General features: G+C 39.5%; 58 protein-coding genes and 2 pseudogenes (1 of these 60 running past the window's edge). 20 read left to right on the top strand and 40 right to left on the bottom strand.

Features of this window, described 5'->3' with window-relative positions:
• Together H6G59_RS00295 and H6G59_RS00290 are read left to right on the top strand one after the other, a co-directional pair.
• Window positions 1-959, top strand: the 3' portion of a protein-coding gene (locus tag H6G59_RS00295) for an ATP-binding protein (RefSeq protein WP_190711182.1). It extends 463 nt beyond the left edge of the window; only the last 959 of its 1,422 coding nucleotides appear in the window; the start codon falls outside the window, past its left edge; its stop codon occupies window positions 957-959.
• Window positions 960-1,197: 238 nt separating this feature from the next.
• Window positions 1,198-1,875, top strand: a complete 678-nt coding sequence (locus H6G59_RS00290; protein WP_190711181.1) for a response regulator transcription factor — start codon at window positions 1,198-1,200, stop codon at window positions 1,873-1,875.
• 69 nt (window positions 1,876-1,944) lie between these two features.
• Here the strand turns inward: H6G59_RS00290 and H6G59_RS00285 are convergent, their stop codons facing one another.
• The 3 genes from H6G59_RS00285 to trxA all read right to left on the bottom strand — a co-directional run bounded on the left by H6G59_RS00285 (window position 1,945) and on the right by trxA (window position 4,140).
• A complete protein-coding gene (locus H6G59_RS00285) occupies window positions 1,945-2,679 on the bottom strand; it encodes a DUF4079 domain-containing protein (RefSeq protein WP_190711180.1) in 735 nt (244 codons plus the stop codon).
• 227 nt (window positions 2,680-2,906) lie between these two features.
• On the bottom strand, window positions 2,907-3,287 hold the full coding sequence (locus tag H6G59_RS00280) for a hypothetical protein (RefSeq protein ID WP_190711179.1): 381 nt from the start codon (window positions 3,285-3,287) through the stop codon (window positions 2,907-2,909).
• A 529-nt stretch (window positions 3,288-3,816) separates the two neighbouring features.
• Window positions 3,817-4,140: a thioredoxin gene (gene trxA, locus H6G59_RS00275; RefSeq protein ID WP_190711178.1), complete on the bottom strand. Its 324-nt coding sequence runs from the start codon at window positions 4,138-4,140 to the stop codon at window positions 3,817-3,819.
• Between the two features lie 305 nt (window positions 4,141-4,445).
• On the opposite strand from trxA, the gene H6G59_RS00270 reads away from it, so the two are divergent.
• The 4 genes from H6G59_RS00270 (at window position 4,446) to H6G59_RS00255 (ending at window position 6,886) form a co-directional block, all read left to right on the top strand.
• The gene (locus H6G59_RS00270) at window positions 4,446-5,051 is read left to right on the top strand and encodes a vWA domain-containing protein (RefSeq protein ID WP_190711177.1); all 606 of its coding nucleotides are present in this window, start codon (window positions 4,446-4,448) and stop codon (window positions 5,049-5,051) included.
• A gap of 180 nt (window positions 5,052-5,231) precedes the next feature.
• Entirely contained in the window at window positions 5,232-5,837 is a 606-nt protein-coding gene (locus H6G59_RS00265; RefSeq protein WP_190711176.1) for a vWA domain-containing protein, read from the top strand.
• 42 nt (window positions 5,838-5,879) lie between these two features.
• A complete protein-coding gene (locus H6G59_RS00260; RefSeq protein ID WP_190711538.1) occupies window positions 5,880-6,485 on the top strand; it encodes a vWA domain-containing protein in 606 nt (201 codons plus the stop codon).
• A gap of 26 nt (window positions 6,486-6,511) precedes the next feature.
• Window positions 6,512-6,886 (top strand): salt stress protein, Slr1339 family, encoded by a 375-nt coding sequence (locus H6G59_RS00255; protein WP_190711175.1) that lies wholly within the window; start codon window positions 6,512-6,514, stop codon window positions 6,884-6,886.
• A 105-nt stretch (window positions 6,887-6,991) separates the two neighbouring features.
• Here the strand turns inward: H6G59_RS00255 and H6G59_RS00250 are convergent, their stop codons facing one another.
• Window positions 6,992-7,339 carry a winged helix-turn-helix transcriptional regulator gene (locus H6G59_RS00250; RefSeq protein ID WP_190711174.1) on the bottom strand — a complete coding sequence of 116 codons (348 nt, stop codon included), beginning with the start codon at window positions 7,337-7,339 and terminating at the stop codon, window positions 6,992-6,994.
• Window positions 7,340-7,494: 155 nt separating this feature from the next.
• On the opposite strand from H6G59_RS00250, the gene H6G59_RS00245 reads away from it, so the two are divergent.
• The gene (locus H6G59_RS00245) at window positions 7,495-7,731 is read left to right on the top strand and encodes a CDGSH iron-sulfur domain-containing protein (RefSeq protein ID WP_190711173.1); all 237 of its coding nucleotides are present in this window, start codon (window positions 7,495-7,497) and stop codon (window positions 7,729-7,731) included.
• Between the two features lie 149 nt (window positions 7,732-7,880).
• Here H6G59_RS00245 and H6G59_RS00240 read toward each other — a convergent pair whose 3' ends face one another.
• The 5 genes from H6G59_RS00240 to H6G59_RS00220 all read right to left on the bottom strand — a co-directional run bounded on the left by H6G59_RS00240 (window position 7,881) and on the right by H6G59_RS00220 (window position 14,086).
• Complete coding sequence (locus tag H6G59_RS00240) at window positions 7,881-10,115, bottom strand: glycoside hydrolase family 57 protein (RefSeq protein WP_190711172.1); 2,235 nt, start codon at window positions 10,113-10,115, stop codon at window positions 7,881-7,883.
• Between the two features lie 218 nt (window positions 10,116-10,333).
• Complete coding sequence (locus H6G59_RS00235; protein ID WP_026103970.1) at window positions 10,334-10,564, bottom strand: NifU family protein; 231 nt, start codon at window positions 10,562-10,564, stop codon at window positions 10,334-10,336.
• Window positions 10,565-11,089: 525 nt separating this feature from the next.
• Window positions 11,090-11,737 carry a DUF3386 domain-containing protein gene (locus H6G59_RS00230; RefSeq protein ID WP_190711171.1) on the bottom strand — a complete coding sequence of 216 codons (648 nt, stop codon included), beginning with the start codon at window positions 11,735-11,737 and terminating at the stop codon, window positions 11,090-11,092.
• Window positions 11,738-11,803: 66 nt separating this feature from the next.
• Entirely contained in the window at window positions 11,804-13,567 is a 1,764-nt protein-coding gene (locus H6G59_RS00225) for a GAF domain-containing hybrid sensor histidine kinase/response regulator (RefSeq protein WP_190711170.1), read from the bottom strand.
• 282 nt (window positions 13,568-13,849) lie between these two features.
• The gene (locus H6G59_RS00220; protein WP_190711169.1) at window positions 13,850-14,086 is read right to left on the bottom strand and encodes a hypothetical protein; all 237 of its coding nucleotides are present in this window, start codon (window positions 14,084-14,086) and stop codon (window positions 13,850-13,852) included.
• A 626-nt stretch (window positions 14,087-14,712) separates the two neighbouring features.
• On the opposite strand from H6G59_RS00220, the gene lepA reads away from it, so the two are divergent.
• Window positions 14,713-16,524, top strand: coding sequence for a translation elongation factor 4 (lepA, locus tag H6G59_RS00215; protein WP_190711168.1), 1,812 nt, complete (start codon window positions 14,713-14,715; stop codon window positions 16,522-16,524).
• A gap of 207 nt (window positions 16,525-16,731) precedes the next feature.
• On the opposite strand, the gene H6G59_RS00210 is transcribed toward lepA, so the two are convergent.
• A complete protein-coding gene (locus tag H6G59_RS00210) occupies window positions 16,732-17,493 on the bottom strand; it encodes a Uma2 family endonuclease (protein ID WP_190711167.1) in 762 nt (253 codons plus the stop codon).
• Window positions 17,494-17,781: 288 nt separating this feature from the next.
• Between H6G59_RS00210 and H6G59_RS00205 the strand changes: the two genes are divergently transcribed.
• On the top strand, window positions 17,782-18,978 hold the full coding sequence (locus H6G59_RS00205; protein WP_190711166.1) for a glycosyltransferase family 4 protein: 1,197 nt from the start codon (window positions 17,782-17,784) through the stop codon (window positions 18,976-18,978).
• Window positions 18,979-19,142: 164 nt separating this feature from the next.
• Entirely contained in the window at window positions 19,143-20,189 is a 1,047-nt protein-coding gene (locus H6G59_RS00200) for a cyanophycinase (RefSeq protein WP_190711165.1), read from the top strand.
• Between the two features lie 210 nt (window positions 20,190-20,399).
• Here the strand turns inward: H6G59_RS00200 and H6G59_RS00195 are convergent, their stop codons facing one another.
• The 4 genes from H6G59_RS00195 to H6G59_RS00180 all read right to left on the bottom strand — a co-directional run bounded on the left by H6G59_RS00195 (window position 20,400) and on the right by H6G59_RS00180 (window position 23,961).
• Window positions 20,400-21,569 (bottom strand): IscS subfamily cysteine desulfurase, encoded by a 1,170-nt coding sequence (locus H6G59_RS00195; RefSeq protein WP_190711164.1) that lies wholly within the window; start codon window positions 21,567-21,569, stop codon window positions 20,400-20,402.
• Between the two features lie 361 nt (window positions 21,570-21,930).
• The gene (locus H6G59_RS00190; RefSeq protein ID WP_190711163.1) at window positions 21,931-22,350 is read right to left on the bottom strand and encodes an NUDIX hydrolase; all 420 of its coding nucleotides are present in this window, start codon (window positions 22,348-22,350) and stop codon (window positions 21,931-21,933) included.
• Window positions 22,351-22,674: 324 nt separating this feature from the next.
• Window positions 22,675-23,130, bottom strand: coding sequence for a cupin domain-containing protein (locus H6G59_RS00185; RefSeq protein WP_190711162.1), 456 nt, complete (start codon window positions 23,128-23,130; stop codon window positions 22,675-22,677).
• 54 nt (window positions 23,131-23,184) lie between these two features.
• Window positions 23,185-23,961, bottom strand: a complete 777-nt coding sequence (locus H6G59_RS00180) for a cysteine hydrolase family protein (protein ID WP_190711161.1) — start codon at window positions 23,959-23,961, stop codon at window positions 23,185-23,187.
• 83 nt (window positions 23,962-24,044) lie between these two features.
• On the opposite strand from H6G59_RS00180, the gene H6G59_RS00175 reads away from it, so the two are divergent.
• From H6G59_RS00175 to H6G59_RS00165, 3 genes are all read left to right on the top strand, one after another.
• Window positions 24,045-25,442 carry an amidohydrolase gene (locus H6G59_RS00175; protein WP_190711160.1) on the top strand — a complete coding sequence of 466 codons (1,398 nt, stop codon included), beginning with the start codon at window positions 24,045-24,047 and terminating at the stop codon, window positions 25,440-25,442.
• A 52-nt stretch (window positions 25,443-25,494) separates the two neighbouring features.
• Window positions 25,495-26,001 (top strand): pentapeptide repeat-containing protein, encoded by a 507-nt coding sequence (locus H6G59_RS00170; RefSeq protein ID WP_190711159.1) that lies wholly within the window; start codon window positions 25,495-25,497, stop codon window positions 25,999-26,001.
• A gap of 89 nt (window positions 26,002-26,090) precedes the next feature.
• Window positions 26,091-28,115, top strand: coding sequence for a glycoside hydrolase family 10-like protein (locus H6G59_RS00165; RefSeq protein WP_190711158.1), 2,025 nt, complete (start codon window positions 26,091-26,093; stop codon window positions 28,113-28,115).
• A 207-nt stretch (window positions 28,116-28,322) separates the two neighbouring features.
• Here H6G59_RS00165 and H6G59_RS00160 read toward each other — a convergent pair whose 3' ends face one another.
• Window positions 28,323-29,735, bottom strand: coding sequence for an adenylate/guanylate cyclase domain-containing protein (locus H6G59_RS00160; RefSeq protein ID WP_190711157.1), 1,413 nt, complete (start codon window positions 29,733-29,735; stop codon window positions 28,323-28,325).
• 93 nt (window positions 29,736-29,828) lie between these two features.
• Window positions 29,829-30,332 (bottom strand): pentapeptide repeat-containing protein, encoded by a 504-nt coding sequence (locus H6G59_RS00155; RefSeq protein ID WP_190711156.1) that lies wholly within the window; start codon window positions 30,330-30,332, stop codon window positions 29,829-29,831.
• 14 nt (window positions 30,333-30,346) lie between these two features.
• Here H6G59_RS00155 and H6G59_RS00150 point away from each other — a divergent pair, with 14 nt between their 5' ends.
• Together H6G59_RS00150 and H6G59_RS00145 are read left to right on the top strand one after the other, a co-directional pair.
• The gene (locus H6G59_RS00150; RefSeq protein ID WP_190711155.1) at window positions 30,347-30,841 is read left to right on the top strand and encodes a YraN family protein; all 495 of its coding nucleotides are present in this window, start codon (window positions 30,347-30,349) and stop codon (window positions 30,839-30,841) included.
• Window positions 30,842-30,968: 127 nt separating this feature from the next.
• On the top strand, window positions 30,969-31,838 hold the full coding sequence (locus H6G59_RS00145; RefSeq protein WP_190711537.1) for a DUF5895 domain-containing protein: 870 nt from the start codon (window positions 30,969-30,971) through the stop codon (window positions 31,836-31,838).
• 159 nt (window positions 31,839-31,997) lie between these two features.
• On the opposite strand, the gene mltA is transcribed toward H6G59_RS00145, so the two are convergent.
• The 7 genes from mltA to H6G59_RS00110 all read right to left on the bottom strand — a co-directional run bounded on the left by mltA (window position 31,998) and on the right by H6G59_RS00110 (window position 41,525).
• Window positions 31,998-33,212 carry a murein transglycosylase A gene (mltA, locus tag H6G59_RS00140; RefSeq protein ID WP_190711536.1) on the bottom strand — a complete coding sequence of 405 codons (1,215 nt, stop codon included), beginning with the start codon at window positions 33,210-33,212 and terminating at the stop codon, window positions 31,998-32,000.
• Complete coding sequence (locus tag H6G59_RS00135; RefSeq protein WP_015214059.1) at window positions 33,212-33,460, bottom strand: hypothetical protein; 249 nt, start codon at window positions 33,458-33,460, stop codon at window positions 33,212-33,214. Before H6G59_RS00135 ends, mltA begins: the two co-directional genes overlap by 1 nt.
• 193 nt (window positions 33,461-33,653) lie before the next feature.
• On the bottom strand, window positions 33,654-34,424 hold the full coding sequence (locus H6G59_RS00130) for a hypothetical protein (protein ID WP_190711154.1): 771 nt from the start codon (window positions 34,422-34,424) through the stop codon (window positions 33,654-33,656).
• Between the two features lie 594 nt (window positions 34,425-35,018).
• Complete coding sequence (locus H6G59_RS00125) at window positions 35,019-37,763, bottom strand: GAF domain-containing sensor histidine kinase (protein ID WP_190711153.1); 2,745 nt, start codon at window positions 37,761-37,763, stop codon at window positions 35,019-35,021.
• Window positions 37,764-38,401: 638 nt separating this feature from the next.
• Window positions 38,402-38,875 carry an NADAR family protein gene (locus H6G59_RS00120; RefSeq protein ID WP_190711152.1) on the bottom strand — a complete coding sequence of 158 codons (474 nt, stop codon included), beginning with the start codon at window positions 38,873-38,875 and terminating at the stop codon, window positions 38,402-38,404.
• Window positions 38,876-39,113: 238 nt separating this feature from the next.
• Window positions 39,114-41,267, bottom strand: a complete 2,154-nt coding sequence (locus tag H6G59_RS00115; protein WP_190711151.1) for a sensor histidine kinase — start codon at window positions 41,265-41,267, stop codon at window positions 39,114-39,116.
• Between the two features lie 111 nt (window positions 41,268-41,378).
• On the bottom strand, window positions 41,379-41,525 hold the full coding sequence (locus H6G59_RS00110; protein ID WP_190711150.1) for a hypothetical protein: 147 nt from the start codon (window positions 41,523-41,525) through the stop codon (window positions 41,379-41,381).
• Window positions 41,526-41,875: 350 nt separating this feature from the next.
• On the opposite strand from H6G59_RS00110, the gene H6G59_RS00105 reads away from it, so the two are divergent.
• Together H6G59_RS00105 and H6G59_RS00100 are read left to right on the top strand one after the other, a co-directional pair.
• Window positions 41,876-42,094 carry a DUF433 domain-containing protein gene (locus tag H6G59_RS00105; protein ID WP_190711149.1) on the top strand — a complete coding sequence of 73 codons (219 nt, stop codon included), beginning with the start codon at window positions 41,876-41,878 and terminating at the stop codon, window positions 42,092-42,094.
• Between the two features lies 1 nt (window position 42,095).
• A complete protein-coding gene (locus tag H6G59_RS00100) occupies window positions 42,096-42,344 on the top strand; it encodes a hypothetical protein (protein ID WP_242038746.1) in 249 nt (82 codons plus the stop codon).
• Window positions 42,345-42,467: 123 nt separating this feature from the next.
• On the opposite strand, the gene H6G59_RS00095 is transcribed toward H6G59_RS00100, so the two are convergent.
• The 13 genes and pseudogenes from H6G59_RS00095 to H6G59_RS00040 all read right to left on the bottom strand — a co-directional run bounded on the left by H6G59_RS00095 (window position 42,468) and on the right by H6G59_RS00040 (window position 47,954).
• On the bottom strand, window positions 42,468-42,797 hold the full coding sequence (locus tag H6G59_RS00095; protein WP_422601681.1) for a type II toxin-antitoxin system RelE/ParE family toxin: 330 nt from the start codon (window positions 42,795-42,797) through the stop codon (window positions 42,468-42,470).
• Window positions 42,798-42,811: 14 nt separating this feature from the next.
• Entirely contained in the window at window positions 42,812-43,066 is a 255-nt protein-coding gene (locus tag H6G59_RS00090) for a hypothetical protein (RefSeq protein WP_190711148.1), read from the bottom strand.
• Between the two features lie 117 nt (window positions 43,067-43,183).
• Window positions 43,184-43,339, bottom strand: a pseudogene (locus H6G59_RS27700) (type II toxin-antitoxin system RelE/ParE family toxin); the annotation flags it as partial.
• An 18-nt stretch (window positions 43,340-43,357) separates the two neighbouring features.
• Window positions 43,358-43,486 carry a hypothetical protein gene (locus H6G59_RS27695; RefSeq protein WP_339327903.1) on the bottom strand — a complete coding sequence of 43 codons (129 nt, stop codon included), beginning with the start codon at window positions 43,484-43,486 and terminating at the stop codon, window positions 43,358-43,360.
• Window positions 43,483-43,749, bottom strand: a complete 267-nt coding sequence (locus tag H6G59_RS00080; RefSeq protein WP_190711147.1) for a ribbon-helix-helix domain-containing protein — start codon at window positions 43,747-43,749, stop codon at window positions 43,483-43,485. The genes H6G59_RS27695 and H6G59_RS00080 overlap by 4 nt, the downstream gene beginning before the upstream one ends.
• Before the next feature lie 137 nt (window positions 43,750-43,886).
• A complete protein-coding gene (locus H6G59_RS00075) occupies window positions 43,887-44,501 on the bottom strand; it encodes a PIN domain-containing protein (RefSeq protein ID WP_190711146.1) in 615 nt (204 codons plus the stop codon).
• 15 nt (window positions 44,502-44,516) lie between these two features.
• On the bottom strand, window positions 44,517-44,969 hold the full coding sequence (locus H6G59_RS00070) for a hypothetical protein (RefSeq protein WP_190711145.1): 453 nt from the start codon (window positions 44,967-44,969) through the stop codon (window positions 44,517-44,519).
• A 111-nt stretch (window positions 44,970-45,080) separates the two neighbouring features.
• On the bottom strand, window positions 45,081-45,530 hold the full coding sequence (locus H6G59_RS00065) for an HNH endonuclease (protein ID WP_190711144.1): 450 nt from the start codon (window positions 45,528-45,530) through the stop codon (window positions 45,081-45,083).
• Between the two features lie 11 nt (window positions 45,531-45,541).
• Complete coding sequence (locus H6G59_RS00060) at window positions 45,542-45,982, bottom strand: hypothetical protein (RefSeq protein WP_190711143.1); 441 nt, start codon at window positions 45,980-45,982, stop codon at window positions 45,542-45,544.
• 13 nt (window positions 45,983-45,995) lie between these two features.
• Window positions 45,996-46,868 carry a coiled-coil domain-containing protein gene (locus H6G59_RS00055; protein ID WP_190711142.1) on the bottom strand — a complete coding sequence of 291 codons (873 nt, stop codon included), beginning with the start codon at window positions 46,866-46,868 and terminating at the stop codon, window positions 45,996-45,998.
• Between the two features lie 191 nt (window positions 46,869-47,059).
• Complete coding sequence (locus tag H6G59_RS00050) at window positions 47,060-47,398, bottom strand: XisI protein (protein WP_190711141.1); 339 nt, start codon at window positions 47,396-47,398, stop codon at window positions 47,060-47,062.
• A 32-nt stretch (window positions 47,399-47,430) separates the two neighbouring features.
• The gene (locus H6G59_RS00045; RefSeq protein WP_190711140.1) at window positions 47,431-47,727 is read right to left on the bottom strand and encodes a type II toxin-antitoxin system RelE/ParE family toxin; all 297 of its coding nucleotides are present in this window, start codon (window positions 47,725-47,727) and stop codon (window positions 47,431-47,433) included.
• The gene (locus H6G59_RS00040; protein ID WP_190711139.1) at window positions 47,724-47,954 is read right to left on the bottom strand and encodes an addiction module protein; all 231 of its coding nucleotides are present in this window, start codon (window positions 47,952-47,954) and stop codon (window positions 47,724-47,726) included. The genes H6G59_RS00045 and H6G59_RS00040 overlap by 4 nt, the downstream gene beginning before the upstream one ends.
• A 169-nt stretch (window positions 47,955-48,123) precedes the next feature.
• Here H6G59_RS00040 and bioU point away from each other — a divergent pair, with 169 nt between their 5' ends.
• The gene (gene bioU, locus H6G59_RS00035) at window positions 48,124-49,119 is read left to right on the top strand and encodes a (S)-8-amino-7-oxononanoate synthase BioU (RefSeq protein WP_190711138.1); all 996 of its coding nucleotides are present in this window, start codon (window positions 48,124-48,126) and stop codon (window positions 49,117-49,119) included.
• Window positions 49,120-49,213: 94 nt separating this feature from the next.
• On the opposite strand, the gene H6G59_RS00030 is transcribed toward bioU, so the two are convergent.
• The 4 genes from H6G59_RS00030 to H6G59_RS00015 all read right to left on the bottom strand — a co-directional run bounded on the left by H6G59_RS00030 (window position 49,214) and on the right by H6G59_RS00015 (window position 54,562).
• A complete protein-coding gene (locus tag H6G59_RS00030; protein ID WP_190711137.1) occupies window positions 49,214-49,762 on the bottom strand; it encodes a hypothetical protein in 549 nt (182 codons plus the stop codon).
• 82 nt (window positions 49,763-49,844) lie between these two features.
• Entirely contained in the window at window positions 49,845-51,068 is a 1,224-nt protein-coding gene (locus tag H6G59_RS00025; RefSeq protein WP_190711136.1) for a type II secretion system F family protein, read from the bottom strand.
• Between the two features lie 196 nt (window positions 51,069-51,264).
• Window positions 51,265-52,389: a type IV pilus twitching motility protein PilT gene (locus H6G59_RS00020; RefSeq protein WP_190711135.1), complete on the bottom strand. Its 1,125-nt coding sequence runs from the start codon at window positions 52,387-52,389 to the stop codon at window positions 51,265-51,267.
• 163 nt (window positions 52,390-52,552) lie between these two features.
• A complete protein-coding gene (locus H6G59_RS00015; protein ID WP_190711134.1) occupies window positions 52,553-54,562 on the bottom strand; it encodes a GspE/PulE family protein in 2,010 nt (669 codons plus the stop codon).
• Between the two features lie 746 nt (window positions 54,563-55,308).
• Between H6G59_RS00015 and grpE the strand changes: the two genes are divergently transcribed.
• A complete protein-coding gene (gene grpE, locus H6G59_RS00010; RefSeq protein WP_190711534.1) occupies window positions 55,309-56,055 on the top strand; it encodes a nucleotide exchange factor GrpE in 747 nt (248 codons plus the stop codon).
• Between the two features lie 297 nt (window positions 56,056-56,352).
• Window positions 56,353-57,570 (top strand): annotated as a pseudogene (dnaK, locus tag H6G59_RS00005) (molecular chaperone DnaK); the annotation flags it as partial.
• Window positions 57,571-57,671 lie beyond the last annotated feature (101 nt).

Raw genomic sequence — 57,671 nt, 5'->3', positions numbered from 1 at the left:
GTACGCTATTTGTAGTCAAGGATATTACCACTGAACAAACAATGTTTATGGCAATGGTAAGGAGTTTGACTATTGCCAGCATTTTAGCAATAATTGTGATTACAGTAGCGATCGCATTTTATATTCAGCGTTCTCTGCAACCTCTACGTCAACTAAGTCAAATGACTTCTGTCCTTTCCATAGAAGACTTAGGACAAGCACAGCTATATCTTGATAACGCACCCAGCGAAGTCAAAGAATTAGCTCAAACCTTAACCATGTTGTTATCCCGTCTTTCCCAATCTTGGGAACAAGAACGACAATTTGTCAGTAATGTTTCCCATGAATTACGGACACCTTTAACAATTGTACATGGTTACTTACAAAGTGTTTTACGACGACAAAATAACTTAACAGAAATTCAAATAGAAGCCTTAGAAACCGCCTCATCAGAAGCTGAACATACCATCCGCTTGCTACAAGATTTACTAGATTTAGCAAGAGCAGATAGTGGCTACTTACGTTTTCAGATGAAACACTATATATTGAATGACTTAGTTGAAGAAGTTGTCGAGATGGCAGCAAAATATAGTGATCGTATCATTACAATCGAATCAACAACTTACCCAATAGAAGTAAAAACAGATTATAGTCGTCTGAAACAAGTATTATTGAATTTGATTGATAATGCTGTTAAATATTCTGAAGCTGGAATGCCAGTAATAATAAAATTAAACGCGTTTCATGATAAAGTAACTATTCAAGTTTGTGACAAAGGTTATGGTATTCCTTTACAACACCAAGAACGGATTTTTGAACGCTTTTACCGCGTAGATGAATCCCGCAGTCCAGCAACAGGTGGTTCTGGTTTAGGCTTATCAATTGTCAAAACTCTGATAGAAGGCATGGGGGGTAATGTGACTGTACAATCAAAGTTAGAAGAAGGAAGTATATTTACCATCACTTTACTTAATAATTAATACAGCAGATTGCAGATCAATGAGGTACAGAATCTAAATTGAAACCTAGACACATTCGCCAGTTTTACTCCTGAACCGGAGGTCTGCGTAGCGTCTCCTGAACCGATAGCGCAGCTTGGCGTAAGCCATAGGTCTGCGAAGCGTCTCTTGAACCGGAGGTCTGCGTAGCGTCTCCTGACTCCTGACTCCTGCTGTATCAATTACCAGCTTAAACTCGTTATATTAATAATTTTAAAATATGTCAGCACATATTCTTTTAGTTGAAGATGAAGTCAAACTAGCGCGATTTGTGGAATTAGAACTGAGTAGTGAAGGTTATAAAGTCACCGTCGCTAATGATGGCATGACTGGGTTAACATTAGCGCGAGAATCATCACCGGATTTAGCTATTCTAGATTGGATGTTACCAGGATTATCAGGTGTAGAAATTTGTCGCCGTTTGCGAGCAACTGGAAACTCAATACCAGTAATTTTATTAACAGCAAAAGATGAAGTAAGCGATCGCGTTGCAGGTTTAGATGCCGGAGCAGATGATTATGTAATCAAACCATTTAGTATTGAAGAACTATTAGCAAGAATTCGCGCTCATCTCCGTCGTACTCAAGAAATAGACGAAGACATTTTGCAGTTTGAAGACTTAAGTTTAAATCGTCGTACTCGCCAAATTTATCGCGGGAAAAAATTAATTGAATTAACAGCAAAAGAATTTGATTTATTAGAATATCTTCTTTCCCATCCCCGGCAAGTTTTTACAAGAGAACAAATTTTAGAAAAAGTTTGGGGTTATGATTTTATGGGTGATTCTAATATTATCGAAGTTTATATTCGTTATCTACGTTTAAAATTAGAAGAAAATCACGAAAAGCGTTTAATTCACACAGTGCGTGGAGTAGGTTACGCACTGCGAGATATGTAATATATAGGAGTCCTATATTTTATTTTCAAAATATACGTAGGGTGGGCATTGCCCACCAAACCCTTGCTACTAAGGCTTTGGAGCTAAAGAAGGTGCTTGAACTGTACAGGGTTTTGTATCACATTTCTGCTCATAAAGCATATGCACATAAGGTTCTTGCCAACTTAGAGGAACTTCTAACAATGATCTTGTTCCTGTAATTCCCTGTCCAATAAATAACAAAAGAGCGATGCAATTGAGAATAATATGAACCTTGCGCCAACGGTTTGTTTTATCTTTGTATATATCTGGTAAAATTGCCAGTGAAAAAATCATTAATAAAGCAGCTAATTCTCCATAATAGTAGTGAGAAATATACCATTGATTGGTTTTGCGGTAAACACCATCTTGACAACCAAGCACCACTAACCCAACCCCGCTCAGAGTTGCAAATATACCACGCCAATTTTGTGATTTTGCTTGATAAAGTAAATACAAAGAAGCAATAGTTGCAGCAAATAATAAAACAATAAAAATTACCTGAAATTGTGATTTAACCCAAATTTGCTTATCTATAATATTCACAAAAATATCATTAGCTAACGCAATCAAAACAATACCAACAACTGAGCCTGTTAACCATTTTCCTAACAGAACGTGTTCTTGTCCAACAGCAGGGGGAATTTTACTTTTACCAGTTCCCACAGTTTCTAATCGGCGTTGACGAATTTGTAAAGCCCGGTTGACAATAATCCCAATTAGGGGAAAAACGACAATTACAGCTAACACTGGATGTAATAACAAAATAGCGTCTTTAATTTCCATATTGCACCTCTCTAAAACTTAGTAGTAAATGAATAGCACGACTTTGTATTACAGTCCAGCAAATCACTCATAACCCTGATCTTCTTAGGAGAAACTTGGCGTTTAGATCAAGTCATTATAGAACTTAGGCAATTAATTTGAGATTGTCTATCCCAATATTAACAGGGTTGAAAGTGCCATTGTCATATTTCATAATTAATGACTTTTCCCAATCAACCCCATAAAAATTACTTCACTTCGCTGGCTTCAAACCTAGAAATCCTACCTTGTTTAACTGCAACTACCACATCGTAAGTTGAACAATAAGCAAACGTGATATTATTGGCTTTGTTGTAAAGATTCACCACCATACCGGCACCACCAGGTTGAACACCCAGCGGCTCAAGATCACCAAAAAAGAAGCGACGTAATTGATCACCACCACCAAATTGACCCTTATTCTTCATCACCAAGTCAATTTTTTGTCCAGCAGTCAAACCTGTAGAATCTTTCATTTCTGCGGCTGAGGCTTGAACTAGTGAAGGATTCACAGCTTTAAGTGGAACATCCCAAACTGTCAACATACCAGCTAGAGCAACACCTGTGAGCAGAGAAGAAGCGAGTTTCATTTGTTTTTGATGTTTAAGTTTTTTGACTAAACACAGCATCCCATCTGCTACTGAAACTCAAATGAAGCCAGTCTAGGAATTGTCTGAATTTATCCCTTGGGAAAATTTAGTTTACACTCAGCATATTCTCAGAAATAGCAAACAGAAAGACAATATGTGTAATGTAAGAATTCAGGAGTCAGGAGACGCTACGCAGACCTCCGGTTCAGGAGACGCTACGCAGACCTATGGCTTACGCCACGCTGCGCTATCGGTTCAGAATGCTTATGAAATGAAGAATAGAGAGAGGTGAGATTTTATCAAAATCATCAAATACTTATTCATAAAATTCGGTTTGTGACCTCATAAAAAGGGGAGGAGTAGAAGAAAAACCCTTACCTCGAGGTAGTTGATTTTTTCATCTGTTCCTCCGTTCCCGTGATTTTTCGGTCACAACTGGGGATTTACTATAATTTCAAATCTATAATTTGCTCTGACAGAGATTCCAGTATATTAAGTTAAAGCCGAGCAATATTCACCCTGCTGATTATCAAGGAATATACTGAGCTAGAGTTTTAGCTAAACTAGTTTTTGGTACAGCGCCCACAACAGTATCAACTTGCCGACCTCCTTTAAATACCATCAACGTGGGAATGCTACGAATACCGTAATGGCTGGCAACGGTGGGATTCTGATCTGTATTCAGTTTTACCACTTTCACCTGTCCTTCATATTCAGTAGCCACTTCTTCCACAACTGGAGATAGCATTCGACAAGGGCCGCACCAAGGGGCCCAAAAATCCACTAAGACTGGAGTCGCACTTTCCAAAACTTCTTGCTTAAATGTGGCTTCTGTGACATTGGTGACAGACATATTTGTCCTCGTGATTTAATTCACTAATTCGATATTATCGAATAAACCTGAAAGTGGGACATTTTCCCATGATCAAGGAAGGTAATCTCGATGCATTTATCTGAATTTGCTCTCAGATGAATGCCTGTGGGGTAAGTTGGTCAGACTCCACAGCGTCAATATTGAGTTGTTTAGCGATTTTACCCCAGAAACTGGTTTTTTTGGGAACTGAGTTACTTAAATCATTATTACAATCCATCTGTATCTAGAGAAGGTGTTATTACCTAACAGTTAAAATAGAGGCAGAAAAATCATGAGAGGAATTTATGATGAGCGATCGCGACTATACATTAATCCTTGATAAAAGTGGTAGTATGTCCACCCCTGACCAAGCAGGTGGTAGAAGTAGATGGGAAATAGCCCAAGAGTCTACCCTGGCTTTGGCTCGCAAATGTGAACAGTTTGACCCAGATGGACTCACAGTTTACGTCTTTTCTGGCAGATTTAAACGTTATGAAAATGTGACATCATCTAAAGTCGCACAAATATTTCAGGAAAATGACCCTGCTGGAACAACCAACTTAGCCAGTGTACTTCAAGATGCTTTGAATAATTATTTTCAACGCAAAGCTTCTGGTCAAACAAAACCCAATGGAGAAACAATTTTAGTTATTACTGATGGTGAACCAGATGACCGCAAAGCAGTATTTGAAGTCATCATTCAGGCAACTCGGCAAATGGATCGAGATGAAGAATTAGCAATTTCTATTATTCAAGTAGGTACAGATCCTCAAGCCACGAAATTTCTCAAAGCTTTAGATGATCAGCTACAAGGTGTTGGCGCTAAATTTGATATTTGCGACACCATAACTTTAGATGATTTAGAAGACATGAGCCTTGCGGATGTATTAATGAATGCAATTACTGACTAATTAGTTAATAGACATCTTGCACAAGTACATTTTATTTGCATCTGTCTACGGTTAGTTATCTCTTTCTTGTATTTTTACAAGATGTCTAAGAGAATGTTTTCGGAATATACTGCCCTGGGATTTATTTGGGAGAATATGAAAACCCAAAATATCAAATCACTCATTACTGGAGAATTATAAATGCTAGAAAATCGGGATTACACACTCATTATTGACCATAGTGCTAGTATGGCACAACTCTCTGAAAAAGGTGACAAAAGCAGATGGTTAGCATTACAAGAATCTACCTTTGCCTTAGCTCGTAAGTGTGAAGAGTTTGACACTGATGGGATCACTGTTTATCTTTTTTCTCGAAAATTTGAACGTTTTGATCATGTGACTTCAGATAAAGTAACACAGATTTTTGCAGAAAATATTCCTGATGATACGACAAATTTAGTAGGAGTTCTTCAAGATGCCATTAATAATTATTTTACCCGCAAAGCCAATGGACAAAGCAAGCCCAATGGGGAAATAATTTTAGTGATCACTGATGGTAGACAAGATGATAAGCAAGCAATATATGAAGTAATCATCAATGCTACTCACAAAATGGAACATGAGAAAGAATTAGGAATTTCTATTATTCAAGTAGGTAATGATCCTCAAGCTACAAAATTTCTTAAAGCTTTAGATGATCAATTGCAAAGTGTTGGTGCTAAATTTGATATCTGTGATACGGTAGCTTTCGATGATTTAGAAAATATGAGTCTTGTAGATGTTTTGATTAATGCCATAAATGATTGATTTTAGTTTATAAGAGTTGAGTCAAAAATGGAGAATTCATCAATGTTGGAAAATCGGGATTATACTTTGATTATCGACAAAAGCGGCAGCATGGCTACCCCAGATCAAAAGGGTGGTAGAAGTAGATGGGTAGTAGCACAAGAATCTACTTTTGCTTTAGCTACTAAATGTGATCAATTTGACCCAGATGGCATAACTGTTTATTTATTTTCTGGGAAATTCAAACGTTATGAAAATGTCACAGCTAGTAAAGTTGTGCAGATTTTTCAAGAAAATGATCCTTCAGGAACTACTGATTTAGCAGGCGTTTTGAAACACGCAACAGATGATTATTTTCAACGTAAATCAGCTAATCAAACGAAAGCTAACGGTGAAATAATTTTAGTTGTTACTGATGGTGAACCAGATGATCGTAAAGCAGTGATGAAGGTGATTATAGAAGCTTCTCGGAAGATGGATAGAGATGAAGAGTTAGCTCTTTCTTTTATTCAAGTGGGTACAGATCCCAATGCTACACGTTTTCTAAAAATATTGGATGATGAACTTCAAAGTGCTGGGGCAAAATTTGATATTTGCGACACAGTCACAATGGAAGATATGGAAGATATGAGTTTATCAGAAGTGCTACTAAATGCGATTAATGATTAACTTTACACATAATAGGATTTGCAAACATGGATTCTATTGATAAGCTACTGGCTGAAATTCAGGCTGAATATGCAGAAGTAAAAACCCAACTGCAACAGCCTCAATTACCTACAGCTAAACCATTTATTGCTTCTTCTCATAAGTCAAATTCTCTAATGGATAACTTATTAGCAGAAGTTAAAGCCGATTTACTAGAACGCGATGCTGCTGAAGAGTTGAGAAAACAGCAAGAGTTAGAACAACTCAAAGCTAAACAATTAGAAACTTTGCAAAAACAAGCCCAGGAATGGTTATCTAAATTAGATCCTTTCTCACCTGAAGGACTGTGGTTTGAACACTTTGCCCAAGCATATTCCTCAAAGTTAGAAGCAGCAATTGAGTATTTACAAACCAACGCTTAAAGAAGAGACGCACAGAGTCTTTCCAATCAGAAAGAGATTGAATCATGAATAACACAATACCCTACTTCTCTAAGAATTAGGGTATGTGAGGCTTATCGATGTATTTTAGTCTGGATGAATATGAGATAAATTCTGAATAGCCCATTCATGCATTGCATAGAGAATTGGTTTGAGACTTTCTCCTATAGGTGTCAGCGAATATTCTACCTTAGGGGGGATTTGTGGGTATATTTCTCGATGTATAATCCCATCCTCTTCCATTTCTCTGAGTTGCTGTGTGAGCATCTTTTGGGTAATTCCCGGTAAACCTCGCTGCAATTCCCCAAATCGTTTCTCACCTGAAATTAATTCTCTAATAATTAATACTTTCCAGCGTCCACCGATTACTTTGATGGTGCTTTCTACTTCACAAGTCGGCCTACTTAGACTATAGTGTTCTGCTTCTGCTTTCATAGTTACTTTTTGGGAAGTATAGTACTTTTAAGTGCCTACTATTCATAGTAATTGTACATAAGTTAAAGTCAATAGAGAAAATAAGTTAAGTCTTGTGCATCAAAAAATCAAAACAGAGACTAAAAACGCTTTACCAATTTTGAAAGGAGAACACTATGAGTCAACCTGTAGTTGCTGATAAAAAACCTGCGGTTTTAGAACTAGAAGCTGGTACTTATTACTGGTGTACCTGTGGACAATCAAAAAATCAGCCTTTCTGTGATGGTGGTCATAAAGGCAGCGAATTTACACCTCAAGCATTTGAATTAACTGAACAGAAAAAGGTGGCATTGTGCCAATGTAAATATACTGCGAATTCTCCTTTTTGTGATGGCGCTCACGCTAAACTTTAAGCTGATTTTCAAAATCAAAGTTTAACAATCTAATTGTTTTTAAAGGTGGGCATTGCCCACCCTACTATTTACTTTATCCTCAACTCCTAACTCGATACTCGGTACTCGGTACTCGGTACTCGGTACTCGGTACTCGGTACTCGGTACTTTTATGGTACTTCAATAGGAATCAAAGTATTTTCTGGTAAATAGCTGTGAAAACAACCTTCATCTGCTAATGCCAAAATTAGGCGGAGGGGATAATCGGGTGGAACTTGCAAATCTGCCCAAGGTATTGCCACTTCTAAACAATTATTTAAAGCAGCTTGAGCGCGACTAGCACGAGGATGCCATTGATAATTATCTCCTGCTTCTCGAAATTGAATTGATTGTGTGAGTAAGTTAATTTCTAAATGATGATGATATAGATAATTAACTGGTGCAGTATCTGGTACTTCTGCTAAAGGTATGGGGCTATTTACCATTGTTTTATCTGGATAATACCAGAGTAAATTTAACTCGGTTGGTAAACCTTTTCCTGGGGAAACGCCATTTTTAAAATCTATCCGCACATAAAAATTCAGGTGATCTACTCCATACCAAAGTCGTTGGATTAGGCTGCTGTTGTGCATTGTTCCCCTGGCACCGCCAACTTCTATGCGTCCGGCTTTGTCCCAGTCTTGTTCATCACCTTTACCATCAATAACTGGATGAATAAATCCTGCTGGTCGATGGTCGATTCGTGCTTCATGCGATTCTACGGCTTTTCTTAAATAGCCCGGTATGGGTTCATTTAAGGCTTTATAAATACCATACAGATGCTCTCGAAATAATTGATCAAAGATGGCATCTTGATTTGATGAATGTCCTTCACCAAACCACCAAAACCAGTCGGAACCTTCGGCGGCATATAAGGCTTCCCAAGCGGCGGGGTTGTTTTCTTCGGTAGCTTCGGGATGACTGGCTAGGACTTTTCTCGCTTCTGTTAGGTAGTCCCAAGCGCGATTTTTGGCGGGATCACCTATCCAGGTGGTGAAACTGCCATCTACCCAAGAACCGCTGTGTAGTTGTTCTCCGGGGATGGTGGCTGTGGGGGGAAACTGATCTAGGAATTCGGAGACGGTGACAAGTTTGATGTGAGGTTCGTCACTTAAGCTTTGATATAAGGTTTCTAGGAAAGGTTTACCGTCTTGGGGATAAAATTCCCAGCAATTTTCACCATCTAAGGCAATGGTCACTAACCAAGGTTGGTCGCTGGGGTTGTCTCTTTGCATTTTAGCGATCGCTTGCAAATGTCCCACTAAATCTGCCGTAGCCTGTTTTGGCGGCATCGCCCCATAGGTAAAACCAATCAAATCTGATAATCTATGGTCGCGGAATACTATGGATAAATCACCTGCTGGAGTTTGCAAACGATAAGGACGATAAAGCAGTTCTGGTTGCTGCACATTTCCCGCCCCATCCCGATGGAAAAAGTGTTTCAGTGTCCAACCTAGGACGGCTTCATCTGAGCAAATCCAATTAAATCCCTGTTTAACAATGTACGGTAAAATTTCTGGGCTGACTGACTGTTCAGACGGCCACAAACCACGGGGATTTTGCCCAAACCGGTCGTGATATAAATCCCACGATTTCTGCAAATGACGGGGAATATCTTCCACCCACTGAAAGCGACGGTCAGGTAATATCATATTTGGCACTGCTACCCGCCCAGAATTGGTATCAGCTAATAAGGGTAAAATCGGGTGGGTGTAGGGGGTTGTGGTGACTTCTAGCTGCCCTGAGTCCTGCATTTTCCGGTGTTGGGGAATAATGCGGCTGAGGATTTGGCGTTGTTTAGAATAAATACGTTGGCGATCGCTTAAAGTAAAATTCCGTCCCTGTTGCAACCAAGCTGCAATTTCCGGGTCATCCCAAAATAGCGGGTCAATCCAAGCTAGATTATGCCAAGCTAGTAAATCTCCGTAATCTGGCAATTCCCAATTTGTTAAACACCAATTTTGTCCCTTTTCCTGCCTTTGATAATACAACTCGGCGTAGCGAGGATGGGGATCTATAAGTGTGTGGTGATTAGCATCAAAAAAATGTTGAACAATAAATTCCCGCTGTTCTGTGGTCAACTTTTCCACAGGTGTCAAACTGGCTGTGAGGTAAGGATCAAAAGCAGTACCAGCAATATAATCTTCCAGTTGTAATATTAAAGATGGTACTAAATTCACCGTTTGGTGTAACTTAGGATACTTCTCTAGCAGCAATATCAAATCTAGATAATCCTTAGTACCATGCAAACGTACCCAAGGTAGACGGTAATGCTGGCTATCTGAAACCGAACTGCTGCTTCCAGGAGACTTGTACAGTGGCTGATGTTGATGCCAGATAAAAGCGACGTACAGGGGATGGGACATAGGGATTTATAAGTAATTAGGAATTTGCTAATAATGTTGAATTATGAATGATAAATTATCCAATATAACAATTCACCCAGGTAATTAATGATGGGAGATGGGTAATTGGGAAAAGGCAATAGGAAGAAGGCTCAAAGGCAGGGTGTATAGGGAAAAAATTCTCTTCCATCTCCCCATCTCCCCATCTCCCCATCTCCCCATCTCCCCAGTCCTTAGCCCTAGATAACTTGTTCGATTTCGGAAATTTCGGGAATCATTTCCTTAAGGCGGCGTTCAATACCCATTCGCAGAGTCATTGCAGAACTGGGACAAGAACCGCAAGCACCTTGCAACCGCAGTTTTACAATGGGGCCATCCAGTTCAACGAGTTCCACATTACCGCCATCAGACATCAGATAAGGGCGCATTTCATCTAATACAGTTTCAACGTTTTCAGTTGTCAGTTCCATAGTTTCCATAGTTTTAGACCTGTTAAGTTAACGATGGGTGTGAAATTGGATTTTAGGAATTTTACCCATTACCCAAAATATCCAAAATTTTCGGCTTTTGCTGATTCAAATCGATCCTAGACCCAATTGCCACTATATTGTGGGTTATCTGTTTTTGATGACGTTTCAGGAGGCAGAAGGTCGAAGGCAGAAGGCAGAAGGAGCAAATCAGAGGGGATTCGACCCCTCCTGATTTGAAGCCACTGAACTCTTTTTCAGTGGGGGTCTTAAACCCTTGCTCTTTTTCGTCGCAGCTTACGTTAAGGGTTAGTTCCCCCCAGCAAAGCTGCCCCCTAACTCCTGCCTTCGATAAAACTTAGACACCAAAAGACTTTTAGCTCTCTTACCTATCACCTGCTAAGTAGGAAGGCACAAAAAAACAGAAGTATGTAACGAAAAGTAAATTTAGCTCAAACGCTCTTCCCTTCTGCCTCCTGCCGTCTGCCTCCTGCCTTGTCATAACGATAAATTTTGCCACCTACCTACTTATAACAGCTTGATATTAGAGTATGTGAACTCAGTAATGGAGTCAGCAACCTGACTAACACCATTTTCATGCTCTTCTACAATCTGTTTAGTCATGATGTAATAGTCGCCAAATTTTTGATAGGTGTCTGTAAATTTGAGAACGCTGTTAACTTCGTTGGTTTTGGAGTTACAAAAAACTACATCATATTGACTGGCAATGTAACCAGCACCTGTATCAAAATAGTCCCAAGTATCAATGACCAAAGCCATGCGACCCATAACGCGATTTTCTTGACAAATTTTGCGATCGCGGATTTTATACTGGGAATCGATAGATTCACCTTTGACTAGAACTGTGACAGAGCCTGTTTCATCTGTTTGTCCCAATGTAAACTCATGCTGACTGTGAGACTGTTGAAAATTGTAGCGTTTGCAGCGTGTAACTGTTTCCTGTAACTGGATATAAATACCTTCTTCTATTTCTTGATCTGCAACGCCTGTAACTTCTACATCTAAGTCGCGGTTAATGTGAATCTTGCCAGTGTAAACTTCACTTCCCTGTAGCAGTTGTACATCGGCACTATAGCCAGGAAAGTTATCGTCCCAAGTGTAACGACTTTCAAAAGCAGTTTGGAATAAAACGCCTGCGGTTGTCTGAACTGTCATACAAACACTTTGACTTCACTTTTATTTAGTCTAGTCTGGGTGGTTCAATTTGGAGTTTCTATCTTATCATTCGCTAGAAGAACACAGGACTGGTTGTTGATAAAGTGGAACTGTGAACGTGACAGTTGAGCCAAGTCCCTCACCTAAACTGTAGAAATGGACTTCACCCCCCATTGCCTCTATCAGCTTTTGGGATATAGTCAGTCCTAAACCTGTGCCACCGTAATGACGAGTGCGGGAACCATCCACCTGGGAAAATAATTGAAACAGTTTATCTTGCTTATCTAAGGAAACACCAATACCAGTATCTGCCACTCGTACTTTGACAATGCCAGGTAATGCCTGTGGTTGCAGTTTGCCTTTGCTTTTTTTCAGGACTAAATCAGCGCTAATCGTGACACCACCTTCGTGAGTGAATTTAATGGCATTCCCTACCAAATTGAGCATAACTTGTAACAATCTTTGGTAGTTGCCTTGGACAATGATTTCATCGGAGGTGATAGGCATTTGCATCTGGAAACTGAGGTTTCTCATCTCCGCTTGGGGACGCGTAAAGCTTTCTACATCACTAAATAACTCATTTAGCTTAACTGGAGCGCAATCTAGCTCCATTTTGCCTGCTTCGATTTTGGCAATGTCTAAAATATCATTGAGAATATTCAGCAGATGTAGTGATAATTGGTGAGCTTCTGTCAAAAACTGATTTTGTTCTTCAGGATCATCTGCCATCCCTTCTAAAATCAGCTTCAAAAAGCCGATCATGCCATTCAGGGGAGTACGAATTTCATGGGATACATTGGCCAGAAATTCGCTTTTTAAGCGGGAGGCTTCTTCAGCCTTTTGCCTAGCTGCTTCTAGTTCTTTATATAAAGTAGCGTGAGCGATCGCAGTTCCCAGCTGATCTGCCAGTTCTTTAGTTAATTCTCGTTCTGTTTCTGTTAACAGGTAGCATTCATCGTTTAAGCTTAAGGCAACTAACCCATTTGCTTGGTCTTGATAACAAGTAGCAACCAACAAAAATTTTTGCGGCCCAGAACTTATCTCTACAGGCATCTCGATCACCATCGGTTCCAGAGTAGTCAAAGCCTGAATAAAAGCAGGCTCAGAAGATATATCTATTTCTGAGCCAAGCATAGGATCTAACTCTGGTTGGTGATACTCAGCAATTACATAGACTTTTGAGCTAGAAAGCTGATAAGGACAGATAATACAACGCTCTAGCTTGAGTACTTTTCCTAAAATGTCAACTGTTTGCTGCCAAATAACATCTAGATCCAGTGTCCTCCGGATATTTCTGGTGATTTTATTTAATAATTTTTGGTGTTGCTGCGATGCCTGTGGCACGCTAGACGAAGGCAAAGCCAGTTCTTGTTGTGAAGGCGAAATAGAAGCCTGATTCACTTCTTGAACCTTGGCTGTAGCTTGCAACAACCTACCCATCACCAAAACTGTAGTCGCGGTTTGACCCAATCGCGGCATAATCGGAGTGATTGTCAACTCCAACTCTAATAACTCCTGACTGCATTTAAACCAGCACTGAACCCTTTCCGGGACTAAGCTTGTCAAAATCCGGTTTAATCTTTCCAGATAAGCAACTTTATCCACCGGAGTAAAGTTTTCACTCTCATTGAGCGCATCAACTCTTTTCTCAGTCTTTAAATCTAGGAGTTCGCTATGCTGCCAATCAAATGACAAATAGCGCCCAGTCCGATCTTGCGTATATACCAACTCGGAGCCGAGAGTTAGTAATGCGCCATTCGTCGTGCGGGGAATAGATTCCCGATTCTGAGAAAATAAATTCGGCAATTGGGTATTTGCAGTAATAGTCATTAATCGAGTTGGATAGACAAATTGCTTTCCACCGTAGTTGTACTAAAGCTGCTTAAATTTTGGCATAAACTTTTACAGCTTTTACATTTTCGATTGTGTATTTTTGACTTTTCCGGAATCTAGCACCTTAAAATTTACATTTCTTATTATTAGGGGGATTGGGGAAATGGGCGACGCGGTGACGCGGAGATAAAGAAATGGGGGGACGCGGAGAAATAATTACCTCCTGCACCCTGCCTTCAGCATAGCTGCCTCCTGCCTTCTGGTGATTGATCGCCAATTTCAATCGTTCCATTCCCCGCGAGGAGGAACTGGTGTCCGCACAGGGGTGCGTGTTAGCTCATCATCTCTAGGTACATCACCCCGCAACCATTGGCGGATAGCTACCTCAATCACTTTACTTGGGTCATTGGTAAGATGCTGAATTTGTTCTATTAACTCGGAGTCTAGGCGAACGGCTATTTCTACCTTATCGGGGTGTTTGTTTTCCGCATCGGTAGGTTTTTCTTGCATATTCATGGGTTTAGATGCTCTGAAATGGTTTTGTCCAAAGCTTTGTCAAGCAGTTATATTCATGATTCAGGCTATTTCACTGCACAAATCAAATATTTAAATAAAAAGCGCAGTTACATAACTACCCGAAATAGTACCAAAATAACAACGTCAGGTTTTAAGTCGCAATTTTCATATAACTCGCTAGACAGTAGCTCACCTCTCTAGAAGTTGTGTCAGTAAATCAGTAGTTGCAGGTAATTACCGTTGGCAATTACTTATTATCCCTAAGTGTAATTAATTTATATTTATTGTAAGCCCCTAGTTGATTAATTCCAGCAGCTATCAATAGAGTTTCATAATATCCTTAAAAATTCACCTACCCTTGTGAGGATGGAGAGATGGGGAGATGAGGGGACGCGGAGATGGGGAGATGGGGAGATGGGGTGACGCGGGGATGAGGGGACGCGGAGATGGGGAGATGAGGGGACGCGGGGATGAGGGGACGCGGAGAAAATGAAGAATAACTTAATTACCAATGACCAATGACCAATGACCAATGACCAATTACCCATTACCCATTACCAAAGAAAGCATTAAAATACATGAAGTAAATAGCTTTCACTTTGGTTTGCTTTTAGCAAAGATAGTATATGACTGACGTTCCCGCAGTTCGCATTCGCAATTTTTGTATTATTGCTCACATTGACCACGGGAAATCCACTCTCGCTGATCGCCTACTACAAGCCACTGGCACTGTAGAAGACCGACAGATGAAGGAACAGTTTCTCGATAATATGGATTTGGAACGGGAGCGCGGCATTACAATTAAGCTGCAAGCTGCCCGGATGAATTATACAGCTAAGGACGGCCAGCAGTATGTATTAAACTTAATTGATACACCGGGACACGTTGACTTTTCTTATGAGGTGTCGAGAAGTCTGGCAGCTTGTGAAGGCGCTTTGTTGGTTGTAGATGCCTCCCAAGGTGTAGAAGCTCAAACACTGGCAAATGTGTATTTAGCTCTGGAACATAACCTAGAAATTATTCCAGTTTTGAATAAAATTGATTTGCCAGGAGCAGAACCTGACAGGGTAATTGGTGAAATTGAAGAAATTATTGGTTTAGATTGCAGTGGAGCAATTTTGGCTTCTGCTAAAGAGGGAATTGGTGTTCCTGAAATTTTAGAAGCAATCGTTGAGCGAATACCACCAGCACCAGATAAAGTTGATGAACGCTTACGGGCGTTGATTTTTGATAGCTACTATGATAGTTACCGGGGGGTAATTGTTTACTTCCGGGTGATGGATGGTAGTGTGAGAAAGGGCGATCGCATTTACTTGATGGCATCTGGTAAAGAATACGATATTGATGAGATAGGCGTTCTTTCTCCCACCCAAAAGCAAGTTGAAGAACTACACGCTGGGGAAGTGGGCTATTTAGCCGCATCAATTAGGGCTGTAGCTGACGCACGGGTAGGAGACACCATTACCCTAGTTAAAGCCAAAGCCACAGAAGCTTTACCTGGTTACACCGAAGCCAACCCAATGGTTTTTTGTGGGATGTTCCCCATTGATGCCGATCAATTTGAAGATTTACGGGAAGCTTTAGAAAAGCTAGAACTGAATGATGCTGCACTCCATTATGAACCGGAAACTTCTAGCGCGATGGGGTTTGGCTTCCGGTGTGGGTTCTTGGGCTTGCTGCACATGGAAATTGTCCAAGAACGCTTAGAGCGTGAGTATAACCTAGATTTAATTATCACAGCCCCTTCGGTGGTTTACAAAGTCATCACCAACAAAGGTGAGGAACTGTACATTGATAATCCTAGCCGCCTACCCTCTCCCAATGAACGGGAAAGAATAGAGGAACCCTATGTCAAAGTAGAAATGATTACGCCGGAAACTTACGTTGGCTCTTTAATGGAGTTATCGCAAAATCGCCGGGGTATCTTCAAAGATATGAAATATCTCACCCAAGGGCGTACTACACTCACCTATGAGTTACCTTTGGCAGAAGTAGTCACAGACTTTTTTGACCAGATGAAATCGCGATCGCGTGGTTATGCCAGTATGGAATATCATCTCATTGGCTACCGTGAGAATCATTTGGTGAAGTTGGATATCATGATTAATGGTGATCCGGTGGATTCTTTAGCGATGATTGTTCATAGAGATAAAGCCTACAATGTTGGCAGAGCAATGGCTGAAAAGCTCAAAGAACTAATTCCCCGTCATCAATTCAAAGTCCCCATTCAAGCTTCTATTGGCAGTAAAGTTATTGCTAGTGAACATATCCCGGCTATGCGGAAAGACGTATTAGCTAAATGCTACGGTGGTGATATTAGCCGGAAGAAGAAACTCTTACAGAAGCAAGCCAAGGGTAAAAAGCGGATGAAAGCTGTAGGTACTGTGGATGTACCCCAAGAAGCTTTTATGGCTGTGCTGCGTTTAGATCAAAACTAAGATTACCGAACCAGGGAAAACCTTCAATAATCGTCGGTTAAGGGGGGAAAAGGAAGAAAAAACCTTGACCCTTTAACCTTTCCCTAAACCAACTTACTAAATCCAGGTTCTGAACTGAGATTTTGCCTTAATTACATATCCCTACCGAAACTGTCGGTACTATTACGAATTACGTTGGCGGTAGCCTGCCGTAGGCATTATTACGAATTACGAATTACCCTGCGGTTCTATTCCCAAAGCTCTTAACTGCGCTTCTAGTTGTGCCGTGCGTTGTTGAGCTAATTCGGCTTCTTGTTTTGCGGTTTGAGCTTCCTGTTTTGCGGTTTGAGCTTCCTGTTGAGCTTGTTTTGCGCTTTCTGTACCTGTAGGGAGAATGTTTCCCGCTTTGTCGCACCAACGCAACCAAATATCTTGTTTTCCCTCAAATACTCCTTCCCACAAAGTTAAACCTAAACCTACTTCTGGAAAATAGAAATCATCGGTTTCTAAATATTGTCTAATTCCTAGTTGATAAGTACGCAGTAGCTGATCTCCCAACATTCCCAAAGGATCAAATATGGCGTAATACCAGACACCCATGCGAGCATAGTCTTTTAATTTAGAACCTAATTCATTGCCTTCGCGATTAGAAACAATTTCAATCACTACATCTGGCGCTTTACCAAACTGCCAATTAAAATAACTCCGGTTTTTCTTCTCTCCCCAATTTTCCGGCATGGTGACATCTAAACTGAGGAAAACATCCGGTACAAGCGGGGGTAAACCGATGTTATAAAAAACTCCCACATTGGCGGCGGCGATAAAGGTTTGTGACTCCGTGGGAGGAAGCCATGCATTATATAAAACTTCTGTCAATAGACGCTGTTGTTTTTCAGAAAGAAAATTATCCACTGGGGTATCATCTTCAGTAATTATCTGGCTGATATCGGGTTCAGCAGCAAGTTCGGTTGAAAAAGCCTGTTGTACCATGATGAACCGCCTACTTGTATCGGTTTGGGTTTCTATAATTTAGTTTATCCTCTGAGAGTGAGCAGTGCGATTGCCTCCAGCACTGCACTCCGCACAATCGCACTCTTTAGGTATTTTCCAATCCAAGAGTTCCCTAATTTTGACAACTCTGATAAGCTTTATCAAAAAACATTAAAAAATTCAAAAATTTTATTAACCACCCTTATGCTAATTGCCAGACTTGTATTTTGAGTTAAATATAGTTTTTTAAAAGTTTTTTAAGTTTTGTAAATCATCGGGGAGTTGTAAATGAAGATACTAGTACTGAGTTGGGAATTTCCGCCCAGGATAGTAGGAGGAATTGCCCGTCATGTAGCAGAATTATACCCAGAACTCGTTAAGCTAGGGCATGAAATTCACCTAATTACACCTGAAGTTAGACAAGCATCGTTGTATGAGATAGTTGAAGGAATTCATGTTCATCGCGTACCAGTTTCCCCAAGTAATGACTTTTTCCACTGGGTAGTCAATCTCAACGAAAGTATGGGACATCACGGTGGTAAGTTGATTATGGAGGAAGGGGGATTTGATATTATCCATGCCCATGATTGGTTAGTTGGAGATGCTGCGATCGCTCTCAAGCATACCTTTAAAATCCCCCTCATCGCTACCATCCATGCGACTGAATACGGCCGCTATAACGGTATTCACAATGAAACTCAACGCTACATTAGTGATAAAGAAAATTCTTTAGCTTATAACGCTTGGCGCATTATCGTTTGTACTGAATATATGCGTGGGGAAGTTGGAAGAGTGCTACATAGTCCTGGCAACAAAATTGATGTTATTTATAACGGTATACGACCAGAAAAGAAACAGCACCACGCAGATTTTCATGCTCAAGATTTCCGCCGCCAATTTGCCGATGATCATGAAAAAATCGTTTATTACCTGGGTCGCATGACCTATGAAAAGGGTGTATCCGTATTACTTAATGCTGCTCCCAAAGTACTTTGGGAAATGGGAGGTTATGTTAAATTTGTGATAGTTGGTGGTGGTAATACCGACCATCTAAAAAGCCAAGCTTGGGATTTAGGAATTTGGGACAAATGCTATTTTACAGGTTTTCTATCTGATGATTACTTAGATAAATTCCAAACCATTGCTGACTGTGCAGTTTTTCCTAGTCTTTATGAACCCTTTGGTATTGTTGCGTTAGAAAGTTTTGCTTCTAGAGTACCTGTAGTAGTTTCCGATATAGGTGGTTTTCCTGAAGTAGTGCAACATACAAAAACGGGAATTACCACTTGCGTTAACAACTCTGATTCCCTCGCTTGGGGAATTTTAGAAGTTCTGAAAAATCCAGGTTATGGACAATGGTTGGTGGATAACGCTTATGAAGATTTAGAACGACGTTTTAGTTGGCCGAAATTAGCTAAACAAACAGCAGTGGTTTATGAGAGAGTGGTAAGAGAGCGATCGCAGGCATCGCCAAGTAATTGGTAGTTAAACACCCAGGAAAAGTGAGGTTTTCCCAGATTAGCACAGAGAATTAATAATTACTCTGCAATTTATAGCGCAAAAAAACACTACAAACCCTGTACGCTGGGAATTTTACCCTTTCTGATGAGAGAGTTAGTAGTAATTGCTGTTTGCGCCAAAAGATGAGTATGACAAGAGCATTCCCAAATATGGCAAAGCGTTTGAAGAATGCAAGAACTACGCTGTTGAGGATGGTAAACCGCATTATAGACCGTCTGACAGCAAACTTGAAGCGCTATTTTCGAGATATAACTACCGATGTCCGTCCTCCCGCAGCTAAAACTGGTTATCAATTGCCCCTTTTAGCTGGCCCTGTGCATAATTTGGGTGGGGGTGGTAATGATGTCGATGACGCTATCCAGTGGATGATTAACAGTGTTAGGGGAGGTTCTAACTCCGACACGAAAGTTAATGTTTTAGTGATTCGCGCTGCTGGTGACGATGATTACAATCAGCTAATTTATCGCATGAGAGGGGTAAATTATGTTGAAACTTTAATTATTAGTAACAGACAAGAAGCGAACAGAACGGATATTTTTGATAAAGTCAGAAATGCTGGTGTAATTTTCTTTGCTGGTGGGGATCAATGTGAATATATTCGCAACTGGAAAAATACAAAATTAGAAGTTGCTGTCAAATCAGTTTACGATAAAGGTGGTGCTATCGGTGGCACTAGTGCAGGTGCAATGATTCAAAGTGAATTTGTTTATGATTCTTGCGCTTGTGAAGATAGTATTGAAAGTGCAGAAGTACTTGATGATCCCTATCGCAATGTTACCTTTACCTATAACTTTTTTCAGTGGAAGTATTTGCGAAAAACCATCATTGATACTCACTTCGATGAACGGAAAAGAATGGGCAGAATTATGGTTTTTATTGCCCGTCAAATTCAAGATGGTGTATCTGCAACTGCATTAGGTATAGCCATTAGTGAAGAAACATCTTTGCTGGTGGATAAATACGGTATTGCGAAAGTTATGGGGAGAGGTGCAGCATATTTTGTCTTAGGAGATCATCCCCCAGAAGTCTGTCAACCTGGAACTCCTTTAACCTATTCCGATTATAAAATTTGGAGAGTTCCCAGAGGTGAGACATTCGATTTAAATAAATTACCGTCAAAAGGTTATTATCTCAGAAGTGTGAAGCGGGGAAGGTTTGACTCAGATCCTTATTGAGTAATCATTGAAAATACACAAATAATTTAGGTTGTAGGGGTTTAGCAATGCGCTTTATCCCTACTCTATTTTCATTCTTATAATTATAGGTTTTATATAAATTCTTCAGGAGTAACTTGTGCTTGTTTGAGAATACCGCTTAATGTACCTACCTTTTAAATTTTTCTTAAAAAACCCCTATCTATTCAAGAAATCGGGGTTCTGGATTTACTAACAACTAACTACTGAGGAACTTCTTAAACTTTTCACAGTAGAAATCAAATGTTCTGCAACGGTGTCGATTTCCTCAGCAGTATTAAATCTACCAATTCCAAACCGTACCGAAGCATAAGCTAACTTTTCCGAATTTCCTAACGCTGTCAGCACATAGGAAGGTGCAACATTATTTGAAGAACAAGCAGAACCAGAAGAAACTGCCATAATTGGTTGTAAACCTAGAGAAAGTGCAGCACCATCTACACCCTCAATACTAATATTCAAATTTCCTGCTAATCTTTTTTCAGGATGTCCATTTAAATGAATTCCCTCGACAGTAGATAACTGTTTCCACAATCTTGATCTTAATTCCCTCAATCGCTGATTTTCTGTTTCTTGTTCTGCTAAAGCAATTTCTACAGCTTTACCAAAACCAACAATTTGCGGTGTATATAACGTCCCAGAACGCATACCCCGTTCATGTCCTCCCCCATGTTGTTGGGAAGCAAGTTTAACTCTAGGGTTGCGTCTGCGAACATATAAAGCACCTATACCCTTGGGTCCATATACTTTATGGGCTGTGAGAGACATTAAATCAATGTTCATCTCTTCCACATCTAAGGGAATTTTACCAATTGCTTGGGCTGCATCTGTATGAAAAATAATTTGACGTTGACGGCACATTTCTCCAATTTCTGTTAAAGGTTGTAAAACCCCAATTTCATTATTTGCCGCCATCACAGATACTAAAATTGTATCATGCCGTAAAGCTTTTTCTAACTGATTTAAATCAATTAATCCATCTTTTTGAACAGGTAAAACTGTCAGACCAAAACCGAGGCTTTTTAAATATTCACAAGGATCTAAAACTGCTTTATGTTCCGTTGCCACAGTCACAATATGTTGACCTTTTTGGAAATAAGCTTCTGCTACACCTTTGATAGCTAAATTATTAGCTTCTGTTGCACCACTCGTAAAAACAATTTCTTCGGGTGTAGCGTTAATTGCATTGGCTAAAATTCCCCGTGTTTGTTGAACAGCGGCTTCTGATTCCCAACCGTAAACATGACTAATACTAGCTGCGTTACCAAACTTTTCGGTAAAATAGGGAATCATTGTGGCTAGTACCCTTTCATCAACGGGTGTGGTAGCGTGACAATCGAAATAGATAGGACGACTGGACATAGTTAATTCAAAGTGAAGTCAAAATTTAACCTAGTTTTTGTAAGATTTTGAGAACTTGATCAAGTTCATTTTCTCGTTTGGACAAAGTGAATTTATCACACACATCATAGGTGGGTATATCTTGTTGAATTTTTGTACTGGGATAAATTGAACCATATTCAGACAATATAGGTGATATTTATATTGTAGAAGAGATGGATGATAATGTTATTTTATTTACATGAACGAGTGCTAAAAAGTTAAAATTACTTAACATTTTGCCAATCAATGATAAGTTGACCGTAACACAAATAACAAAAGCCCCGGAAAAAGTGGGGCGATTTTATTTAAATATTGCTAATTTATATACAAGAAACAAGGATTAAATTTTCACTTGGTCTTGTGAAGTCTTGAGGATTCTTTTGAGAGAAGTTTTCTTTACTAATCTGGCAGCTTGGTTAATCTCTAACCACAGCCGTTCTCTATGCATGGCCTCTGGCCAATCTTCTAAGACTGTCTCTACTGGTAACAAAAATAAATTTACTTGATAGATATTACCACCTTTACGATATTTATAAGCACCGACTTTCTCATTATTCACCTGACCAACTACTCCTGCTTCCTCCCACGCTTCTTTGGCCGCTGAATCGTAAGGACTCATTCCCTTGCAAACTCCTCCTTTAGGAATTACCCAGCTTTGACTTTTACGAGTGGTAATCAATAAAATTTCGACTTTTCCATCTTTGACACGATATGGAATAACTCCTGATTGTTTCAAAACTTTGTTGGGTTTTTGGCTCATGGGAATGTATTCCTAATTAATCATTTACTAAATTTTAGTTATTTTAAGAGCGATCGCGTTATAGTCAATCTGTCTTTAGGGTTGTTTCCCCAAAGTTGGCAATATTGACTATCAATTCATCGCCTTTAGTTACATATTTCACTAGCTTAACAGCTTCTTCCGTATAATATTTGACCAGAATTATTGAATCTTAGTTTTTAATCATCACTGCTTCACTGAGATAAAATCCTATTTGATGTATGTATTTATTTATTCACGTCTTGTACCTTCTCAATGAGGGTTGGTGGGCATTGCCCACCCTACCAAATCATTAGGTTTTTAGACTTAAACAAATTTAAAAGGATCTACTCTCCCCAAAACAGCCATATCTTCTGCATCTAATTCTACAGGAATGCCACTGCGAATTAGTTCTGAAAAATCTTCATTAGGAACCATAATCGTCAGTGTATAAAGACGATTATCACCTGTGTTTTTAATCAAATGAGTGCCTGTAGGCGGTACTAATAAACTATCTCCAGCTTTGATTGGTACTGTTTTACCATCACAAATAGCAACTCCTTCTCCTTTGAGAATAAAAAACATTTCCAATGCCCATTGATGACGATTTGCTGGCGTTTGTCCACCGACATCAAATATTTCTACACAACAAGTCAAAGAAGTATTAGCAATTGTGGAATCAAAGATAATTGCTAATCGATTAGAATCACGGGGGCTGATGCGGTATGCTTGGTAATCTTGGGGAGATTTAATAACCGGAATTACACAACGAGTAGCATACATAATATTTGGTGATTGGTGATTGGTGATTGGTGATTGGTGATTGGTAATTACGAATTACGAATTACGAATTATTGCTGTTTTAATTGCTGAGGAATCTGTCACAAAACCGAAGCATTGTTTGACATTATATAATGTAGCTAACCAACAATATTCAGGGGATGTTGTGGCGGTGCAGTCTCTGACTAAGATGCAGTCATATCCTAAAAAGTTGGCATCACATAATGTTGTTAAAACACATTGGTCAGCATTGACACCTGCAAATAATATTGTCCTTATTCCTAAGTTCCGCAGAATACTATCTAAGGGCGTATCCCAAAAACCACTCATTCGATATTTATCAACGCGAATATCATCTGGTTGCTGTTCGAGTTCGTCTACTACTGCTGCTGCCCAACTACCTGCTTCAAGTACTTTAGCACTGTTGCTGGGAAGAGGATGACCCAATCCTACACCATCACCTGTAGGATTATAGACATGGAGTAAAGCTGAACTAATATTTAGTAAATCAGGTCGATTTCCCCAATTTAGCCAAATTATAGGTACGTCAGCCGCCCGTAGTTGTGGTAATAATTTTTGTAAAGGTTCGATGGGTTGACGGGCTGGGGTGACATCTACGCCGATATGCGCCAACCAACCATCAGGATGACAAAAGTCGTTTTGCATATCAATAATGATAATGGCGGTTTTTGCCAAATCAAGGCGCAAAGTTTTGGTTTCTGTGGATAAAATCACGGATTGTGGGGTTTTTTGCGGACGAGTAATATCTGCAAAATCTTGATTCACTCCCCAAGCATTTGGTGCAACTCCTAAAGTCCGAAGCGGTAGATTCATAAATGCCAACACCTAATTATCATTGTTTACGTTGTAACTTGAAAATCTGTTGACTGTTCAATTACTTAATCAAGGTTAAAATAATGGACTTTACTATCAAAAATGCTGTCATTCCTATTACAGATGGTTACACGACTGTAGATGTTCAGGTTGTCAATGGTATTATCTCCGCCATTGCACCTGATTTAGATGTGATTGGTACAAGAATTAATGGTGAACATAAACTGCTGTTGTCTGGTTTTGTTAACGCCCACACTCATTCTTCTGAACATTGGCAACGGGGAGTAATTCCACCTTTGCCGTTAGAATTATGGTTAGCACATCTATATGAATTTGCCCCTTTGGATACGGAACAAGTTTATCTGGGCGCATTGGCAACGGCGCTAGAAACTTTACTTTCTGGGGGAACGAGTATAGTTGATCATTTGGTGTTAATTCCCGGAAAAGAGTTAGAAACCATTGCTACAGCCGTTCGCGCTTATCAAGAAATAGGAATTCGGGCTTTTGTCGCACCTCTAATTCAAGATGAATCTCTCAGCGCTGGGATACCTTCAGGGGAATCTTCCCTGATTCATGAGCCTTATTTTCGTTCGACTGCGGAAACTTTGGCAATTATTGAAGAAGCGGTGAGGCTGTTTCATCGTCCAGAGGAGGGTATAAGTATTTTAGTTGCACCAACGGGGATTCAGTTGTGTACTGATGGTCTATTTACTGGATGTATTGAGTTAAGTAATCGTGACAATCTTTGTCGTCACTCGCACTTATTGGAAACTAAGGCGCAGAAAAAACTTGCACAAGAAAAATATGGTTGTAGTGCGGTTGAACATTTACAAAAAATTGGCTTTTTGAGCGCAAGTACCAGTTTAGCCCATTGTGTTTGGTTAACTGATGCTGATATTAATATCCTTGCCCAAACTCAATCTACTGTCGTTCATAATCCTTTAAGTAATCTGCGTTTAGGTAGTGGTATTGCTCCAATTTTAAAATATCGTCAAGCTGGGGTAAATGTAACTTTTGGTTGTGATGGTGCTTCTAGTAATGATTCTCAAGACTTGTTGGAAGCTATTAAAATTGGTTCGATTCTGCACAATGTTACAGATTTTGATTATCAATTTTGGATTACTCCCCGTGAATCTGTAGAAATGGCTTCTTTAGGTGGGGCAAAGGGACTCAATATAGATGATAAAATTGGTTCTCTTACTGTTGGTAAACAAGCTGATTTAGTTCTTTATGATTTGACTAATTTATCATTATTACCTCGGACTGATCCGATTGGTTTATTAGTTTTGGGTCGTCCTAGCAATGTTGTGGATAGTGCTTGGGTGAATGGTAAACAAATTATTGCTAATGGTGCAGTTACAACTATTAATGTTGATGAATTGCAGCAAGAATTATTTAATCGGAGTGAATGGGAAAGTCACGGTAAATCAGCAAGTGTAGCTCAAATGGAAGGGCGTTATCGTCAAGTTATGGGTTTATAAAACGCAGAGGTACGCAGAGGGAGTTTTTTTAGTTTAATATCTGGAATCTAAGATGGTTAAGGTTAATAGTGCTGAAGAGTTATTACATTTCTATGCAGCAGGAGAAAGGGATTTTCAAGGTTCTGATTTAACTGCCGCAATTCTCCAAGGTGTGAGTTTGAGTGATATTAATTTAAGTGGGGCAATTTTAGTAAGGGCAGATTTGAGTGGGGCAATTTTGACTAATGCTCTTTTATTAAGGGCTAATTTGAGTACAGCAATGTTAAATAAGGCTAATTTGAGTTATGCAAATTTAACAAAAGCTGATTTAAATCGTGCGGTGATGACGAAAACAATTTTTGTGAATGCAACAATGCTAAGAACTAATTTGAGTGGTACTATTCTTCTGCAAGCAAATTTAGAAAATGCGCGTCTGCGAGAAGCTAATTTACAAGATGCAAATCTGCGAGGAGCAAATCTTGAAGGTGTAAATTTAATTCGAGTACAATATAATCATAAAACTTTGTTTCCCGAAGGTTTTGATCCTATCAAAGCCACGGGATTACTTATGCCTGATTAGCCAATTCCTACTAATTTTATTTAAGCGGGATTTTTGGTTAGTCTGAATATTCATTAATTGTAAAATCTCAATCACTCTCAAAATATCCTATGGTATCTACTTCTACGTCATTCTCCGATATTCAAAGTCATTGGGCGCGTTTATTCATTCAGGCTTTAGTTCAGCGTCGCATTGTCAATGGATATAGTAATGGCACTTTTCGTCCTAATAATCCTGTTACTCGTGGTGAGTTTGCTGCTATCATCGGTTCTGTATTTACGCCCAGTAAAAAACGGGAATATGTCTCTTTTAAAGATGTTGATGAGACATATTGGGCAAAAAATGCCATTAAAAAAGTTTACGAAACTGGATTTCTTGTGGGCTACCCTGATCAGACTTTCCGCCCCAATGACACTATTTCCAGGGGTGATGTCTTAGTATCTATGGTGAATGGATTAGAGATTGCTGCTCAGGTAGCACCTGACTTAGTGAGTAAGTTACCACAAATTTATCAAGATGCGGCAGTCATTTCTAGTTATGCTATCAATCAGATTGCGATCGCAACTCGTGTCGGTTGGGTGGCTAATTATCCCAATATTAAAATACTCAACCCACAAATGGCGGCTACTCGTGCTGAGGTAGCGGTGATGGTATATCAAGCTTTGGTATATCTGGGGAAAGCGGAAAAAATCGCTTCTGACTATATTGTGGTTCCACCATCATCGGATAACACTAAACCCCCTACTCCCAATACAATTAGGGTAAATCATCGCCGAGAGTTTCGGGGTGCTTGGGTGACAACTGTGTGGAATAGTGATTGGCCTTCCAAACCTGGACTTCCTGTGGAACAGCAGAAAGCAGAACTCTTGGAAATTATTAAACAATTACAATCTCTCAATTTTAACGCCTTAGTTTTGCAGGTACGACCAGAGGGAGATGCTTTATACTCTTCTCAGTTAGAACCTTGGAGTGCATGGATTACAGGGACTCAGGGGAAAGCACCAGAACCATTTTATGATCCTTTGGAATATGCGATCGCAGAATGTCATAAACGCAATATTGAACTTCATGCTTGGTTCAACCCCTACCGCGCCAAAACTACCATCAAAAGTGGTTCTAATGTCCGTCCCCACATAGCAATCACAAATCCTGAAGTTGTTTACCAATGGGGTAATCAATTATGGATGGACCCAGGCGCAAAAATCGTCCAAGATCGAGCCTACAATGTAATTATCGATGTTGTCAGCCGCTACGATTTAGATGCCATTCATCTAGATGACTATTTTTATCCTTATCCCATATCTGGTCAATCTTTTCCTGATAGTAAAACCTACGCAGCTTATAAATCAAATGGTGGCACACTCAGCCTCGAAAATTGGCGACGGGAAAACGTAAATCAGATGGTGTTGCGTTTATCTCAGGGAATTAAAAAAACTAAATCTCACGTTAAATTTGGTATTAGTCCCTTTGGCATTTATCGCCCCGGACAACCAGCAGGTATTGTTGGTTTAGATCCCTATAATGTCCTTTATGCTGATTCCAAAAAATGGTTACAAGAAGGTTGGATAGATTATTTAGCCCCCCAACTTTATTGGCGTACTGACCAAACACAACAAAGTTATGAAGTCTTACTAAAATGGTGGACAGAAACTAATACCAAACAACGACATATTTACGCTGGTAATAATATCGGACAACTGGACGGAAAAGTTTGGAAAAATGAAGAAATACAAAAGCAAATTCTGATTTCTCGCAACCTAGCTGGAAAACTTTCTTTGGGAAATATCTTTTTTAGTATGAGTTCTATCAAAAACAATCGTCAAGGCATAGCTGACCAATTTAAGTCTTATTATCCCATACCTGCCTTAGTTCCCACTATGTCATGGCAAAACACCACACCACCACCTCCCCCAAAAAATCTCAAATTTGAAAATGGTAAATTAAATTGGCAACCAACTGATAATCAACCTGTGCGTTCTTGGACACTTTATCGCCAAACTGCTAATAATTGGACAATTCAGCGCATTTTATCCGCTGGGACTACCTTTGCTACTGTACAACCCGGAACCTATGCAGTATGTGCAGTGGATAGATTAGGAAATGAGAGTGAGGGTTTGGTGATTACTGTGACGTAATATCCTAATGGCTGACGCGGGGACGCGGAGATGGGGAGACGCGGGGACACGGGGACGCGGAGATGCAGGGACACGGAGATTCAGGGACACGGGGAAAATTACCTGTTACCTGTTTACGAATTACGAATTACGAACTACGAATTACGTTGGCGGTAGCCTGCCGTAGGCATTATTACGAACTACGAATTACGAATTACGAATTACGAATTACGAATTATTTCTGCTAATTAGCAGATAAGTAGTGACTTCACCTCTCCCTTTTACCTGAATTAATCCCCGCTTTTCTAATTTATAATCATCTTTGATATGTAAATAAGTCGTTTCTGATAATTGAATTTTGCCAACAATTCCATGAGATTCCATCCGACTAGCTAGATTAACCGCATCACCCCACAAATCATAACTAAATTTTTTTAAACCAATCACCCCAGCAACTACAGAACCAGTATTAATCCCAATTCGTAATTGAAAAGATTCACCTGTTACTGTTTGAATTTGACTAATTGCCTGTTGCATATCGAGTGCCATTTGAGCAACCGCTAGGGCATGATCAGAGCGGGGTGTCGGTAAACCACCAACTACCATGTAAGCATCACCAATTGTCTTGATTTTCTCTAAACCATGAAATTCTGCCAATCTATCAAAGCTAGAAAAAATCTCATTGAGAGAATTTACAAGTTCGATAGGTGTGATGTGCGCTGCTAGTCCGGTAAAATTGACAATATCTGCAAAGAGAATAGTGACTTCATCAAATCGTTGAGCTATCGCACTTTGATTGTGCTTTAACTGTTGGGCAATCTCCGCAGGTAAAATATTCAGCAGCAACCGTTCTGATTTTTCCTGTTCATCCCGTAGAGAAGTTTCTATCAGATGACGAGTGCTAATTTCCGCTCTGACTCTTTGAAACATTTGGCTAAATGCCTCTATCACTTCACCCATCTCATCCCGACGTTTAACAGACAACGTAGAAAAAAGCGGATCATCCCCATCTTCACTAATCGCTTCCCCCGCAGCTACCAAATCATCTCGCAGCAACAAAATTGGCCTAATCACCGTTACTCCCAAAGTTAACATCGTCGTCAGAGTAACAAAAATCGAAATGATTAAAACCAGTCCGGCAACCCTGACTGAAAAAGCATACAATTCTGTTTGTACAGAGGAAGAATTATGACGCACAATCAGGATATACTTCCCAGCTAACATTTGGGCAGACCAAGCCACATCATAGCGCTTTCTATCTCGACTCCGAAACCGAAAAACCTTAGCCTTCCCCAAATTAGTAGCAGAAATGTAGGGTTTTTCCCCAAATGTTCCCACCAATTTGCCATTAGCTTGGTAAATTGCTCCACCTAGAATCACAGATCCAGGTTTGAGTTTGTTAGCTGTAATGCTCAGAATTTCTGAAGCATCTGCACCTTGCTGTATTTTGTAAACAAGGGAAGCAAAAACTTCATCGGAAACATTCTCCAGCTTGGATAATAGCTCATCTTCACGCCGAAAATAAGAAGGTACCAGAATTGCTAGTTCAATCACTACAATGCTGGTAAATACCCAGGTAACAATGTACCGTGATAACCTGGCATTAAAAAGCTGTAGGCACAATTTAATAAAGGTTAACATCCAGCTTTCTCCTTCCACAAACAGGCAACAAACGGATTACTGATTACTGAGCTTTTTCTCTGAAGTATTTATTACCTGAATGTTACTGGGCAACTAGGGGCAAAATAACGTGTCCCGCGTATCCCTACCTGTAACGGGATTAGTGCCTTTGGCAATCTTACACAATTTTTTTTGCTCATCTGAACGCAACAGTACATCAGTAAAATCTGCTCCGTCAACTATAGCACCATCAAATCTGGCACTGGCTGCAAATGCACCTTCTAAAACTGCATTAGTTAAATTTGCTTTAATCAGACGCGCAGAATCCAGGGTAGCATTTGTAAGATTAGCCCCCTCTAAGTTTGCTGACTCTAGATTCGCTGCAAAAAAGCTCACACCGCTCAAGTTAGCATGACTGAAATTACTCTGACGGAGATTAGCTTTGGTAAAGCTGGAGTCTGTTAAATCACGTCCCGAAAAATCAGCCTCTATGAGGATTTCTTTGTTATATTCCAGTGCTAATGCCGTTGATGTTACACCTACTAATGCTGTCATGGGGATGATTACCCACAACAATAAACTGAGTATAATTGAGCAAACCCGATACTTAGTATTCATGGTATTTTTATTTAATGTCTAAACCTCCACGATCTAATTATCCAGATATTGGTCATTTAGGAGAAGACCTAGTAGCCCAATGGTTACAATCTACAGGTTGGGAGGTTTTGCACCGCCGCTTTTGTTCTCGCTGGGGTGAAATCGATATTATCGCCCAGTACCACCAGCAAATAGAAACAGCAACCTTCCAAAATGCCCATCATCAGGACTCAATCCTGGCATTTGTAGAAGTAAAAACCCGCAGTGCAGGTAATTGGGATGCTGGAGGTAGAACCGCTATCACCCCACAAAAGCAAGCAAAACTCTGGCGCACAGCAGAAATTTTTTTGGCTGAATATCCTGAAAAAGCTGATTACCCATGCCGCTTTGATGTGGCTATTGTCTTTTGTCAACGGGTATCAAAAAAGCAGAGTCAAGTTACAGCTATCTCTGAAGCGATCGCCAGTTTATCCACAAATGAACTCACTTTGCAACTGCAAGAATATATTCCATCTGCTTTTGAGCTATAGTATTCTGTCCGGCTGGAAAATATTTTTTCCCCAGTTGTTACAATCTAAGTCAGACTGTGCCTGATGTCTTCGATGGATGGTACAAAAGTTAAAATTGTAAAATTAAACACGTTTTTATTCTAAAATGATGAAAGCATCTGCTAAGTTCGACTTTGAAGACGAAAAATTTAACGCCCCACCTTCCCAAGTCCTTCCCTGGGGGTTAATGATCAATCCTCGTTATGGAACAGATGGTTTACAGAGTTATGGTTTAGCAATTAGCCAGGATAATGCCCAAGCTGTTGGTTTTACACCAGATGAGAATTGGCAACAGATAGACCATGAATTTAGTTCGGGAATGGAAACGGTGTTTATTAGCACTACTCCCCGATTAGTAATTGTGCGTCGTGGCCCATTATCTGTTAAAGACCGAGAAACAGGGATTAAATTGGGTACATTTAAGGATAATTATGATGCTTTTTTAGCTGATAAACTTAAATTTAAAGTTTTTACTCGTCATCTGATTTTTTTGGTAGGTGAAGATAAAAAGTTTTTACATCAATCTCCTTTGCAATTAACTCTCAGTGGTTCAGCTGGCGCTAGTTTTGGTAAAAATTATTCTGAATACCAACAAGGGAGAGCCATTGGGGGTTTCGTAGCAGAATTAGAAAAGGCTTATGCTGGCTTCCAAAAGAAACCTGTGACTCCAAAGGGTCCTTTATTCCACGCTCATGGAATTTTTTGCCCAATCATTGAATGTGAAGAAAGAGGAATTGAACCAAATACAGCTTTGGTGGCTTCAACTGTAGATTACAAACATCCCACAGTCTCAACTTTAACTGATTATATGATTGCCTCAGATTCTCCTGAATCGGCAATTATTTGTCAGGCTTTTGAAGAACACAAAGAATTTGGCAAAGAAGTGATTAAACCAGAAATTTCTAAGGTGGAAATGGCTGGTGTTACCAATTCTTATGTTTATGCCGATGATGATGAATTTGGTTATCCACCTTATTAGAGATGGGGTGATGGGGTGATGGGGTGATGGGGTGATGGGGAGAGGCGGTGATGGGGTGATGGGGTGATGGGGTGATGGGGTGATGGGGAGAAATAATGATCTACTGCACTCTGCACCCTGCACCCTGCACCCTGCACCCTGCCCCCTGCCCCCTGCCTCCTATTCTTTGAGTAGTAAATAGAACAGTGAACCGTTACCGCCTGTAATGCCTGCGCGATCGCCTGCTAGTTGACCAGTTCCCATGAAATAATCTACTCTTCCTGGCCCTTTAATCGCACTTCCTGTATCTTGATCTAAGACAAAACGACTAACTCTCCGAGACTCCAATCTACCTCCACCCGCAGGGTAAGGAAATGAGTTGTTAATCAGTGCTAGTGCGCCAGGAGGCATGAGGGACTTATCTGTGGCAATGGAACGTTCTGCTGTTACAGGTACATTAAGACTGCCTGTAGCTGCCGTACCGTTAGTTTCTTGAAAAAAAACAAATCTTTCCCAGCGTGGTAAATAATTATTTAATTCTCTGGGATTTTGACGGAAATAACTCAGTAACTTGGGCATTGTTAAACCGCTAAGTGGCAGTTTGCCATCTTTCGCTAGTTCTCCACCGATGCTAGTCCAAGGATAATCTGTTCCCCCAGCAAAGCCAACGGAGGTTCTTTTGCCATTTGTTAATCTAATTTGGGCAGAACCTTGGATATGGATCATGTATGCATCCATGCGATCGCGGAACCAAAGCATTTCTAACCCACGTAACTTGCTTTTATTCCCTTTTAAACCATCTTTACCTTCTAAATCAATCCGTTTTGGATGAGGTTTAGCCCATTCTTTAAAATCAGCCGGAACTCGATACAAGGGATATTTATATACTGAAGTTCTCACGCGGCTGGCGGTATACTCCGGCTCGTAATAAGCTGTGAACTTGACAGTACCCTTGCCATCATTGCCTACAGACTGGTAATAGACAAACTCCCGACTCACAGCGGCTTGTAGTTGGGCTGCTGAGGTAGAACTGACAACCAATTGCCGAAAGCGTAACAAACTCCGACGCACACGATCTAGGGTAATCTCTTTGATTGGATAATTTTGATAAATAGCGATCGCTTTATTCGTTCCCAAATAACGCAAACTATGATCTATTGAAGTTAGCAGTGCTTGTTTATCTCCCTGTTTACCCCAAAGTTGCTCATCCCAACCCAAGCAATTTTGCGGGGTACAAGCAGTTTGCACGTTGACAAGTTGCAGTGGTGGTAAGACTTCAGGAGTCGTCGGTATTGGTATCGGTTGTGTAGTTGGAACTTGAGCAACAACTGACCAAAGTGGATTTACAAAGGCAATTCCTAAACTCAAGGATAGCAAAGTAAGGGTTTTTCTCATCATCTTTCAATACTAGAACTAAAAATCGGTTCTACCCGAATACCCACGATTCGAGATGGACGTACCACCATATATTCCCCTTGAATATTTTTAATCGGTACGCTAATAAAATCATTAGAAGCGGACTTTGGCACAAGCTCCCCACTATACCATTTTTGAAACTCTTGAATAGTAGGAAAACGCACTTCTTCCCGATGTCCGCTATCCAACAGGAGGAAAACGGCATATTCGTTTGGAGTTCTAGGCATAAATTCACATCATTTTTAATACATCCAACTCATTGTTAACCACGTCGGCTACCAATGAAAAGAGTAAGCATACGCAAGAAGTAGCAGATGTACCAAACTAGGGGGCAGAATCAGAATATGAATTCATAACTTTTACTTTCAGCCATGACGCTTGCTTCCCCCACAGCAGTTCCCGATAATTGCTGGAAAAAAATCAGAAAAATAATTTAAATCGTGCTAACTGTGTTGCAATACAGCCTGTGAGGATTTTATTTAATTCTCCACCGTCTTGAAATTGTAAAATTTGCTGCATGGGTAAATCAAAGGGAAATTGTCCTTCTAATTCTGGGCGTTGCATTTGTGCTAGTAGAATTTGTTCAGACCGTTTACTTGCGATAGCGTAACCAATTTCTACGCAGACATTGGGACTGGGAATTAGTTGATGAGTTTCTTTACCCTCAACGCTGCTGATAGGTGTAGTATCTGCAATAAATAATAAACTCTTCCTGATTTTCCTCATTATGGCTTGGTTCAGCCGTAGAGGTGCATTACTGGGGCGAGATGATTCTATTAATGTTAGGGGTAAACGCGATTTTGTGTTTAAAGTTTTTAAACTTTCTTGTAGTTCTTCTCTGAGCAGATCACTTGCTGTTGCATACTCAGTTTGAGAGCAGAAAACAATAGTTGGTTCTAACTGAGCTAACAACGCCTGTTTAGTAAAATAAATTTCATGACTAATCAAGTCAATGTTAGCTACACAATAACCACCGCTACCCTCAATATAAAATTCTGTATTTTCTCCTTCCAGATATCGTCTAAACCAAGTTGATGCTTTAACTTCGTCACTTTCTTCCAAAAAGTCCGCACGCAATCCTGATTTGAGTAAGCTTTTTTTACTCAAGCGAATGTCTGGGGGACGTTTTTCCAATTCTGTAATTGGCTCATAATCTTGTAGATACCACGCTCTGAGCGCAATAATTGACATAAAGGGCTATTTTAAATGTCTGTTGCTATTCAATTATAGTACAAACTTACTCTCTGAGATGGGGAGTATCTGCTTACTCGTCGAGAAGCCACTCAAAGCTAGTCTATATCTGCGATAGTTATCCTGGAAATCTGATTCTATGCAGCTTCATCTTCAGAAAGAGATCATCGATCTCTAATTACAAACAATAACACCCAACATCTACTAACTTGGTTTCTCTCTCCTATTACTGATTCTATCTAGGGATGTACTACCTTTCATACCCTTGATAAACAAGTGATCAAGATTAGTCACAGCGCCCTCTGATTTTAATCTATCGAGAGAATATAAGCGTTCGCGTTGGGTGTTATGTTGTTTGGACGAGACAGACTTAATTTCAACAGCGATTTTACCTCTTACTAAATTTCCACTCTACTAGCTGTTTTATCTGCCAGGGAAGCTTTTTTTGTAGCTTCAATTATTACAATAGCACGTGTAGATAAAGGTGGAAATTTCTGCAATGAAACTTTACAAAAAAAGGTAATAGGGAACAGGGAACTCTTAATAGAAAGTGTCTTATTCCCTAAAACTTTAGTTCTATCTATATATTACGAATTACGAATTATTTTGTTCTCCTTGAAATTTGAGAGGAATTTCAATCCAGAACTCTGTACCTTTCCCCGGTGCTGATATACATTCCATGAGTCCACCATGTTTTTCTACAACAATTTGGTAACTAATTGCCAGTCCTAATCCTGTACCTTTACCGACAGGCTTAGTCGTAAAAAATGGGTCAAAAATCCGCTTTTTAACTTCTTCACTCATGCCTGGTCCGTTATCTGCAATGCTAACTAACAGATAGGAATTTTGGGCTGAAACTCTGGTAGAAATACGAATAGTGGGTTGTGGTTTGATAACTGCTGTTTCTACTCTTTCTTCTATCTCATCGGTTAAGACATCAATAGCATTGTTAATGACATTCATAAATACCTGATTCATTTGTCCGGCATAGCATTCTACTTTTGGTAATTTCCCATAGTCTTTGATCACTTCAATGCCAGGAAAATAGCTGTGTGCTTTGAGTCGATGTTGCAAAATCAATAAAGTGTTATCAATGCCTTCATGTAAGTCAACACGCTTGTTTTCAGCTTCATCGAGACGGGAGAAATTGCGTAATGACAGGACTATAGAACGGATGCGATCTGATCCTACTTTCATGGAGGACATGATTTTTGGTAGGTCTTGGATGAGAAAATTAAAATCTATGGCTTCGATAGTGGAACTAATTTCACTATGAGGTTGGGGATAATGAGACTGGTAAAGTTGTAAAAGGTTGAGTAGGTCTTCGGTGTAGTTGCTGGCATGACAGAGGTTGCCATAGATAAAGTTGACCGGGTTGTTAATTTCGTGGGCTATACCTGCAACTAACTGTCCTAAACCAGACATTTTTTCGGTTTGAATTAATTTGGCCTGGGTTTCTTGAAGTTGATGTAGGGTATGCTCTAACTGTGCGGCTTTGGCTGTGGCTTTAGCTTCGGCTATACAACTTTGTTCATAGAGTTGGGCTTGCTGAATTGCGATCGCTGCTTGGTCTGCTAACTGCTGTAACAAATCAATTTCTGCATCTTGCCAAATCCTGGGAGATTCACAGTGATGGGCAACCAGCAAACCCCAAAGTTGACTGCCCATTTTAATGGGTACGATCAGGTTGGCTTGGACTTGCATACTTGCCAAGAATTCTCGATGACAAGGACTCAGTGTATCTGTTGTCACATTGTTAATCTTCCTTACCCTGCCACGTAAGTAAAGATGGGTATACTCCTCAGGAACACATTCCGATGACAACTTCAGTCCCAAAACTGACTGCCAATTACCATTAACCTCTTCTACAATCACCTCACCTTCAGTTTCCCCTCGTAACTGATAAATTAGCACCCGGTCAGAATTGAGTAGGGGACGGACTTCCTGGACTATGGTTTGCAGGATTGTATTCAAGTCCAATGTGCTGCGAATTTGATCTGTGACTTGCTTGAGTGCCTTAGTCAGCATCAAGGTTTTTTCTATTTCAGCGGTTTGTTCTTTTACCCTGACTTCGAGGTTGGCATTCAATAACTGTAGTTCTTGGTATGTTTGCTGTTGCTGAATTGCCATTGAGAAATTTTGTGACAAAGCTTGTCCTAGTGTGATTTCTTCAGGTGTCCATGCTGGTGCTTGGCCTTTTCTTTCCTCTCGCCAAACTTCAAAAGACAGGCGTGGTAATTCTTGATACTTATTTTGGTCATGTCTTCCTGCCCAGAGGACTTGACTATCAAATTCTGGGCGAAAAATGCTTAACACACCAATGAAATTTTCGCGGTAGTGCAGGGGAATGACCATTAGCCCCCGAATCTGAGTGGACTGAAAGGCCAGGGCTAAAACTCGCAAAGATGATGCTTTATAAAGGTCGGGAATCGCCCAAATTTGCCCTGGTTTATACTCAGCCATCCAGTTTTGCCACACGGGATGCTGTTCAATTACACTATTTGCTAATTCATCAGGTAGTTGTGGCTGTTCACCGCAGGTATATAGTTCGCCGCTTTGTTCAATATAAAGCCTGCCACCAATACCACTAAAGGAGGAAATTGTTGCTTCTAGGGCTTCTTGTAGTTGGATTGTTGGGAGTTGATGTAGGAGGGTTGTGACTTGGTTAATGATGGCTTCGCGTTGTTGTTTACCTCTGGCTTCACTGAGTAGGTTACTTTGAGAAATAGCGATCGCTACCTGATCTGCAATTTGCTGTACTACTTTGAGTTCTCGTCTCAAAATTGTTCGCGGTTGGCTGTGGTGGGATACCAGCAATCCCCACAGTTTCGGCTGTGTCGCTTGTCCTTTGGGGTCGTATTCTAAAATTGGAACCACAAACGAAGACTGTACACCCATGGCTTGTAAATATTGAATATGACATGGGTCTACTTGCCGATAGTGAATATTCTGTGTGAGTAAGGGTTTGCCATTTTTTGCTGACTTAAGTGGCGATAAGCCGATTGTTCCTCCAGGCACATCTACTATTGAGCGTTGCCGAGCTAACAAAAACATTTCTCTGACTGGTTGGGGAATGTCATTAGCTGGAAAATGCAGCCCTAATAAAGATGGCAGACGCTGCATATAATTGGATTCTGCAATGACTTCACCGCTACCATCAGTGTCAAACCGATATATTTTGACTCTATCTGTTCCCAAGAATGAACGAACTTCAGTCACGGTGTTTGTTAATATTTCTTGGAAATCAAGCGATCGCCGAATCTGTTTGATCATCCGGTGCAGTAAATTTTCTTGCTCTATGCTTTGCTGCAAACCGTTTGGCTTATCGGTAAAAGTCATTGCTAATCTTCACCTTATCAAAAATATAATTTTTTAAACCCTTTTCCCTGATATGAATTTATGATTCTAACCTTTGTAGATTTATTATCTTTTATTTACTAAAGTTTATTTTAACTACATATAGCAAATTTTAGTTCCATATTTTTTCAACCCTTTCAGTATAACTACTTAATTCTTCCTTGACTTATAGTAGATATAGGAATCATAAATGATATCTGACAAATTTTAAGTCTCGTAGGGTGGGCATTGCCCACCGCAGCAATGGTTTATAAGCCATAGCCCACCCTACGTATATTTCCAACATCAAATATTATTCCCATATCACTAAAAGCATCTATTGTTTATAAAGTTTTATGTTTAAAATCTCCTTTCCTTATCACTTTCAAGAAATTAATTTGGGCAATTAATGCGGTAAACATACTTAAGCAGATTTCTTTTTGATCAATAATTGATGATTTATGAAGTTTTGTAGGGAAAATCGCTTTGAATAACCTAATATTATTACAGCAGATTTCAGCTTGCAGGAAGCAGGGGGCAGGAGGCAGAAGAAAGATAAGTGACTATAACTACTCTTCTCATCTCCCCATCCCCATCTCCGCGTCCCTCCAGCATAGCTGCCTGAGTCCAACGACAAATATTTACGCCGACTTACTGATTGACAAAGAGAGTAACTGACGGATTTCTTCACGCACACTCATCAGGATTTTACCAAGATGATTTTCACCGGTTTTATCCGTACCACAGCCCCAAAAATAATCTGTGGGTGAATTTTCCACCAGAACTTCATTACCTGTTACCAACAGCACTTCTCGAATCTCCAAATGAGTGAGAAACTTTTTGAGAACAGCTTCTCGCATGACTTGAATTTTGACCAATTCCCAATCCAAACGTAGTCGATGTTTATCACAACGCCCTAAAGCGGCAGCTTCTTCAGGAGTTGCAGCCCTATGGATTAAGGGTATAATAACCTCATCTTCACTGCCCACAAACTTTTGCGCTTGATAATAATGCTCAACTGTTGGCCAGTAAGTACTCTGAATTTCGATGGGGTGGGGAGAAAAGTTAGAAAAACAGCCATAGGGCTGCCACACTTTGTAAAAGTAAATAGTCATTTCAAAATTTTTGTTTATATATTAAATTTTATATGAATCCTCAGTTAGCGTAAAACTCAGACATGAAGAGTGCCGAGATATACGCAACCTAATTAAGGTATAATGCGTTTCCTTTTATAGCCTCTGGCTCCCGTAAGGGTTAAGCTTTGCTGGTGCGCGAAACTTTGATCAAGATTTAGTTCATTTACCTGAAAAGGGCTGTAATTAAGACGAAAAGGCAATTTCCAATTTCCAAAAATTATCCTTTTTTCACAGTTGCTAAAGGTTCTGCAAAATTTCGACATACAGGAAGCTGAATCTGAAATTCTGTTCCCTGTCCAGGTTCAGAGAAGAAATTAAGTTTGCCAGTATGTCGTTCTACTACAATTTGATAGCTAATAGATAATCCTAATCCTGTTCCCTGTCCAACTGGTTTAGTTGTAAAAAATGGGTCAAATACTCGTAGCTTTGTGTTTTCTGCCATGCCTAATCCATTATCTGCAATGTGGATAAAAACCCAGCGATTGGCTATAACTTTAGTCCGAATAGTAATGGTAGGAATAAAATTTTTTTGCTTATGGGCAATGGTTTCTTCCAAAGCATCTATGGCATTGCTTAAAATATTTATAAATACCTGGTTTAGTTGTCCTGGCGAACACTCTACCACTGGCAAATTACCATATTCTTTATTAATAACAATAGTAGAATTGTGAGACTTCAACTTCAAACGATGCTGTAAAATTAGTAATGTATTTTCAATTCCTTCATGAATATCAACTAATTTAATTTCTGCCTCATCCAAGCGGGAGAAATTTCGCAAAGAATTGACAATATCTCGAATCCGTTCGCTGCCAACTCGCATAGAATTAAGCAGTAGCGGTAAGTCGGTACTCACAAAGCCAAATTCAAACTTTTCCATAACTTCCTGGACTGCCTCTACAGGCTGGGGATAGCTATTTTGGAAAGTCTGAACCAGATTTAATAAGCCTTGAACGTATTCTTCCAGACAGTTGATATTGCCATAAATAAAATTTACTGGATTGTTAATTTCGTGAGCAATTCCCGCTACTAGTTGTCCTAAACTGGACATTTTTTCACTGTGAATCAATTGCATTTGAGTTTGCTGTAACTCTTTCAATGCTGCTTGCAAATGCTGGGTTTGGGTTTTTAGCTGTAATTCAGATTGTCGTAATTCTTCCTCGGCTTGTTTGCGTTGGGTGATATCGGTGTGAGAACCTGCCATGCGGTATGGTTGCTTCCAAACATCGCGCAACAATATTGCCCGACAAAGCACCCAGAGATAGTTGCCGTTACGATGTTGCAGGCGATATTCCAGTTCACAGGTGGAAAGTCGCCCCTCAAAATATTTTTGGAAAGTTGTTAAAACTCGATCCCGATCATCTGGATGCAAACGCTGTTTCCATTCCTCAAAGTGATTGGGTAAATCCGTTTCTTTATATCCCAACATTTCTTTCCAGCGAGTAGAAAAGAAAACTTCATTTGTTTCCAAATTCCAATCCCACAAGCCATCATTTGATCCCTTAACTGCAAGTTCAAAGCTGGAACTGATTTTGCCGAAATCTTTATAAGGATGAACCTGCAAAACTTGAAAGCAATCATGAACTGATTGATAATTGAGGGGAATCGTCCAACCTTCTGATTTTGCTGCTTTTGCTGCGGGATGATCTTTCGGTAATTTGAGTAAGGCTATCGCTACTTGTTCTGCTAAATCACTGGAAGTTTGTTGGGTGACAGCAAACGCCCATTCGGGATACAACCGCGTACTTAAGGCAAAGGGAAACTTTTCTCCATACTGGGTTTGCTGATTGATGATTTTGAAGTTTTTTAGGTCAATTTTTCCTTCCAAAGCCATTTGTTCGAGAACATTGGTGGAAATAGTGCCGGCATCTGCTTTACCTTCCTGAATGGCGTATACAACTGCATCATGGCTATTGCTGAATTGCAGACTTTGGAAATCCCGGTAAGGATTGATCCCCGCTTCAACAATTTCTCTCCATGCCGATTTCCAACCCCCAAGAGAATTTTCCGCAACTGCAATAAAGCGTTTACCTCGTAAGTCGTTGAGGGTATGAATATTATTACAATCGACGTTACAGAAAATTACTCCACCAAACATGGTGTAAGCTTGTCCTAAACGGAGGTGCTTTAAGGTTGCGAGGCGATTCACTCCATAGAGGGCTTCAAATTCTACATATATCCCCGGACTGGTAATCACGAATTCCACAGCATTCTGCTCAACTACTGCACCAATCTGGGTGAAATCAAGGGGAACAATGGCGAAGTGATATTCAGGAAGTTCGGAGGTGAGGTAGTCTGCCGTTGCTTGCCAGGTTTGTAATGTATGCTGGGTATCTCGATGTGCTAAAACACCAATCTGAATCAGGGATTTCATAGCTTGTTATTGAGACAATTATCTGCGTTAATCTGCGGTCAAAAATCTCACATATTGGATGAGTCCCCTTGTTAATGCCTAATTTCTCTGTCATTTCCCGGTTGTGGATATTCACCCGGAAATTTCCTGCACTACAATCACAGCCGGAAACCTAGCTTTACCCACAGGTTTTGCTGGGTAAGTGCCTATTCGCAAGTCTTGGTTGGGGATTTTTACCTGTGTAGTGCGAATTGCTGTAGGGCTGGCTGTATTGGTCATTTTCGTGACGATTGGTCTAGTTTAATGATATTTCTGAGATTATACTACTATAAGTCTATGTTTTTACTGTATTTTAGCTAAAAATAGCATTAAAAGGTATTAAGGCTAAACAGAGCAATCCCGATTGTGAGGTATTTTTTTTAGAAAAAGTGAATATTTGCTGTAGTAGTGCGATCGCTATAGGAAGTATTTTCGTGGCTTACCGTGAGCGCAAAGCGCAGGCTACGCTTTTGACTCTAAACTAGAAATGCGTAAACTTTGCTCACCGTTCGTGTAGCGTGCTGTAGGCATAGATATCGCTCTCCACTTTATAGCTAAACTAGGAATATAACCTGAAGATATAAAACATCATGTCTAACCATTCCTCAGTTATAAGTGTGTCTCCTGAAATCATGAGTGGTACTCCTGTTTTTACTGGAACAAGAGTTCCTATACAAACACTTTTAGATTATTTGACAGATGGAGATTCAATAAATGATTTTTTAGATGGTTTTCCCACGGTTACTAGAGAGCAAGTTATTACATTTTTGGAGGAAGTAGGAAAGCAAGTGATTAGTAAGGTAGCATAAAATGAAATTGATTTTAGATGAATGTATTGATCGCCGGTTAACCAAAGAATTTATAGGTTATGAAATCAAAACTGTTCCTCAGATGGGATGGGCGGGAACTAAAAATGGTAAATTACTGGCTTTAATAGAAACAGAATTTGATGTTTTTATTACCGTTGATAGGAATCTATCTTTTCAGCAAAATTTATCTCAGTTCAATATCGCTGTAGTTGTTTTGCAAGCAAAGTCTAATAGATTAATGGATATTTAACCTTTAATTCCAAAAGTTTTAGATGTATTATCTACAGTAGTGAAAGGTCAAGCTGTGGTTATTAGTCTTGAATGATAAGGTATCGCTCTTAACTCTACATCAAAAATGCAATTCGCCCTAATTTTAGGTTGCATCAGATTCATCTGGTGGTTCGCCAATTGTCTGCTGTGCTGCGTGACGGATATGAAGAATACGAACTGTAGAAACTTCCTTTCCTTCTATAATTGTGAAAATTATCCTGTATGCGTTGCGTCCTTTACCATAAATTATCTGACGAATTTCTTGACTCAAATAATCATTTTCTCTAGCTAAAGAACATCGCTTTGGCATTTGTGATAAAGATTCAATTAGTCTTAATAACTCTGCATACCACTGGCTTGCTTTTTCAGGAGAAGTTATTTGAGACAACTGTAAAAATGCTTTGTCTGCTTCTGCTTCTGCTGTGCTAGAGATTTCAATACGGTATTTTATGAATCGGCTGGCAGGTTATATTTGCGACGCTGCTCATTAGCAAAATCATCAAAGGAACGAAAACGACCGGCTTCAAAATCTTCTAACCCTTGCTGAATACCCTTAATAGATGCTTCTGATTCTTGTAATTCCCAGTCTAGGATATTCTCTAGCAATTCAGCCGCGACAAAACTAATATCTTGTCCTTGCTGTGCTGCTTTCTCTCGCAGTCTAGCTTCTAATTCTGGGCTAAGGGAAACAACTATCGCCATAACCGTATATTTTGGGAAAGGTTTCTAGATTTTATTGTATGTCAACTAATGCGATCTTTCCTAACTCTACATCCATAAAATGCGTTAGTAAAGCTTACCGAAACTATCTCTCTAAATTTACAATTCAGAATCATCAAAAACAGAAGGAAGGTTACGACGACCACTCACTACTCGTAAAATTTCAATTCCATCATCCAACACTCTATAAAAAATTATATAGCCTTCAAGGAGTAATCCTCGCAAATCAGCACGTATTTCTGAGTAGCTTTTACCACTATTTGGAAAGGAAACTTATTGTTGACATTTGCGATTAAATTCCTGAAAAAATTTTTCACCTGCTTCTAGGTTGTTTTGTGAGAAGTATTCAGCAATTTCGTTCAGGTCACGACTAGCGAGAATATTAATAACGTAACGATTCATTTTTGTACCTGTCGCTGTTGCTGAAAACGCTCTAAAATTTGATTTACAAATGTTTCACCGTCAATAGGTTCTGTGTGTTCTGAAATTGCAATAGCAGCATCAATTTTTTCGCGCACTTCCTTAACCCATTCTGACTCAGCATTATCATATTCATCTAGCAACCGGAGAGCAATTTCTAGAACTTCTTCTACAGATTGGTATTTCCCAGTTTGCAGCTTTGTTTGTATAAAGTGTTCTTGCTTAGGTGTGAGACTGATACTCATAATAATTTTGGTTAAGTTGACTGTAGATAAGAACTATTATAATGTATTTCAAAAACTTAATTATTCTCAAGGCGTTAGTGAAGCTTACCGAAGCTATCGCTCTCACTCTACATCGGAAATGCAATATTACCCAATAATTAAAACTGTGAATTTAACCATCCTAAAAAATCTCCCGTCTTGACAAAATATCTTTCTATACTTGCTTCCTGCAATATTTCTTTAATCTCTGGTTTACCAAAGTCTGTATGATTTCCACTCAAAAAAACTTTTTTCTCATTTGTAGATATTTGAGCATGATCAAGAATACAATGTAAAATTAAATTATCTGTAGGATCATTAATAAGTAAATTTTCCAGACTTTTACTGAGAATATCTGGTTTTAATTGTATTAATTCTACCGAATTTTTAGCCCATTCTAAAACATCAAAAAGACGAGTATTAATCTCATTCATTCTCTCATTATTTTTAATAATTGCTTGTTCTAAACATCGTTTAATTTCTCTAGAGTATTGAGAGTTAACATCTCCTTTGAGTTTTCTTACTTCATCCTGTAAATTATCCCCAAAACGATTATTTATGTTGCGCTCACTTTCCAATACAGAAAGAGATTCCATACAACAAATTGCAGGAGTTACTATTTTAATTCTTGTTGTTACTTCAGGAAATTGGGAATTTACTAAATTCTCAGTATCTTGATCTTGTTTTTTTGCAAAATCAATAAAAAAATTAGTTTCTATGTAAAGCGTAATCATTAAATTTACTAACCCTTAGTGTGCTGCATCATAAATCTTGTCTACAAAACCTATCTGGGTTAGTTCTTGTGATTTTGGAGGATGATCTGTTTTCCAGTTATCAGCCAAATCTCTTAACCATCCTTCAACTAATGTTTCTAAATAATATTCAAAAATCCTCTTTTTATGACTAAATTCTGGATCATATTCAGACAAAACTTCATGAGTTGGAAAGGTGTAGACATTTTCTAACTTTTCCCCATCCCAGTGAAAAAATTTAATTTCTTCACGGGTAGCTGTCATTGCATAAGGAATTATCACTCTATTATGTTCATGTTCAAATTTGAGGATATTTTCAACCTTTCCGGTAATATCTTCTACAATATCTCTAGCTCTAACTTTTGATACTAAGAGTTTATTTCCGTTTTTATCCCAAGCTGTAATATCTGATAGTTCTATGGTTGTGTCACTCAGTTTTGTAGTGTCCATTTTTTTCATCCTTGTGACATTGAAGGTTGTAATATTTTGATTATAAATGATAATCGCTCTTACCCTACATCAGAAATGCGATCGCTCTCACTCTACATAATTTTCTTTTATTTATTCCTTTAAAGAACGCAATAAGCTAACAGGACGTACAGATTTTATAAAAGGATAAATTTCTGGATATTTTTTAAAAATATAAAGTTCATATTCATACCAGTGCATTTCTCCCTTTTCCAGATTACAATTTCGACAAATGACCCATAAATTTTGAAACTCCAATGATAACCAAGGATATTGTGATCTTGGTAACTTATGATCAATAGTTCTACCGTTATCCTCTCTATATTTATGATCACAAATCGGACAATAATAATCAGAATTATCTATTACCCAATTTTTACTTTCTTCAGTTGTTCCACATTCTGAATCACCATTAATATATCTCCAATGGTCAAATTTTCTATAATTATCAAAATCTTGTTCAGTTAACCGATGATATCGCTTTTTACCAATCTTATCTGCAAGTTTAAATAATTCCCCAAGGTCTTGATTTTCTAAATTCATATTTACTATTCCTATAATTTAACTGTCCTATAGGTTTTTTGATTGCGTTTCTTCGTAGGTTTAGATTTAGCATTTTTACTAAAATCAATAATTTCCATTTCTGTTTGAGGAAACTGTTTATCTATCTCTTCTGAAATTTCATTAAGTTCTTGTGCTAATTTTTGCTGAAAATCTTGTATTTCTTCTTCTGTTAGATATTTATTACCAATACGATCTGCTTCTAGAAATAATTCTTCCAGAGTTAAATGTTCTACCTGATACTTCACTAAAAAATCTTGAATGGTGTTATGGAGATTAATTACATTATCCCAACCAATATTTTTATAACTATTTTCTTTTAACCATTTGTGATCCTCTGGAGATAATTTAATTCTATTTTTTGAGTTATATTTTTGTACTTCACGATAACTCATCCCTTGAAAATATTTCTTTCTATTTTTGTTGACAACCATAAATTAATCTACTTTACCCTAATGTTGATTTTAATAATTTAACTATACCTTTACGGATCTCACTATCCTCTAACCTCAATAGTCCTTTAAACTCTATCGCTAATTTTAATCTAATTTCATCAACTATATTTTTTAAATGTTTATTCTCTTTCTGTAAATTAGTATTAGCTTCTGTTAACTCTTGATTACTATAACTTAATGTATCTACTTTAATTTTCAAATTTTTATTTTCTTTAGCAATGCGTTTAATGTCTTCCTCTAGTTTTCTGGTTTCATCTTCTAATTCTTGCTTCCGTAAAGTTGATTCTGATTTTAATATTTCTATATTCTCAATAGATTCTTGTAATTCTCTGTATTCTTTTTGCAACAAAAATAAATCATTTTCTAATAATTTTAATTCTGCATTTTCTTTTTCTAATTGCAAATTTACATTAGTTAAGTTTTGGTTACTCTGATTTAATTCTTCTAATTGAGTTTTGAGATTTTTATTTTCTGTTATAACTTGTTGAATATCTTCTTCTATTTTTCTTGTTTCTTGTTCTAATTGTTTCTTTTTTAAAGTTGATTCTGATTTCAGTAGTTCTATATTTTTAATAGATTCTTGTAGTTCTAAATATTCAGCTTGTAAAGATGAAAGTTTCTTTTCAGCTTGACCTCGCATTCTTCCTAAAGAAGCATTATTTTTACCAAGACTAGAATTTTTTTCTGCAAAAGATTCAACTAATTTGACTGCGATAGGTTCATTAGAAAGAATAGTTAGCAATCTTTCACATTCTTCTTTATCTAATACATCACTAATATTTTTATTAATGCCATATTGTTCCTTTAGAACTGTTTGTACTTGACTCTTAGATGCCATAAATTCCCTCAAAACTTCATCAATCAAAATGTTTACTTTTCAGACATAGATAATTTACATTATAAGTATATTTATACTATAAACACTTTTTTAATATGAATGAGTTAGCACTTTAAATAACATTATAACTAAAATAGGTTACTTTTGAAAACGGTCGCAACTGTATTAATACTGATTTGACAGTGTGAAATTTAAAATTATTGTAAAGTCAAACTTACCTAAAAAACAGCAAACTCCGTAAATTTCCTAACTTCAGGTGCTTTAAACCCTAAAATAATATGTAATTTTGGTATTCCCGCAGCAACCAAATCATTAGCCACCCCTTCCTCAGTTCCATCATGTTGAATCCAAACCTTACCATCAATTAAATCAAAATGTAATAAACTTCCATAAATCCGATAACCATTTTCCCAACCAGTTTCTACTAATAAATAATGATCATTTTTCTCATCTAACACCACTTCTACCTTCACCTGTGCATCATTACCAAAAAAATCTGCATATTCTTGAAGAACATTTTTAATAATCTGACAATATTGATTAGTTAAGGAATCCATATAAACATCAGAAATTTTAGCTATCTGAAAAACTATTTTCGTTTACTCCAATAAAATGGTTTACGCTTATAATGCGCTACCGCTAAAATGCGGATTTGTTCATCTTCCAAAACACGATATAAGAGAGAATAGGGAAATTTTGGTATCACTAAACGCCGAATAGAACCGCGAACCTTTGCGCCTATTTCTGGATAATACATCAAACAATTGACAGCCTGTTCTACCGCTTCTAAATATTCTAAACCAAGACCCGTTTTTTGCTGCTCATAATAATTGATAGCTTCAGTTAATTCTTGTTCTGCCAAGGGATGAAATATAACATTTATCATTGTAAATATGTACGCAATTTACTAAACACTTCTTGAGAGGAAATACCAGCAATTTTACCATTACTTATATCCTTATCTCTTAATTCTGCCTCTTGTATCCATTCATTAGCAATTTGCTGATCAATTTCTTCCACTTGTCCTAAATGTTCAATCAAACGAGCTACTAATAATGCTAAAGTATCCTTTGGTAAAGCTAAAACTTCAGCCTCTAATTGTTCAATAGTCATAAATTACCCAATCTCCTTACAGTACACTAATTATAATCACTCATTACCCATTATCCCTATATTCTAAATCAAGGTATCTTCTTTGCGCCTTTGCTCCTTCCCATCTTGGCGCGAAACTTTAATCAAAATAAAGCATAATTAACCATTAACCATACAGAGAAAAAACACAATGAACAAACAACCCATCCGCGTTGGAGTCCTTGGTTTTGGTGGACTCGGACAAGCAGCAGCAAAACTCCTCTCCAGCAAACGAGAAATGATCCTCGTCGCCGCCGCAGATCAAAAAGGCTACGCATACTCCACAGAAGGCTTAAACACCGATGCTTGCATTTCCACCTACCAAAAACAGGGAACAGTCGGTTATTTAGAACCCTTCGGAACATTAAGCAACAACAGCATTCAAGACCTTATTCAAGCCACTGGAGACGCTGTAGATGGTTATTTCCTGGCTTTACCTAACCTTCCTAACGACTTTATCCCCAACGTCACTAAACAATTTATCCAAGCGGGTTGGCAAGGTGTGTTAGTTGATGCCATTAAACGCACCAGCGCAGTAGAACAACTGTTAGCCATGAAAGACGAACTGCAAGCAGCGGGTATTACCTACATGACCGGTTGTGGTGCAACCCCTGGACTATTAACCGCCGCCGCTGCTTTAGCTGCCCAAAGTTACGCAGAAATTCACAGTGTAGTTATTACCTTTGGTGTGGGAATTGCTAACTGGGAAGCATACCGTGCTACTGTCAGAGAAGATATCGGACATATGCCCGGTTATAGTGTAGAAACCGCTAGGGCGATGACAGATGCAGAGGTAGAAGCATTATTAGATAAAACCAACGGTGTGTTAACTTTGGAAAACATGGAACACGCCGATGATGTGATGTTAGAAATTGCCGGAATTTGTTCACGGGATAGAGTGACAGTTGGTGGTGTAGTTGATACCCGCAACCCTAAAAAGCCCCTTAGTACCAATGTAAAAATCACAGGACGCACCTTTGAGGGTAAAATATCCACCCACACCTTTACATTAGGCGATGAAACCAGCATGGCTGCTAACGTCTGCGGTCCAGCCTTTGGTTATCTCAAAGCCGGTCAAGAATTGCATCAACGGGGCATTTCTGGCTTATTTACCGCTGCGGAAATCATGCCGAAGTTTGTAAAATAGGGGTTCCAATTTTGGATTTTGGATTTTGGATTTTGCATTGTATTTAACTACGTACAATCTAAAATCTAAAATCTAAAATCTGAATTTTTGTTCCCTATTCCCTAATATAAGATTCTTGATATTCTTCTTCTTCCAAAATAGTCGGTGTTTGCATTATAAACGGAAGTTCAGCACCTATTAAACCCCGCTGGATACGTTCTGAGGTTTCCTTGAAGATCACAAATAAAGGATAAACACTATTTGCACCCTCACTCAAAATATGACTGTGACGAGGGTGCATGATCCATTCATATTCTTTATCTAATAACACTTGACTTTTGCGCCATCTTCCTAATAAATCAGAAAAGTCTTCATGGGGACGATGAATGAAAACCAAAATTTCCACACCGGTTTTGATTTTCCATTCCGGGTCACACATGATAATAGCGATATCACAGGGTAAACTTGTGGTTTGTGAAGTCTTAGTTTCAATATCCCGAATTCGGACGATTGGTAAAGGGATAGTAATGACACTTTCAGAAGGACGACGGAGACTGGGAATCATCTCTAAATAGGGACGATGTTGTTTGAGGAGAGCGATCGCAGCTAAATGATTGCTATACTCAGCTAAACTCGCTTCATAAACAGATTTTTGTACAGGCATAATTTTTCAGTTATTAGTTATCAGTTACGAGTTATCAGTTATCAGTCTCTTCACGATTCACTGATAACTGTTCACTGATTTTTTAGCCCAGCGTTTCAAATACCTTGAACATAGGCAGATACATCGCTAACAAGATTGTACCAACCATCCCCCCAAGAACCACAATCATCAGAGGTTCCAAAATACTGGTTAGTGCTTTAACTGCCTGTTCTACTTCATCTTCATAGAAATCGGCAACTTTCATCAACATAGCATCTAATTCTCCAGTTTCTTCGCCGATACTCATCATCTGAATTGCCATAGGCGGAAAAACTGCATCTTTTTGCAAAGCAATACTAATCATACCTCCTTGTTGAACATCTAAACGGGCTGCATCTATGGCATTAGCAACCACTTGGTTTCCTGATGTATCTCGCACGATTTCCAAACAAGTTAGAATTGGTACACCTGAACGAGTTAAAGAACCAAAAGTCCGGCTAAAACGAGCTACTGAAGATTTTTGAATCAAGTCACCAAACAAAGGAACTTTCAAAGAAAGACGGTCAATAGTTTCTTTACCAACACGGGTTTTGTAATACTGTTTATAGGCAAAGGAAAGTGCCATCAAAGCACCAATAATTGCTAAAGACCACCAACTTCGTAATATTGCACTACAAGTCATCAAAAATTGTGTTAAAGGAGGTAATTCTACTCCTATATCTGCAAAAATGTTCGCAAAAATGGGAATTAGAAAAACAGTCATCCCTACAAAGATAGCAGTGGCTAAAAAGCCTACAACCACTGGATAAGACAATGCTGATTTAATTTGGTTTTGTAATCTGGCTACATCTTCTAATAATTTTGCGAGGCGATTCAGTACTTCATCAAGTACACCACCAACCTCTCCAGCTTGAACCATACTGACATACAAACCATCAAAACATTCAGGATGTTTACGCATGGCATCTGAAAGATTAACTCCAGTTTGCACATCGTTGCCAATTTCAATCAGAGCTTGTTTGAGTTTAGGATTGCTACACTGTTCAGAAAGTACACCTAATCCTCTCACAATTGCCACACCTGCATTTACCAATGCAGCAAATTGACGAGAAAAAACTGCTTTATCTTTAACAGAAACCTTCACCAAAGAATTCTGGAATTTTTTGAAATCAAGGATTGAAGCCAAGCTTTGAGATTCTTTCAAATCTTGGACAACAAAACCTTTATCTCTAAGATTAGTCCGAGCATCTGACAAAGAATCAGCAACAAATTTCTCGGTGCGGGATTTTCCTTGAGAGTCACGAACACGAGCAAGATAAGTAGGCATAGATTTATAAATTTAATATTTGGTGATTGGTGATTGGTAATTGGTGATTGGTGATTGGTGATTGGTGATTGGTAATTGGTAATTGGTGATTGGTGATTGGTGATTGGTAATTCATAATTTGTAATTAGAATAATAATTACGAATTACGAACTACGAATTACGTATCCCTAGCGGGACCGTAGGCACTATTAGAAACTTAATGCGCTCTAGCAACTGAACCTGGTTTTGCCCCTGCGCCCTGTTGTGGTGTGCCACCGATGAGACGTTGAACTTCATCAGGTTTAGAAGTCTTAGACATTGCGGCTTCAAAAGAGATAGTTCCAGCTTTGTACAAATCAGCTAAAACTTTCTCTAGAGTTTGCATTCCCAATTTACCTCCTGTTTGGATAGCTGAGTAAATTTGGGCGGTTTTTCCTTCACGAATCAAGTTAGAAATAGCCGGAGTGATAATCATAATTTCTTGAGCCATTACCCGACCATATTCACCTGGTTTGGGATTTTTCTTGGGTACTAAGGTTTGACTAAACACTGCGACTAAAGAGTTGGACAATTGCACCCGCACCTGAGTTTGTCTTTCATGAGGGAAAACGTCAATCATCCGGTCAACTGTTTGTGCAGCCGAACTTGTGTGCAGCGTACCAAATACCAAGTGTCCAGTTTCCGCAGCCGAAATCGCCAAAGAAATTGTTTCCAAATCGCGCATTTCCCCAACCAGAATAATATCAGGATCTTCCCGCAGGGCTGCTTTTAAGGCATTAGCAAAACTTTTGGTATCCTCACCTAATTGCCGTTGGTGAACTAAGCTTTTAATTGGTTCGTAGACAAATTCAACTGGATCTTCAACGGTTAAGATATGTTCTGCTCTAGTGCGGTTAATTAAGTCAATCATTGCCGCTAGGGTAGTAGTCTTACCGGAACCTGTCGGACCTGTGACGAGAATTAATCCTCTGGGCTTTTCAGACATTTCCCGAACTACATCTGGAAGACCTAATTTTTCAAAGTTAGGGATTTTAGAACTTAAAGCTCGCAAGCAAGCAGCATAAGCTCCACGTTCTTTGTAGACATTCACCCGGAAGCGAGCCAATCCTTTGACACCATAGGAACAATCTAATTCCCATGTTTGTTCCAAGGTTTTCCGCTGGGTGTTGTTGAGCATACTGAAAATCAGTCTTTGGCACTCATCTGCGGTTAGTACATGATCACCAATAGGAGTTAAATGGCCACTGACGCGGAAGTAGGGAGGCAAACCTGCTGATAAGTGCAGATCCGAACCACCCATATCAATTAGCTGCTCCATCAAGTCTTCAATCATCATTTCCATAATTGCTTCGCTCCAATTTAAAATTCAAAATTCAAAATCAAAAATCAAATGACCAAGAACTAAATTAATGTCAACAAATCAAAAGTTTTGAAAATATATCCTTCCTCCCCTACTTCCCCTGCTTCCCCTGCTTCCCCTGCTTCCTTTCTCCTGCTCCCTGTCACTAATCTTGAAAACGGGGTGTCATACAGTAGGGACAATCTAGCCATTCTTGTTGTAATGTGGCATCACAAGTTTTACAGGTAAGGCCACTCTTGCGTTTGGCTTTTAACTCAGCTTCCAAACCTGTATCAGTAAATGTCACACGCTCCACCTCTTCTAGAGTGGTGGCACCTTGACGGACTAAATCCAGACTGTAAGCAAGCAAGGTTTTCATACCCTCCTCTACGGCTACTTCTTTGATGCGTTCCGTGGGTGCATCTTCGTTGATGAGAGTTTGGAGGTTTTCGGTGATCCGCATGACCTCATAAACACCAACACGTCCCTTATAGCCAACACCATTACATTTTTGGCAAACCTGATTGTGGGCTTTAGCTTCGGCTATAGCTTCTGTAGGGAGAGTGTTAGCTTTATAGAAAGTTATTTCCACATCTTTGGAAGCTGATAAACCGTAGCGAGCTAGTTCATCAGTAGTGGGAGTATAGGGAATCCGACATTCTGTACATACACGACGCACCAGACGTTGTGCGAGAACGCCAATTAGGGAACTGGAAACCATGAAAGGCTCAATATCCATTTCTCCCAAACGAGCGATCGCACCAGGAGCATCATTTGTGTGTAAGGTAGTTAATACTAAGTGTCCTGTCAGCGCCGCTTCAATCGCTGTTTTTGCGGTTTCCTTATCTCGTGTTTCCCCCACAAGCAACACATCAGGATCTTGTCGCAAAAAAGCCCGCAGAGCCGTCGAAAAATCTAGTCCTTTTTCTCGAATTACCTGTACTTGGGTAATCCCTGGCAAACTGTACTCAATCGGGTCTTCTACCGTACTGATGTTAATCCCTGGATCGTTTTTTTCTGCCAATGCTGAATACAACGAAGTAGTTTTACCAGAACCTGTCGGACCTGTCACCAAAATCAACCCAAAAGGCTTGCTGACCATATCCTGGACAATTTTCAAAGTCTCTGGATCAGTAATTAACTTATCCAACCCCAGTTGAGTAGAAGAGTTATCCAGAATCCGTAGTACCACCTTTTCCCCATAGCGACTGGGTAAGGTATTGACACGGAAGTCTACTTTCCGTCCTTCAAACAAGCGGCGAATCCGTCCATCTTGGGGTAAACGCCTTTCCGCGATATCTAAATTAGCAATGATTTTAAATCGGGCTGTAACTGCCGGGATGATCTTTTTTGGCATAGCGGGAAAGGCTTCACGCAGTACTCCATCTTTACGGAAACGAATGCGTAAGTTTTCCTCTTGTGGTTCGATATGAATATCCGAAACGCCTTCATGCAAAGCTTTGAACAACACTCTGTTGACAAGATTGATAATGGGTGCATCGTCAGCCCCCTTCATCGCCGCCCCAATATCAACCTCTCCATCCTCAGCTACTTCATCAGTTATGTTGTCGATAGCTACTAAATCTTGACCAACATCTGTAAACTTTTCTTGTTCCCGTTGCTTTTCCCGAACAGCGAACTCATCTAAGTATTGGTGGATCATCTGCTGGTAATCTTCCTGGGTAATTACCAGCCGCTGCAAGGATAAGCCTTGGAGGCGCAAGATGCGGTTGAGATCATCACAAGCCTCTAGATTATCCGGATCAACCATCGCCACTAACAAATAAGGCGGGTTTTGATCCTCATGTTTAGATAAAGGTACTAAACGGTGACGACGACAGATATCCACTGGGATCAGGGTTTCAATCAATTGGCTGATGTTTATGTTGCCAATTTGATTGACTTGTGGATCGAGGGATTCAACACCGTATAGTATTTTTAGTTCAAATAAATGTTGTTTCTTGTATTCTCTGAGAAACTCAGGTGATAGTTGTTGCCCAGTGATTGATTCCAGTACATCTGTCAACATTTTGCCAGATTTGCGGCTTTCAATCAGTGCCTGCCGCATCTGTTCATTATTGACATAGCCAGATTGCACTAGCTTGTTGCCGAAGGGCGAAAACTCTGTTCTTGTAGTTAGAGCGGTACTACGCCGTTGTGGTGAGGAGTAAGTCATATGTCAATGAGTAGGAGACCTCTTATTCAAGTATTCCCACACTGTAGTCAATAATTCGCATTAAGTCTGTATTAAATTTCAGTTTAAAACTTTTCTGCTGAAAAATTTTGATTCTCAGTACCGTTTTGGGGAGATGGAGAGAAAAATTTCCCCAAACCCTCAAAGAGCAGCCTTTCACCCATCTCTTTTCTGCCATCAGTAATAATTAGTTAAAAAACTGACTTATGATCAGGGGCGAAGGGCATCAAGTTCCACAATTCCCCCTGATCTACTCTTGGTGCTACCATTACTGTTCCGGCTAACGCCTTCAGAAAGGCTACACTAATTTGTTAACTATTTGTCACAATAAGAGGACGGTGACATCACTCCCAAAAAAATGTCGGCGATAAAATCAGCTTTGGTTGCCAGCCTTAAACAGTAAAGGTGGCAATATGTGGCTACTATCTTTGAGATTTTAAATTTTATCTGATCCAACTAAAATCTCAAAGATGCTCCCAGCGATCGCAGTTTTAATCATGGAATAAATCCCAAATCCTGAAACCAAGTCCCTGTCTTCAGACAAGGGCTAAATCCAAAAGCCCTTCGGGTATGCCTCCGGCTCCCGTAAGGGATACGCAGTCGCACCCTACGGGAAGGCGAAGCGCCTACATGGGGGAAACCCCCTGTTCTGCGCGCTGACTCACCAAAATCCAAAATCTACAATTGCTTGACGCACTACCGTCAAAAGCATCTGGGATGAGTAGACAATTATGGACGAAAATAAACAAGTAAACAATACAAGCCAGCAATTGGGTGAACCAATAGAGGTAAAGCAAGCAATGAAAAGCGACTCCCCAGCCGAAATTAACTCTAACGAATCTGGCAGCGAGGTGACTGAGCAAATGGCAGCCCAAACTAATGTACCGGCAGAACCTGCACTCACAGAGGAAAATGGTGTCGCTGCGGCAGAACAAACAGAAGTAAATACGGCAGCTTTAGCAGAATTGACTCAACAAAATGAGTCTCTAAAAGCACAATTTGAAGAGCGTAGTACACAATATATGCGGATTGCCGCAGATTTTGAGAATTATCGCAAACGCATCTCCAAAGAAAAAGAAGAGACAGAGATGCAGGTGAAACGGAATACGATTATGGAATTACTGCCTGTAGTCGATAATTTTGAGCGGGCCAGAGCGCACCTCAAACCGCAAACCGATGGCGAGATGACCATTCACAAAAGTTATCAAGGGGTTTATAAACAATTAGTGGATTGTCTTAAGCGTTTAGGCGTGTCACCCATGCGCCCTGAAGGTCAAGAATTTGATCCTAACCTCCATGAAGCAGTCATGCGGCAACCTACGGATGAACATCCAGAAGGTACTATCTTAGAAGAGTTAGTGCGCGGGTATTATTTGGGAGAACGCATACTACGTCATGCAATGGTGAAAGTGGCAGCCCCAAAAGAAGATACACCTTCCGAACCGGAAGATGAGTCGAATCAGGATAACGATTAAGTTTTCTGCACTCACCGCACTGACTGAAAATTTCTAAATTCTGACAAGGGCGAGAATCAACTTTCTCAACAAGGATAGGGCTGTTGAATGGTTTCTGAAATTTAACAGCCCCTCCATAATTGTTTCCATCTCCAGACTCGGCTTCCTAATCAGCAGCAGACATCGGTATCACTCTTTGTATTTTCACTGTATACCAATATGATTTACACAGATGTTACCTTCAGCTTCTAGCCTTGAGCAAAAAACGATAGTTTGCGAAAAATCACGTTACAAGCACTCAATAAAAATACTGTAAATATGGGAAAAGTTATTGGGATCGACTTAGGCACTACTAACAGTTGCGTTGCTGTTGTAGAAGGTGGTCAACCGATAGTGATTGCCAATTCCGAAGGGGGACGCACAACTCCTAGTATTGTCGGATTTGGCAAAAGTGGCGATCTCTTAGTTGGTCAGTTAGCCAAGCGGCAATCTATCACTAATGCTGAAAATACAATCTACAGTATCAAAAGATTCATTGGTCGCCGTTGGGATGATACACAATTAGAACGCACTCGCGTACCCTATAACTGCGTCAAAGGTCGAGACGATACTGTTGATGTAGCAATTCGTGGATCTAACTACACACCACAAGAAATATCCGCAATGATCCTCCAAAAACTCAAACAGGAGGCGGAAAACTTTTTGGGTGAAACTGTAACTCAAGCGGTGATTACCGTACCAGCATATTTCACAGATGCCCAACGACAAGCAACTAAAGATGCTGGAACCATTGCTGGCTTAGAAGTCCTCAGGATTATCAACGAACCCACAGCGGCCGCTTTAGCCTTTGGTTTAGACAAACAAGATCAAGAACAATTGATTTTAGTATTCGACTTAGGGGGTGGAACTTTCGATGTCTCCATTCTCCAACTTGGAGATGGAGTGTTTGAAGTTAAAGCAACTAGCGGTAACAATCAACTGGGTGGAGACGACTTTGACAATTGCATTGTCCTGTGGATGCTAGAGCAATTCCAGCGACAAGAGAACATAGATATTTCCCCAGATAAAATGGCTCTGCAACGCCTGCGAGAAGCAGCAGAAAAGGCAAAAATTGAACTTTCCAGCATGGTAAATACTTCAATTAACTTGCCCTTTATCACTGCCGATGAAACAGGCCCCAAGCATCTGGAGATGGAACTAAGTCGTTCTAAATTTGAAGAACTCACAGCGCATTTAATTGCAGCCACCATCGAACCAATGATTCAGGCGCTCAAAGACGCAGACCTCAAACCCAAAGACATCAACCGGATTATTTTGGTAGGTGGTTCTACTCGCATTCCTGCGGTCTTAAATGCTGTAATCAAATTCTACAATGGCAAAACTCCAGATCGCTCCATCAACCCTGATGAAGCTGTAGCACTGGGAGCAGCCGTCCAAGCTGGAGTTTTGGGTGGGGAAGTTGATACCCTGCTACTCTTAGATGTCACTCCCTTATCTTTGGGTCTGGAAACGGGAGCAACGCGATTTTGTGAGGTGGGGCAAAAAAAGTGCGATCGCCAAGTTAAAAACAGGCATCACTAAAAAATCTTTACCGTACAAAAAAATGATTTTACACATAACAAATAAATAATATTACT

Origin of the sequence: Anabaena lutea FACHB-196, assembly GCF_014698305.1 — a bacterium.
In the GTDB taxonomy this organism is placed as follows: Bacteria; Cyanobacteriota; Cyanobacteriia; order Cyanobacteriales; family Nostocaceae; genus Anabaena; species Anabaena lutea.
The sequence above is the reverse complement of the archived record's forward strand: the minus strand, read 5'-3'. Positions and strand labels throughout refer to the sequence as shown.

Coding starts and splice junctions, on each gene's coding strand:
- H6G59_RS00130 (WP_190711154.1), bottom strand. CDS start 34,424: ATGTCAATTATTGCGCTCAGAGCGTGGTATCTACAAGATTATGAGCCA.
- H6G59_RS00255 (WP_190711175.1), top strand. CDS start 6,512: ATGGATTCTATTGATAAGCTACTGGCTGAAATTCAGGCTGAATATGCA.
- H6G59_RS00135 (WP_015214059.1), bottom strand. CDS start 33,460: ATGCCTAGAACTCCAAACGAATATGCCGTTTTCCTCCTGTTGGATAGC.
- H6G59_RS00180 (WP_190711161.1), bottom strand. CDS start 23,961: ATGAATCTACCGCTTCGGACTTTAGGAGTTGCACCAAATGCTTGGGGA.
- H6G59_RS00030 (WP_190711137.1), bottom strand. CDS start 49,762: ATGCCTGTACAAAAATCTGTTTATGAAGCGAGTTTAGCTGAGTATAGC.
- H6G59_RS27695 (WP_339327903.1), bottom strand. CDS start 43,486: ATGAATCGTTACGTTATTAATATTCTCGCTAGTCGTGACCTGAACGAA.
- H6G59_RS00200 (WP_190711165.1), top strand. CDS start 19,143: ATGACAAGAGCATTCCCAAATATGGCAAAGCGTTTGAAGAATGCAAGA.
- trxA (WP_190711178.1), bottom strand. CDS start 4,140: ATGTCTGTCACCAATGTCACAGAAGCCACATTTAAGCAAGAAGTTTTG.
- H6G59_RS00100 (WP_242038746.1), top strand. CDS start 42,096: ATGAAATTGATTTTAGATGAATGTATTGATCGCCGGTTAACCAAAGAA.
- H6G59_RS00065 (WP_190711144.1), bottom strand. CDS start 45,530: ATGAATTTAGAAAATCAAGACCTTGGGGAATTATTTAAACTTGCAGAT.
- H6G59_RS00050 (WP_190711141.1), bottom strand. CDS start 47,398: ATGGATTCCTTAACTAATCAATATTGTCAGATTATTAAAAATGTTCTT.
- H6G59_RS00020 (WP_190711135.1), bottom strand. CDS start 52,389: ATGGAAATGATGATTGAAGACTTGATGGAGCAGCTAATTGATATGGGT.
- H6G59_RS00245 (WP_190711173.1), top strand. CDS start 7,495: ATGAGTCAACCTGTAGTTGCTGATAAAAAACCTGCGGTTTTAGAACTA.
- H6G59_RS00080 (WP_190711147.1), bottom strand. CDS start 43,749: ATGAGTATCAGTCTCACACCTAAGCAAGAACACTTTATACAAACAAAG.
- lepA (WP_190711168.1), top strand. CDS start 14,713: ATGACTGACGTTCCCGCAGTTCGCATTCGCAATTTTTGTATTATTGCT.
- H6G59_RS00160 (WP_190711157.1), bottom strand. CDS start 29,735: ATGTTAACCTTTATTAAATTGTGCCTACAGCTTTTTAATGCCAGGTTA.
- H6G59_RS00170 (WP_190711159.1), top strand. CDS start 25,495: ATGGTTAAGGTTAATAGTGCTGAAGAGTTATTACATTTCTATGCAGCA.
- H6G59_RS00120 (WP_190711152.1), bottom strand. CDS start 38,875: ATGACTATTTACTTTTACAAAGTGTGGCAGCCCTATGGCTGTTTTTCT.
- H6G59_RS00040 (WP_190711139.1), bottom strand. CDS start 47,954: ATGACTATTGAACAATTAGAGGCTGAAGTTTTAGCTTTACCAAAGGAT.
- H6G59_RS00265 (WP_190711176.1), top strand. CDS start 5,232: ATGCTAGAAAATCGGGATTACACACTCATTATTGACCATAGTGCTAGT.
- H6G59_RS00155 (WP_190711156.1), bottom strand. CDS start 30,332: ATGAATACTAAGTATCGGGTTTGCTCAATTATACTCAGTTTATTGTTG.
- H6G59_RS00280 (WP_190711179.1), bottom strand. CDS start 3,287: ATGAAACTCGCTTCTTCTCTGCTCACAGGTGTTGCTCTAGCTGGTATG.
- H6G59_RS00150 (WP_190711155.1), top strand. CDS start 30,347: ATGTCTAAACCTCCACGATCTAATTATCCAGATATTGGTCATTTAGGA.
- H6G59_RS00240 (WP_190711172.1), bottom strand. CDS start 10,115: ATGTCCCATCCCCTGTACGTCGCTTTTATCTGGCATCAACATCAGCCA.
- H6G59_RS00025 (WP_190711136.1), bottom strand. CDS start 51,068: ATGCCTACTTATCTTGCTCGTGTTCGTGACTCTCAAGGAAAATCCCGC.
- H6G59_RS00125 (WP_190711153.1), bottom strand. CDS start 37,763: ATGACTTTTACCGATAAGCCAAACGGTTTGCAGCAAAGCATAGAGCAA.
- H6G59_RS00205 (WP_190711166.1), top strand. CDS start 17,782: ATGAAGATACTAGTACTGAGTTGGGAATTTCCGCCCAGGATAGTAGGA.
- H6G59_RS00145 (WP_190711537.1), top strand. CDS start 30,969: ATGAAAGCATCTGCTAAGTTCGACTTTGAAGACGAAAAATTTAACGCC.
- H6G59_RS00235 (WP_026103970.1), bottom strand. CDS start 10,564: ATGGAACTGACAACTGAAAACGTTGAAACTGTATTAGATGAAATGCGC.
- H6G59_RS00190 (WP_190711163.1), bottom strand. CDS start 22,350: ATGAGCCAAAAACCCAACAAAGTTTTGAAACAATCAGGAGTTATTCCA.
- mltA (WP_190711536.1), bottom strand. CDS start 33,212: ATGAGAAAAACCCTTACTTTGCTATCCTTGAGTTTAGGAATTGCCTTT.
- H6G59_RS00185 (WP_190711162.1), bottom strand. CDS start 23,130: ATGTATGCTACTCGTTGTGTAATTCCGGTTATTAAATCTCCCCAAGAT.
- H6G59_RS00045 (WP_190711140.1), bottom strand. CDS start 47,727: ATGATAAATGTTATATTTCATCCCTTGGCAGAACAAGAATTAACTGAA.
- H6G59_RS00075 (WP_190711146.1), bottom strand. CDS start 44,501: ATGATTACGCTTTACATAGAAACTAATTTTTTTATTGATTTTGCAAAA.
- H6G59_RS00230 (WP_190711171.1), bottom strand. CDS start 11,737: ATGACAGTTCAGACAACCGCAGGCGTTTTATTCCAAACTGCTTTTGAA.
- H6G59_RS00105 (WP_190711149.1), top strand. CDS start 41,876: ATGTCTAACCATTCCTCAGTTATAAGTGTGTCTCCTGAAATCATGAGT.
- H6G59_RS00270 (WP_190711177.1), top strand. CDS start 4,446: ATGATGAGCGATCGCGACTATACATTAATCCTTGATAAAAGTGGTAGT.
- H6G59_RS00060 (WP_190711143.1), bottom strand. CDS start 45,982: ATGGTTGTCAACAAAAATAGAAAGAAATATTTTCAAGGGATGAGTTAT.
- H6G59_RS00210 (WP_190711167.1), bottom strand. CDS start 17,493: ATGGTACAACAGGCTTTTTCAACCGAACTTGCTGCTGAACCCGATATC.
- H6G59_RS00175 (WP_190711160.1), top strand. CDS start 24,045: ATGGACTTTACTATCAAAAATGCTGTCATTCCTATTACAGATGGTTAC.
- H6G59_RS00220 (WP_190711169.1), bottom strand. CDS start 14,086: ATGAATATGCAAGAAAAACCTACCGATGCGGAAAACAAACACCCCGAT.
- H6G59_RS00115 (WP_190711151.1), bottom strand. CDS start 41,267: ATGAAATCCCTGATTCAGATTGGTGTTTTAGCACATCGAGATACCCAG.
- H6G59_RS00110 (WP_190711150.1), bottom strand. CDS start 41,525: ATGACCAATACAGCCAGCCCTACAGCAATTCGCACTACACAGGTAAAA.
- H6G59_RS00250 (WP_190711174.1), bottom strand. CDS start 7,339: ATGAAAGCAGAAGCAGAACACTATAGTCTAAGTAGGCCGACTTGTGAA.
- H6G59_RS00195 (WP_190711164.1), bottom strand. CDS start 21,569: ATGTCCAGTCGTCCTATCTATTTCGATTGTCACGCTACCACACCCGTT.
- H6G59_RS00285 (WP_190711180.1), bottom strand. CDS start 2,679: ATGGAAATTAAAGACGCTATTTTGTTATTACATCCAGTGTTAGCTGTA.
- H6G59_RS00290 (WP_190711181.1), top strand. CDS start 1,198: ATGTCAGCACATATTCTTTTAGTTGAAGATGAAGTCAAACTAGCGCGA.
- H6G59_RS00090 (WP_190711148.1), bottom strand. CDS start 43,066: ATGGCGATAGTTGTTTCCCTTAGCCCAGAATTAGAAGCTAGACTGCGA.
- H6G59_RS00260 (WP_190711538.1), top strand. CDS start 5,880: ATGTTGGAAAATCGGGATTATACTTTGATTATCGACAAAAGCGGCAGC.
- H6G59_RS00165 (WP_190711158.1), top strand. CDS start 26,091: ATGGTATCTACTTCTACGTCATTCTCCGATATTCAAAGTCATTGGGCG.
- H6G59_RS00070 (WP_190711145.1), bottom strand. CDS start 44,969: ATGGACACTACAAAACTGAGTGACACAACCATAGAACTATCAGATATT.
- bioU (WP_190711138.1), top strand. CDS start 48,124: ATGAACAAACAACCCATCCGCGTTGGAGTCCTTGGTTTTGGTGGACTC.
- H6G59_RS00015 (WP_190711134.1), bottom strand. CDS start 54,562: ATGACTTACTCCTCACCACAACGGCGTAGTACCGCTCTAACTACAAGA.
- H6G59_RS00225 (WP_190711170.1), bottom strand. CDS start 13,567: ATGACTATTACTGCAAATACCCAATTGCCGAATTTATTTTCTCAGAAT.